Source organism: Fibrobacter sp. UBA4297 (genome assembly GCF_002394865.1).
Taxonomy (GTDB): Bacteria; Fibrobacterota; Fibrobacteria; order Fibrobacterales; family Fibrobacteraceae; genus Fibrobacter.
This window is the reverse complement of sequence record NZ_DGUZ01000001.1, coordinates 165,181-222,851: the sequence shown is the minus strand read 5'-3', so window position 1 is coordinate 222,851 and position 57,671 is coordinate 165,181. Positions and strand designations below refer to the sequence as shown.

Here is a 57,671-nt window from a genome sequence, read left to right as displayed (position 1 = left end):
TTCAACAGTCATCGAAAGGCCTTCTTTTTTGCCCATATCGATGGTGATATCGCCCTTGTCGGTCACTTCCGGGTCCGTCACATTGCCAATAAGACGAATAGCAAGCGGACGCTTATCAAAGCCTTTCTTGAAGCCTGTCAAGATATTCTGGAGCCCGACACATTCCGTAACGGTCCCCTTGTTGCTCGTTACCACATTGAGCTTGACCGTATTCTTAGTCGATTCCGAGATGTAGAGGACAACAGCACCGTCCTTGAGCGTGCCATCTGCGTTATAAGCGCCCGGAACATGCCCGTTGCTAAAAGCAAAACCCGCGCGGTCATGAGCCTTGACCGTCAGCGACTTAGAAGTCGTCGAAGCGGTTTCCTTGCCGCCTTTTACAGACGCCACCTTGAGCGTGTAGCTGCCCGCCTTGAGGCCGACCACATCGACACGGTACTTGGAACCATATTTGCGGATAAGCGGAGCATCCACCTTAACATCGTTCACACCTGCGCCCGAATAATAGACGTTGTAGCTATCGGAACCATCAGATGCCCATTCGGCATAGGCCGATTCTAAAGCACCTGAAGCTGTCTGAAGAGAAACTTGTGCGTTGGCCGCAACAAAAAGACCAGCACATGCAAAAACAGAAACGACGTGTTTCATAAAAACATCCCACCACAAAAAGGGCTAAAACTAGCCCCACACCAAGGATTAATATAAAACGTTTGTCAATTTTTCGCAACATATATTTTTATTGCATTGAAAAAATTACATAAACGACACCATTGGGAACATTTCGCAAAGGTGAATTTTATTTTGCGTGAAAATTTCCCATAAAATTTTATATTGTGGACGCTATAGTGTGGATGGGAAACCTTAGAGGATGACAATGTTAAAAAAGACCTTTTTAGCAGGCCTTGCTGTTTTTGGCCTAGCATTCACAGACGCACAGGCTGCCTTGAGCGACGATGATTACGTTGAAGCAGCCTGGATAACCACTCGCTTTTTGGGTGCCCAACGTTCTGGTCAAGGCCCGAACTGGATTTTGGACGGCACGAATAACCCGACCAGTTTTTTGAGAGACAGCTATAACGGCAAGGACGTGAGCGGCGGTTGGTTCGACTGCGGCGACCACGTGATGTACGGTCAGTCCCAAGGTTACGCCTCTTACGTTTTAGCACTTAGCTTTGCCGAATTTACGACAGGCTTTTACGACCTGTACACCGGCGACTACACCGACTACAAGGTCAGCAAGGATTACAGCCGCAAGGGCGGCAAGCCAAACGATATTCGCGACCTTTTGGAAGAACTCCGCTACGAAGCCGATTTCTGGGTCAAGGCCGCAATCGACGAAAACAATTTTGTGACCGTTAAAGGCAACGGCAACCAGGACCACATGAAATGGGTGACCGCTGGCGCCATGAGCAAGCTCGGAACCGGCGATGGAGGTGAACCGCGCCAAATTACGGGTAACGCAAATGACGGTTACACACCGGGCATGGCAGCAGCAATGCTTGCCGTGATGGCCCGTATCGACCCCGTTGAAAGCGCCCGTGAAAAGTATTTGAAAGCCGCGAAGACCGCTTTTGCCTACGCCAAAAAGCACAAGGGAGTGACAAATTCCCAGGGGTTCTATGAAAGCAGCTGGTGGAATGGCATTTGGGAAGACGGTCCGTTCCTTGCGGCAACCGAACTCTACCGCACGACTAAGGATGAATCTTACAAAAAAGAAGCACAAAAGTTCTGGGACATGATTGACTTCGACAAGAACAGCTTTACACGCTTTAGCTATTCTGACGCAAGTCCGCTCTCTTACATTCTCGGTGAATTTGTCTTTGGTTTCAACCCGCTTGGCGACTACGCCGGCGTGCAGAACTACCTCGACAAGATGTACACAGATCAGGTCGATAGCAAGGGCATTTACAACAAGGAAACAGGCGGTCCGGGCAAGTTCTCTACGCGTACACCGTCTGGTGGAGCATTCCTCTACGCCCTATTCTCCAAATTCGCCAAGGATGATTCTTACGACGAAGCCATCGAAAAGAACGTCGCCTACCTTCTCGGCGATAACAGCAACAAGAAGTCTTACGTTGTCGGCTTTGACCGCAATGGCGCCAAGGCCCCGCACAGGCCGCACCACCGCGGTTACTACGGCAACGAAGATGCAGGTCGCGATGTGAACAGTGCCGGCAACCCGCCCGAAAAGAACAAACTCCTTGGAGGCATGATCGCAGGCGACTTCACAAGCGGAAGCCACAACGGATCTACAGCCGACTGGCAAGTAAACGAAGTCTGTCTAGACTTGAACGCCCCGCTCGTTGGCGCGCTCGGCTACATCTTGAGCAAGAAAGCCCCGGTGGAAAAGGTAGCAAGCGATATTGAAGTTCCGGAAGAAAAGCCGGATTCAAGCGACAAGGAAAGCATCAATGGTTTAAGAAACGTGAATGCAAATACGTTCAGTGTTCTCCGCGCTCAGTCTTCGATTACAATCAGCAGTGCAAAGCACATTCCGTTCCAAGTACAAGTGATTGGCCTGAACGGCAAGCTCGAAGAAACATACACAAGCGAAGGTGCGAGCCTGAATGTAAGCCTCAAGAACAAGGGCATACAAATTATCAAGGTTACATCCAAGAACGCGATGAAGACATTCAAGGTGAATAATTACTAAAGCGGCTTCGCCGCAGTTACTAGTTATTAGTCAATAGTTACTAGTAGAAAATGTCATGCCCGCCTTGAGCGGGCATCTCATTTTTTGAACTAATTCGGCTTTTACTTTATAATGCGATCAATCGCTTCTTTAAACAGTGCGGGTTCTTGCAACAAGCTCATGACCACCCAACCATCTTCATCAAAATCAAAGAAGAAGCCCGGCTGCACAAGCACATGTTTTTCGCGAAGCAAGCGAAGCGTGAGTTCTTCATCGTCTTCGCCAAGACGCACAACGGCATACCAGCCACCGAGAACCTCAGGGCAATACTTGGACGGGAACGCTTCGCGAAGCGTTTGCCAATTCTGCTGTAAGCGGTCAAGGACTTTAGATTCGTAAGCGGCGGCTTTGGGCAAAAGCGAAATGCCGAGGGCCTGCGCGGGTGCCGATACACTCAAATAGGCATCCTCGACGAATTCGAGAGCCGCGCGAATTTCTTCGAAATTTTCGCGCGGGGCGTAAAACGCCATCCAGCCGAGCTTTAGCTGCGGCGAGCCAACGGCTTTGCTGAGACCATTCAGCCAAAAGATTGGGCACTTCGGACCGTTTTCGGGAAGGTTGATAAAGTCGCCTCCACCTGCATCCCAGATCCCCTCCCCTATCGCGCTAGGCACTCCAGGGTCGAGGATGACATTCTCCCTCTCGCCAAAAACATATTGCCAAGTGCGGGAGACTTTATCCGAGAAAGCGTAATCGCCGAAGACTTCGTCGACGACGAGAACCATGTTGTTCTCTTCGCAAAAGCGGACCGCTGCATTCCATTCCTCGCGGGAGATGCAATGACCTGTCGGATTGTGCGGCGAAACGAGCAACAAAATCTTTGCACGCTCCGGCGCAGCAAGCAAGCTGTCGGAATCCAGAACAAAACGGAACGCGTTCACTTCGGCTGGCGCAGAGCGCCGCTCAGTGACCTTTTTAAGGTCGGTGAGCTTGTCGAACCGCTCACGTTTCAACTTCAAAAAGTACGGTGCGCATTCCAAATGCTCAAGTTGCGCAAGCGTATCGAGCAAAGGGTAGCCCGGCATCGGCGTCAAAATCACATCGCCCGGATCGCAGAACGTCTTGAAAAGCACAGAATAAGCTTCGCTCGTACTTGCGGTAAGGATAATCTGCCCTGCCGTAAAGTTACCACCGCGTTCACGGTAATATTCCACCACCGCCTCACGAGCCGACTTCCAACCCGACGCATCAGGACTCCAGTTGACAAAAGCTTTACGACCTTCATCGACCGCATCATCCAAATCCACCGGCAAGCCAGCCTTCACTGGCGAAGAAACGGTCATGTCGATAAACGAAAGCGCATCTGGATTCGCGCACTCCGACAAAACATCGGCTTTCGCACGTTCCAGTTCAGCAAAGAACGGCGATGGAGACAAATCTTTGGGAAGTCGAGATGATAGCATAGAGATTCTGAGGTATGAGGCCGCGCCTATGGCGCTTTGAGGTATAAGGCAATTTTGGTTAGTAGAAATTTAGAAAACAAAAAGTCGACGCACAGAATAATGCATCGACCTTTTAAATCAAGAATAGCAGCGTACCGACTTAAGTTTTATTCTTACGGCGTTTCAAGAAACTTGCAAGCCCGACCGCAATCAAGATTCCTGCCGGGAGAACAACGGCAATCGTAAGGAGAATAAGCTTTTGAACATCGCTAAGCCCCTTAAGCGACTGCTTGAAGCTTTTGAGCTTTGCGCGAATGCCAAGCTTTGCAACCTTGCCGTTTTCGCCATCCACGGCGCCGTCAGCATCGTTTGCATTAGCCAAGTCTTCGGAACCGGCAAAAGATTTGAATCCGGGAATCAGAGCGAACAACTTTGACGCCGAATCCTTGACGGGTCCGACAAAACGGTCTACATTCGAGTGCACCTTGCCATAAACTTTTTTGAATGGGCGTTTCAGTTGTTCTAACATATTTTCTCCGTTTTTCAAGAAGGCGTTTCCCGCTTACTTCGACTGCGCTCAGCACAGGCTCCGGTGGGAATGACATTTCCTTGTTTACTTCTTATACAGCAAGTTCACGCCGCCGAAGAGAGCGCGCATGTTCGCCTTGAGCGTATCGCTCGAGACACCGCGACCTTCAACTTCTTCGCCGTTAGCCTTCAAGACAATGCGGCTTAACCCACGACCAGCCCACAGCGTATCCTTTTCAGGAACGACGAGCTGGCGATACTTCACGAGTTCGACCGGCATGCCGATTTCACGCATGAGCATGAGGGCTGCTTCGATCGGACCTTCGGCCGTCACGGACTTCACAAGCGCTTCACCATCCTTCTTGAAGTGGAAAATGAAGCGGTTTTCGTCCGGGATAACTTCGATGTTGTTGAACACCAGGCGACCGTTCACGTTGACGAACTGTTCGCGGAACACGTCGAGCACGCGTTCGGCACTGAGTTCGCCTTCCTTTTCGCTCAGTTGCTTGAGCACCGGTTGCAACACAGACGCCTCTTGCAAAGTCATCTTGTAGCCGAACTTTGTAATGATTTCGTACACGGCGGTGCGACCACTCTGGCTTGTGAAGCTGAGGGCATCGTTCTGGTGACGACCAATGATGGAGTAATCAATCGGACGATACGCCCCCTTCTTCATGTCCTTTGTCTTGGAAGCGCCATCCTGATGGATGCCGCTGCGATGGACGATAGCTTCAGTACCGATCAACGGAGCGCGGATGTATATAGGCACGCCGCTCCAGTGGCTCACGAGAATTGCAGTTTCGTAAATGCGTTCGAGATGCAGTCCCGTTTCGACACCGGAATTGTGCAGGCCAATCGCCACTTCGTAGAAGTTCGTGTTACCGCAACGTTCACCGAGGCCGTTCAAGGCGACTTCCAGCTGGGTTGCACCGACAAAGAAACTTTCGACGGTTGCTGCAGTCGCCATGCCGAGGTCATTATGGCAGTGCACAGAAATCGTGATGTTCTTGGGCAGAGCTTCGTAGACTTGCTTGACCTGATCAACATAGAGCTTCGGGCGGTAGCGTTCCACCGTATTCGGCAGGTTAATCGTCGTCGCACCGGCTTCGACAACAGCCTTCAGAACGTCAATCACAAAATCCATGTTTTCGAGGCAGTCGCCAAAATGCTCGGCACTGAATTCCACATCGCCCTTGTCTCCAACAAGCGACTTTGCCAGCTTGACACACTTCACAGCCTTTTCCTTGACCTGTTCGGGAGTCATGTGCAGGACGTTTTCCATGGAGAGGGGGCTTGTGGCGAGGAACGTGTGGATGCGCGGGTGCGGAGCGTACTGGACCGCTTCCCAGCAGCGCTGGATATCACTTTCGATGCAGCGAGCAAGGCCGGAAACCACGACGTTCTTTGCCGTTTCATCGCCTTCTGCCGCCATCTGCGCGGTGAGTTTTGCAAGTTCCATGACCGATTCAAAATCCATTTCGCTAGAGGCCGGGAAACCGACTTCGGCACCTTGCACACCGAGCTTCAAGAGCAACAGATAAACATCTTTTTTCTGGGCATTGTTCCAGGGCTTCGGGAGCGCCTGGTTACCATCACGCAGTGTTACGTCATAGAAGAATGGTTTTCTCGTTTCAGTCATTTTTTATCTCCTTGCCGGCTTCAAGACCGCAAAGTTCCTTTAATTTTTCAATTCCAAAAATAGAATTTCGCCATAAAAAAGAACCCGCTTCGTTCTCGAAGCGGGCGATTTTAGGTTGAAATTCGTTTGAAAATCTTTGAAAAATCCCTAAAACCTCGCTTCGGTAGCGATGCTAAGTAGAAGTAGAAGGTTCAAGGTTTTTCTCATGTGCATGAATATACAAAGATTCGAGGAAAATGGCAAGGGGGCGAGATGGAGGAGTCGGTTCGGAATTTTTGAACAATCAATACTTTCTTGAAAGAATTTCTTCTTCGCAAGGGAGAGACTTGAATCCAGTCATGGACGGTTTCAGATGTTTCTTCAATTTTCTCCGTTAAAAATGTACTTCACAAGCTGCGGGATAACCCACGTTTCAGGATAGCTCTTGTATTCTTCAATAACACAAACGAGAAGCTCGGCTTGCTTGGGTTCACTGCTATCGAGTTTTAGCGTTGCAAGAAAGGCGGATGCAATCCGCCCTATATTTATAAGGACCCTATTCTATTTTCGTACAGCGAACTGGTCGTCCACCTAATTTTTCTGCACGTCGATTTTTAGCAGTACCTGTATTGTCATTGACACTGCTCATAACATACGCCGCATTCGCATACTCAGCAACATCATACTCATGTTCTTGCGGATACACCCAATAAACAGATTCATTTAGGCCATCAAATTCTCCATCTATAGTTCTTCTTCCTGTTCCAATCAAGGAAAATCCACTCGCATTGTTACCATGGAAACATTGTGAGCGAAGGCCTTTTATCCCATCACCATATTTGTCATTATAATCTCTTATTATTTCGTAATCACCCCAAGTAAACAAGCGCCATCCTTCAGGACAAATTCCTCGATAATCTCGTCTGATTTTTTTTTAGCAACTTTCTGTATTGCAACGGCTAGGCAACAGCATCACATTTCAGCCCACTAGTACAAGCCACCATATTTGTCACAATTCATGGTATCGTTATTGTAGCAATAGCGTTCAATCTTCGTATCGTCATTCTGGTCATTTTCGCCAGGAACCATTTCACCGATATTCAAGTTTTCAGCCATGACGGTGACCTTTCTCCCCGTCTTATGCGATTTCGCCGTGTAGTAATAGTAGCTGCGACCATTACGAGTATCGGTAAACTGCTTGTAAACGCTCTTATCAATATTCAAGTTCCACGCCAAGCAAATATAGTGGTCATAAGGAACATACTCGCTACTGCTAGACACGTTTTTACTTGAACTCGATGCAGGAGCGACAGAAGAAGAAGAGACAATCTTTTGACTAGAACTAGACTCAACTTTTTTGCTAGAAGATGAAGGGAGATTCCCGCTCGAGGCGGGAATGACAGAGGAAGAGGAGGAAGTCTTAACAGACGAAGAGGAAACCGCGGCCTTTACAGAAGAAGATGACGAGACAACCTTGCTACTACTCGACACTTCGGCAAGCTCAGTGTCCTTACCGTCATTCGCAAATGTTCCGCTGTCGCCGCCACAAGCGACTAGAGCCATGAACTCCTTTATTTTTACATACTCAATACAAAATAGAATAATCGAAGGGTATATTGCAGCTTTCCTAAAAAGTTTATATATTACGTTCTTGTAGATTGCATCAATCCTGCCGACTCCGAGAAAATGACGCCGTTTGCGTCCGTACCATAGTCTCTGTCATAGCTTCAATCAAGCTTGAAACTGCGACTTTAGACTCAGTACTATTCAGGGCAGGGAGTTCCACTATCTGCTTGACGTCGACCTCCCTTTGTTTTACGAGACTGGTAAACAATTTGAGGCAGCGTACACCCTATGGGGAAACTGGCCCCCTGACGATCAACGTAGAGCACCGTCTGGAAACAGACGTAAAAACCAAGTTAGGCGAGTGTTGCGGCAATTATGTTTACATGATTTGCCTTGACCGAGCCGCCAAGGTTTCTGCAAAGAAACTAGTCGCTCAACTGGTTTGCAAGCGGTTACCGTGTATTGCACGGTTGACAATCGCAGGTGTTCTACGCATTTTCAACGTTTTCATTGGCATTCGTTTGCGAACCTATACATTCATTTTTCACGCCATTATTGGCAAAGGCTGTTTATGAATAAAGTACAGTATGCAAACATGCTCAAGGATATTTGTGAAACCCATAAGGAGGGAGGCGATGTCTCTGCCTGCATTGCAAAGTACAATGAACGTTACAAATACGTTTATATCTACAATGATTCCATTTTCAAGTTGCTTTTCGGAACACCTGAAAATGAACCGATTGCGGTTGATTTCCTCAATGCCGTGCTTCATCTTTATGGGAGCGATTGCATTGAACACCTCACGTTTGTGAATCCGGCGGTTCCTGCCGCATTCAATAAGAACATCACTTCTGACATTGTGATAGCGGATCAGAATCTTGACCGTATTGTGCTTGAAGTGCAACATATCGAAGACGAGACTTTTAATCAGCGCTTGGTATTTTACGCTGCAAAGCATACGGTTGCAAATCTTGTCCGGGGGCAGGGCTACCACTTGCGTAGTTTGAACCTTATCAGTCTCCAGATGTTCGATGCTTTCCCGGAATCGAAAAATTATTTGCACACGGTTCGCCTCAAAAATCAGGAAAACGAGGTGTTCTATAAAAAGCAGACTGTTACGCTTGTGGAAATTCCCAAGTTCCTGAAGGGCGATTACGGAGCGGATAATAGCCGCTTCGCGGAGTGGCTTCGCGTGATTGACGGGCTAAACGAGGAAAGTCCAACAACAGTTCCAGATGCTTCTCTATTCGCTCTATTGCAGGAAAAGGCCAAATTGAGTATCTTTACAAAGGACTTTCTTGTAAGTGAGGCTATGAAGATGTGTGACCATGACTACGAACTCTATGTCGAAAAGAAACATGCTCGTGCGGAAGGCCTTGCAGAAGGACGCGCTGAAGGGCGTGCTGAAGGACGCGCAGAAGGAGCCGAAGACAAAGGACGTAAAATGGCTGATTTTTTGCGTTCTAAAGGAATTTCCGAAGACTTGATTGCAGAAGCTTTGGCCCAGAAATAACCCCTAAACTTTTTATACAAAGCCATCCAAGCTTCAACCGTGCTAAATATGTTCGCGTTTTCAGCATAGTTGAAGCGAATGGGGCTTTTAGAACTATTCCTCAAATGAACAGCCCTTTTGAGGCGTTCTTAGTATTTTTGACATTTTTACAAGAGTTGTTGTTTTTATATCTTTTCGCAAACTATGATTCTACTCGTCGCCGAAAAACCTTCTGTTGCCAATCAGCATTACAAGCCTATGCTGGAGCGTATTGAGGGTGAAAAGTTTACGCAAGGCGACGGGTGCCTGATCGTTTGATAAAACCATTTTGCTCTAAGGCGCGCGCCATTTTCTCCATGTCGGCTTTTTCAGAGATTTCAACCATCACATCAACGATGTTCTTGGCCCATATCCCCTGAATAGCGGTACTTCCGATATGACTAATCCGGACAACGGGCTGATCGAATAAATTTCATCTAACCAATATATACAAAAGGCAATCTTGGTCATCAGAGTCAAAAGCACTTTTTCGCAGCGTTTTTGCAAATTTCAAAAAATGAGGCATTCTGCTTGTTCACCCAAACAAAATAAAGTATATTGAGGTGGGTTTTATAGAAGAGTTTTTCAAGCGTAGATAATATGGTGTTGCGTAATAGATTCGTCAAGGCGGCCGCTATCGGGCTTGCCGTAGCCTGCACTTCTTTGTTTGCAAAGGCCACCGACACACCGAATCAGTATCAGCAGGATGAGTGGTCTCCCGAATATGGTAGTAGCACCTGGATGTACGAGAACTCGGCAGGATTATTTGAAACGGGTCCGCTCGACGACTACCGCGCCGCTAAGCGTCTTTTCTTGAACCGTCAGTTTTTGGACGCTGCATACGCCTTCGGTGAAATCCAGACCAAGTACCCGGCATTCCACTTGGTGGACCAGGCTGCTTTCTACGAGGCAAAGTCCTTTGAAAACCTCCGTATGCACAAGGCGGCTAGGGAAATTTACCGAGATGCCATCAAGCGCTATCCGCAGAGTAACCTACTCGCCAAGTATCACTTTCAGTTGATGAACATGGACTATAAGGAAGGCAAGTACACGGAAGCTTTGAACAAGTACCAGATTTTCGCCCAGAAGTTCGGCAAAAGTGACGCGAAGGCCGACGCTGACTACGTTGCCAGCCAAATCAAGTTCGAACAGGGCCTCTATCAGGAAGCGATCGACCTGCTCGCCACAATCCATCCGGGTAACGCCAACTACCTCTACGCCCGTTACACCATGGGTATCGCTTACAGCCGTCTCTACAAGTTCGACGAAGCCGAAAACTGCTTCCGCGCTATTATGGAACAGCCGGTTTCCAACAAGTCCGAACGCGACATCCAAAATGCAGCCAAGGTCAAGCTCGGACACATCTACTTCTCTGGTGAAAAGCCGGACATCGTAGCCGCCGCTCGGATGTATGGCCTGGTGCAGAAGGATTCTCCGGTGTTCGACGAAGCTATGCTCGGTATCGCATGGGCATTTCTTAAGGTTTACAAGATAGATGAAGCAATCAAATATGCCAAGTGGATTATCAACAACCTTCCGGAATCCTTCATCGTGTCCGAAGCTTACCTCATAATCGGTTACTGCTACTTCATGAAGAAAGATTACAAGAACGCTTTCGACGCCTTGATTCAGACTGAAAAGCTCACGGAACAGCCGTTTGTGTCCGTAGCTTCTCGTGATAGCGCTCGTCTGGCTTATGATGCAATGCAGAGCCAGCTCGACTCCGTCCAAGTTTTTGCCTTGGATCTTGCAAACCAGTTACCGACGCCGCGTGTGGAAAGCAAGCGTAAAGCATTTCGCTCGACTTTCGACAAGGTTTACAAGGTTATTGAAGATTACACAACGTTTATGCAGAGGGTAATCGAGAGTGATCGCTTTGAATTTAACCGCAAGCGTATTTTGTATGATGTAGGCTTTATATTGAGTCCTCCTCGAGTACATCCTGGGCCTTATCGACCTTATGATAATCCGCCCCTCGAAGATTTAAGCGATTTAGAATAAAGCGGAAAGAAAGCCAAAAAGAAAACCCGACTTAGTCGGGCTAGATTTTTCACTTAGAAAAAAGCACAATCAATGTTTTCTTGAGAGAATTTCTTCTTTGGAGCGACCAGAAATAACGGCGATTTTTTCAACGGGGATATCGTTAGCAATCATTGCATCAATCCAATCGTTTTCTTTTTGTGTTATTTTTTCCGCAAGTTCTTCTTCTTCGACTTCGGCAATGGACTTGTAACCATAAACTTCGCTGCATTTCTTGAAATCCATTTTGAACTGCTCCTTCAATCACCAATTTCTTAATAATATTTCACCGGTGTACACTGTTAAAGATACATCTTTGATGAAATTCTTGTCAAGTAGGCTCTTTAATGCTCGTCATAAAAGTTCAATCACACGAAAACCCACATAAAATATGTGTATATTTAAAAGTAAGCCTTATCGAGATGCTTCTCGAGCTGAGATAAAATATGAGCATAACCTATCAATACGCCCAATCTGAAGACGGCTCTGTAAAGCACGTCCAGGAAGTCACGGTGGAATATCGCAAAAACCACCAGTTTACTTGCTTAGGTTGCGGCTCTAAATTGGAAGCTGTTGTAAATGTCACGAAAAGACTTCCGCATTTTAGACATTCAGAATCCAAATGCTCTCTTGAAACGTATCTGCATCAACTTGGTAAAAGACTTTTCAAGGAACTGTTTGAAAAGAATAAAATGATGGGGTTCCCCTTAATGGTTGACTACGAAGTAGAACATCAATGTGGAACGGATAAGTGTAAATACTGTAAGAGTGAAAAGTGTTATGGACAATTTGAAAATAGAAAACTTGATTTAATTGAAAAATTTACAAGTATTGAAGTTGAAAAATACGATTCAACAACTGGATTGACACCAGATATTTTGCTTTCAAACGCTAATGGTGATAAATTGTATGTGGAAATTGCTGTGACACATATTTCCACAGAGGATAAAATAGCTTCTGGCGTACCCATTGTAGAAATCAATCTTGAATCGGAAGAAGACTTGAAAGGCTTCCGAACAGAAAATGGCCTGATCGTTACGGATTTAAACAGACTCAATGTTGTATGTTTCAATATGGTAAATAGCGCCATAAAAGACGAACCATATTGCACGTTGGAAATGTTAAAAGCAAAGAATAGTTTCAAAGACTATTATGCCAAAACACTAAGAAAGAATGAAAGGTTTGTCATCAATTTCCCTAGCGGAAAACATTGCGAGAAAGACTGTCCCTATTTCAAAACTGTTCGATGCCTAAACGCAATGACTTGTTCAAGTTTTGATTTGGCCTGTAGGTTTAGGAGCATCGTAGATGCAGAATGTACTGACGATAGTTTGGTTTACGCAGATGAAAAAGGAAACAAAATTCGATTCGCCTTTTCGGTGGGATTGTCAAGAGGATATATATTTGACGATAAAATACGAACGATTCAATTTGGATTGAATTTAAATAATGGTATTTTTCCTTGGGAAGAGCCCTATATGATAATAAAGGAATCAAACGATATAAGATTCCATAATTTCAAATTGAAAAATTTTTTGTCTTGCGGAGATTATCAATTTAAAGGGTTTATGCTGACAAAGGATGGTCGCTGTACTCCGGTAAGATATGAGGAAATTCCTAGCATATACGAAAAATTGAAAGCTATGGAAAAAACACTTTGTGATTATGTTGTCATAGGAAATTCCTTGCAAGAATCCTATCAATTTTTCCCAGGTGACGATGTTTTCAAGGCTGTTCTATGTCTTTTTTTGAAGAACAAAAGAAATGTTAGAAATTGTTTCCTTTGCCAACATTGTAGAAAAAACTGGAAAAAAGGCGTAGCCGACGACAACCCGATATATTGCAAGAAACATTACAACACCTGCCGTTCAGGAAACGCCGTAGAATGCGGATATTACGAAATAAGCGAAAGAAGCATCGACTATTACCAAAGAAATTGGGATTTAGTTGAATTACTTGATGAATGCTATCGAGACAATCGCTTGAAACTGTAAAGCTCTTTTACCCGATATTTCTTCAATACCTTATCATTTTTCTCTACAATGGGCTGGGCGTTTTCGCGTTTGGCCCTGTTTTTTTTCTTATAGAGGTTGTTTTCAAGCGGAGATAAAAATTCCATAGCAGCGCTCCGTTTTAGCCATCACAAGCACTATCATATTGACTAAAAATTCATCAAAACATATATTAGTAAAAAGGTTTCACCACTCAGAGGTGTCTATGATAACAAAAAAAAGACATCAATTCGTACAGATTGACTGATTTAGACGAACCTACCGATGAAATGCTTGCCCAAATAATGAGTGAAGCCGCCGAGGACGCTCGCAAAGCAAACGCCAAAGCGACAAAGCAATTTTTCGAAGAACTAAAAAAAGCGGCACTCGCAATCCACTAAGGCGATTTTACAATAAGAGTTTAATACTCCTACAAGCCTTTCAAGAATTAAATTATATTTTTCGGCAATTATGATTTTACTCGTCGCCGAAAAACCTTCTGTTGCCAATCAGCATTACAAGCCGATGCTGGAGCGTATTGAGGGTGAAAAGTTTACGCAAGGCGACGGGTGCCTGATTGGCAAGAACCATTGCATCACGTGGTGCGTGGGTCACTTGATTACGCTTGCGCCGTTGGACGCCTATCCCGGTTTCGAGGGCGGTTGGCGACTTTCGAATTTGCCGCTTTTGCCCGAAAAATTCAAGTTGATGGAAATCGAGAGTACGCGAAAGCAGCTCGCGGTTGTACGCGACATGATGGCAAGGGCGGATGTTCTTGTGAACGGCGCGGATGCGGGCCGTGAAGGTAATTTGATTTTCGACTTGATTCTCGACTACACGCCGGACTTCCGCAAAAAGCAAATTAAGCGTTTGTGGGTGAACAGCTATGTAGCGAAGGATTTGGACAAGGCTTGGAAGAATCTGGAAGATGCGACGGAGCGTTTGAACTTGAGCTATGCGGCAAGGCTCCGCCAGCGTGCCGACTGGATGGTCGGACTGAATGCGACTCGTGCTTACACGCTCACCGCCGGGCGCGGAAAGATGATTTCTGTGGGGCGCGTGCAGACGCCGACGCTGAACTTGGTCGTAGAACGCGATGCAATTGTCGAGCAGTTCAAGGAACTGTTTTATTACAGCGTTGTGGGAACGTGGAAAGGGTTCCAGGCGCAGCTCGTCAAAAGCGAAACGAAAGAGGAAAAAGGCGATTCCGGCACGCCTGTAGATGAGAAGGTCGCGGCGGACAAGCAAAGCAATTTAAAAGTTGCGATTTTCGAGAAAGATGAGCCGGCACAGGCTGTTATAGACAAATGCTCGCCGCCGGAAGAAGCTACGATTGCAAAGATTGACATCCAGCAGAAAAAGCAGTTCCCACAAAAACCGTTTGACTTGACGGAGCTGCAAAAAGAAGGCAACAAGCGTTTTAAATACAGCGCTCAGCAAGTTCTCGACTGTGCACAAAACTTGTACGAAAAGAAGTTGCTCACCTACCCGCGTACGGACTCGCAATACCTGCCGGACACGATGCAGCAAGAGGCGTATGCGCTTGCACAAAGGCTTGCCACGCCGCAAGAAAAATCCGTCATGCGAGGCGGCAATGAAAACTTTGTCTTCATCAACTCTAGCAAAGTCACAGACCACTTTGCCATTATCCCCACGGGGGAAGAGCCGCAAAACCTCCCTGAAATGGAAGAGAACATCTACAAGCTCGCGAAGGAACGCTTTGTGCAAGCATGGCTCAAGCCGTATGTCTGGAGCGAAATGGAAGTTCTGCTGGATGCCGCCAACGCCGAAATCTTTAGGCTAAAACTCAAGAGGAATGAAGATTTAGGTTTCCGCGCACTCATCAAGGAAGAGAAGAAGAAACCGTCGAAAAAGAAAAAAGGCGATGCCGGAACAGAGTCCGGCATGACAAACGATGCGAAGGGCTCAGATGCTGATGGCAAGGGTGATGGGGATGATATTACGAACATCGTCGAAACATTCCCGGAATGGAATCTCGGGGACCATGCGCCTTTCGACAGCTTGGAACTGCAAAAGAAAAAGAAGAGCAAGCCTAAGTACTTCACCGAAGCGACGCTCCTTGCCGCGATGAAAACGGCGGGCAAGCAAATCGAAAACGAAGAACTTGCCGAAGCGATGAAAGAACGCGGTCTCGGAACTCCAGCCACGCAAGCAGGCATCATCGAGACGCTCAAAAAGCGCGGATTCATCGAAGCGCAAAAGAATTACCTTGTCAGCACCCAGCGCGGACGCGAAGTCATCGCGCTCATGGACGAAAAAGTCAAATCACCCGAAATGACCGGCGAATGGGAATTCAAGCTTTCGCAAGTCGAAAAAGGCAAACTCACGCCAATCGAATTTCGCGACGGCATCGTGAATTACGTCAAGGAACTCTTCGAACATTTGCACCAAAAATACGCAAGCCAATTCGAACGCGAAACCGTCACCGATGCGATTCCCTGCCCGAAATGTTCCAGCCCGCTCGAAATTGCGCCGTGGGGCTATGTCTGCAAAAATGAAGAATGCGGTTTTAAGGCGGGACACACGATTGCAGGCCGCACCTTGAGCCACGCCGAAATGCGGACACTCCTCAAAACAGGCAAGTCCGATTTGCTCAGCGGTTTCAAGAGCAAAAAAGGAACGACATTCAGCGCCACGCTCACATTAGGCGATGACGGCAACATCGGCTTTGAATTTTCCGATGACGCACGAGTCAAAACGCCGACCAATTACAAGTGCCCCAAGTGCGGCAAAACATTGCTCGATTCCGGCAACCGCCTTGTCTGCGAAGGAAGCGACGTCACCACATCGAACAATGAGAACGGCGACCCGACGCTCACGCCAGACACAGCCCCGACTTGCGACTTCGTTTTCTACAAGACGATTGCCGGACACGTCATGAGCGATACGGAAATCGCAGAACTTTTCAGCAACGGCACAACGCAAATCATCAGCGGATTCTTGACCAAAAAAGGCACGACTTTCAACGCCAAAGTCGTCTGGGACAAGGATTTCAAGGCGACATTCGCGTTCGAGAATGACGGACATTTCCACGGCACCGAAACCAAGTTCAGCTGTCCTCTCTGCAAAAAGAAGCTCGAAGAAAACAAGAACGCTATTTTCTGCCCCGCTTGTAACTTTACCCTGTTCAAGTCCGTTGCGGGCAAGAAGCTCCGCGTGGCAGACATCAAGGCACTCCTCACCGGTGGCAAAACTGAACTATTAACCGGATTCAAAAGCAAGAAAGGGACGGAATTCGACGCCTACCTAAAGCTCGGTGAAGACGGTCGCACAAGCTTTGAATTCGTCCATAGAGACCTCCCCTGCCCTTGCTGCGGCGACCAACTGCGTTTCCGTAGCGGCACGACCACGCAAACGCCAAACGGCGAAGTGCAAACGCTTGCGGCATACGTGTGCATGAATCCTAGCTGCAATTACGGGATTCCCAAAACATTCTTCAAGCGTGAATTTTCTGACGAAGAAGTCGAAACGCTCCTCAAGAACAAATCTACGCCAATCCTTGAACCGTTCAAGAAGAACGACACGACATTCAGGGCTGCGCTAGAACTACGCGAAGGCGGCAAAATTGCGTTCAACAAGCTCACCGTAGAAGTGATTAAGAAAGGGTAACCATCAAACCCCGCGGACGCATCCATCACTACCAGCAAGGCGAGTGAAGCGAATACAAACTTGTTTGTTTTCATTTCCGAGCCGTAAAGGGAGGCGCTTGCGCCTCAACGAGGTTCGAGATTTTCGATCTTAAAATTCTTCTTAGAACTTAATCTCGAACGAGTCACCTTTTTGGTCGTTTTTTTAGAGGATTTGGAGTTTTTACGGGAGTTATTGTTCATTTGACGCCTACGGCGTCCGCGGCGTCGTTCGGTCATAGAAAAATAGCGCTAGCGCAAGTTTTCTGCGACTCTCACTTAGCACGCTTTTTTGACATAAGGATTGCCTTTGCACTTCGTGCAATGCTTTGCGGCTCAGATATAGAAATAAACAAGTTTATTTCTGCATCATTCGCCTTGATTGCCTTTGGCGTACCAACGTACGCCGATTTTTAATAAAACTTTTTTTGGAAAAGGAACTCCCACCCATGGGAGTTCTTTTTATTCGTTAAGAGATTTTTACTCTATCTTTGTACAACGAACTGAGAAACCTTTTACTTTTAAATCCCAATCTTCATCTTTTGATGGAGCATCGTTAATCAAACTAGAAACAATAGCACTAAAAGCTTTAACATCGCTACCGTTCTTATATTCTTCAGGCCTAAACCATGCCGCATATTCAGTTAATTTTTTAAATTTTCCTTCAGCAGTTCTTAACCCACCACCAATTAAGGAAAAACCACTTGTATTGTACCCACTAAAGCACTGCGAGCGTAAACCTGGAGTAATACCTTCATCATATTTGTCATAATAATCTTTCACGATTTCGTAATCATCCCAAGTAAACAAGCGCCAGCCCTCAGGACAAATTCCTCGATGATCGCGTCTAATTTTTTTATAGCAACTTTCGGTATTGCAGCTACTCGGTAACTGCATCATTTCAGCCCACTGGTACAACCCACCATACTTATCGCAATTAGTGGTATCATTGTTGTAGCAATAGCGTTCAATCTTTGTATCGTCATTCTGGTCATTTTCACCAAGAACCATCTCGCCGATGTTCAGATTTTCCGCCATGACTGTTACAGATTCACCTGTTTTATACGAAGTTGCCGTATAGTAATAATAACTACGGCCATTACGTGGGTCGGTAAACTGTTTGTAAACGCTCTTGTGAATATTCCAGTTTCCTGCAAGGCATGTATCATGAGCATACGGTTTATACTCAACACCACTGGATACATCATTGTTCAGACTCGAAGAAGAAGCCGTCTTTTGACTGGAGCTAGACTCAACCTTTTTACTCGAAGATGAAGGGAGATTCCCGCTCGAGGCGGGAATGACAGAGGACGAGGAGGATACAGCCTTTACAGATGATGAAGAGGAGACGGCTTTAACAGACGAAGACGAGACGGCTTTGCGAGTAGTCGAGGACGAGGAGGAAGCAATCTTTTGACTAGAACTAGACTCGACCCTTTTACTCGAAGATGAAGGGAGATTCCCGCTCGAGGCGGGAATGACAGAGGAAGAAGAGGAGACGGTTTTAACAGACGAAGAGGAAACTGTCTTACTACTGCTAGATTCCGGATCAGGTCCGGAATGACGGCTACTACTCGTCATGGCGGTCTCCGAGCCGCCATCTCCATCATTTGCAGATGTCCCGCTATCGCCGCCACAAGCGATGAGGGCTATGGTAAGCAAAAGGACCATAATGGATCCTATCGCGCTTTGCGCTCCAGGATGACACATAGCTCTTACGAATTTTCTCATTCTGTACTCCTTTTTCAGCAGCAGGCGCAAAACAAGCACATGCCGCAGACCTCTTCCATATACCCAATAATATTAGAAATTTATTATTAACCACCTCAAAAGGTCCTGAGGCCATAGGCCCCAGAACCCGTTTGAGGTGTAAAAATTAACCCTTATTGCCTTCCGGGATACCGATTTCGATTTTTCCGTACTTGGCTTCGTATGCCTTGAGGGTTGCACCAAGCATAATGGCAAGGCGCTTTGCCGTGAACGGAGTCATCACCACGCGTTCGGCGAGATCAACATCGACTTTTTCCTGATTCATTTTCCAGGCGCGATTTACGCCCAAGAGCACCATAACTTCTTCGCGACCGGCAACAACATTGGTCGCATTGCTGGCGGCTTCAGAATGACGCGCAAGGATGGCGACCCCGGAACAAGTCCGGGGTGACAAGTGGCGGGCATGACAAACCAAGGTAACAAGGACAAATCTCAAGCCTACCATACCGGTAGGTTAACACAGAAATGGAGTTGCCCCGTTTGGAACAGCTCCCACATTTTACTATCTTTGCACTCGTTTAAAGCGGGTTAAAGATGAGCGAAAATTACAAATACGGATTTGTCACTGATATTGAGAACGAAGCCTTCGAAAAAGGCCTTAACGAGGATATCATCCGCAGGGCGTCAGCGCTCCGTGGCGAACCGCAGTTCATGCTCGATTTCCGCTTGAGAGCCTACGAAAAGCTCAAGACGATGAAACAGCCCAACTGGGGAGAGCTCCATTTTAACCCTGTCGATTTGCAGGACATCGTCTATTACTCCGCACCGAAGACCAAGAAAAGCCACGAAAAAATTGAAGACGTGGATCCGGAACTCTTGGCGACTTTTGAAAAGCTCGGCATCCCGCTCGACGAACAGAAGCGACTCGCAAACGTGGCCGTCGATGCTGTGTTCGACTCCGTCAGCATTTACACAAGCCACAAGAAGAAGCTCATGGAAATGGGCATTATCTTCTGCTCCATCAGCGACGCCATCAAGGAATACCCGGAACTCATCGAGGAATATCTGGGTAGCGTGGTCCCCGCTGGCGACAACTACTTTGCGGCCCTCAACAGCGCGGTCTTTGGCGACGGTAGCTTCGTCTATATTCCGCCTGGAGTCAAGTGCCCAATGGACCTTTCCACCTACTTCCGCATCAACAACAAGGAAGCAGGCCAGTTCGAACGCACACTGATTATCGCCGATGACGACGCAAGCGTGAGCTACCTTGAAGGCTGCACCGCCCCTGAATTTTCGAGCAAGCAGCTCCATAGCGCCATCGTGGAACTCGTGGCCAAGGAAAACGCTAAAATCAAGTATTCTACCGTGCAAAACTGGTATGCCGGCGACCGCGAAACAGGCGCAGGTGGCGTGTACAACTTCGTCACGAAGCGTGGCAAGTGCGCAGGCAAGAACAGCCGCATCAGCTGGACGCAGGTCGAAACGGGTTCCGCCATCACGTGGAAGTACCCGAGCTGCATCTTGCAGGGCGACAATTCCGTCGGTGAATTCTATAGCGTGGCTCTCACGAACGGCCACATGCAGGCAGACACCGGCACAAAGATGATCCACATCGGCAAGAACACCAAGAGCACGATCATTTCGAAGGGCATCAGCGCAGACTATTCCAGCAACGCCTACCGTGGCGAAGTGAGCATCCGCAAGTCCGCTACAGGCGCCCGCAACTACACCCAGTGCGATAGCATGCTCGTCGGTACCAAGAGCGCCGCCCACACGTTCCCCTACATCACCGTCGCAAACGCAAGCGCCCAGACCGAGCACGAAGCTACGACCAGCCGTATCAGCGAAGACCAGCTGTTCTACTTCGAAAGTCGTGGCATCAAGCGCGAAGACGCTATACAAGCGATGGTGGGCGGATTCTGCAAGGACGTTTTCAAGGAACTCCCGGGCGAATTTGCTACCGAAGCACGCCAGCTCCTCACCCTCAAGCTCGAGCACAGCGTCGGTTAACACCCCAAATACACAACTGTGGACTTTTAATTCAAAAAGGAAAGGGCCGGAAATTTTAGTTTCCGACCCTTATTGGTGTATATGGAGTACTTTATATATAGCATTTTTTACAATATAAAGTGTCACCTAAATTCAATTTTTTATAAAAAAATAATTTATCGTACAAACATTGTACTTATTGACTAACAACTTAAGAATGAATAAACAAATTATAAACCGTCTATAAAAAAATCCCCTGCATAGTTACAGGGGAATACCTCAGGGTTTTGTCATGATACAGTATGATACAGACAACTTAGCGAGCAACGATTTGACGTTGGATTTGTTCAGAAAGTTCAGTGCTACCCATCTCGGCAATGCACTTTAGAGCAAATTCTTCAGCCGTACCCGGACCACGGCTTGTAACGATATGACCATCGACAACAACGCGATCCGTAGAGAATTCGCGACAAACAAGGTCTGTTTCACAGCCTGGGTAACACGTAGCCTTTCTGTCGACAAGAATTCTCGCCTTGCTGAGTACCGTCGGAGCGGCACAAATAGCCAAAATCCATTTATTATCATCATTGAGACTGCAAATTGCATTTTCAACAGCAGCACTTGCCTTGAGGTTCTGCACACCTACACCGCCACCCGGCAAGAAAACAGCATCGAAATCGGTCGGTTCAAGTTTATTCAAAGCAACATCGGACTGGATTTTGAGCCCATGAAGGCCATTGACTAAATCAGCCCCCGAAACAGACGCAATAGTCACCTTGAATCCGGCACGGCGCCACAAATCAACAGGAACAACGAATTCCGTTTCCTCAAAACCATCAGCCAAGAGTACGAGAATTTGCATAATACCTCCAAATAGTTACTTGATTATTATAGCTTTTTTCAATCTACACAGGGCTTACAAATCCGTTAAATTCTATATTTAGGGTATGAATTTTAAAGACAGAATCATCCGTGCGACGGGCAAAAAAACGCCCTTCCGCCTTATCGTGGTCGATTTGACTGAGACCATGAACGAAATCGGCCGTCACCACAACGCCAAGGGTTTTGCCCTCAAGTTGCTTGCCGAAAACTCCATTGCAAGCATTTTCCTGAGCGCAGGCCTTAAATTCGCAGGTACAGTTTCCTATACCACTACTTTTGGTGGCGAAATTACGAAAATTCAAACAGACTCGACCCCGATGGGTCTTGTCCGCGCCATGATTCCGCAGGCTGAACTCCAGGCAATCGGAGCAAACGAACCCGCCCTCGTGCCTCAGCATGTGCAAGTCGTAAAGTTGAACGAACAGGGCAAGCGCGTTCACGAAAGCATTATCGAAGCTCCGTCCGTTTCCGTGGGTCAGAACCTCGCTACATACCTTTTGCAGTCCGAACAGATTCGCTCTGCCGTTGGAATCGAAGCCCAGTACAACACTCAGGACCCGAGCGTACTCGATTACGCCGCAGGCTTCTACATAGAAGCTTTCCCGGACCTCGAGGACAAGGACATCAACTTAATCGAAGTCATCGTGCAAAACCTCCCGAAGTTCTGCGACATGTACAAGGCAGACAAGGGCTTTGACCTTGATGAACTTCTGGACCAGCTCCGCGGCCCGTACGACATCGAAGTGGTGCGCGAAATCGACCCGAAGCCCTTCTGCCCGTGCAGCAAGGACCGCATGCTCGCAACGCTTGCAACGCTCCCGCTCAAGGACCTGCAAGAACTCAGCAGCGAAAACAAGGACTTAAACGTTGTCTGCGACTTCTGCCGTACAAACTACACAATTACACCTGCTGACATGCAAGAAATTATAGACGAGAGAAATAAGAAAATATAGTGCTAGGTCAATAGTCATTAGTCAATGGTCTTTAGTTTTTTAAAGTTTGGTGCCGTAAGCACAATTATCTACTAACAACTAATGACTAATAGCTAAAGACCCTTAAGCCACAACCACCTAAAACCTACAACCTAACACCTAAAATCATGTTTACTAAGCAATGTGTTGTCACTCTTGACTTGGAAGGCGTTCTTGCGCCAGAAATCTGGATTGCCGTCGCCGAAAAGACGGGCATCAAGGACCTCCGCCTCACCACTCGCGACATCCCCGACTACGACGTGCTCATGAAGGGCCGCATCAAGATTCTCGAACGCGAAAACATCAAGCTCTCTGACATCCAAAACGTTATCGCAAACCTCGGACTCCTCGATGGTGCCCGTGACTTTATGGACACGCTCCGCGACGAAGCCCAGGTGATTATTCTCTCGGACACGTTCCAGGAATTCGCCTACCCCATCATGAAGAATCTCGGATTCCCGACAATTTTCTGCCACAATCTCGTGGTCGAAAACGACATGATCAAGGGTTATCACTTGCGCATGAGCGACCAGAAGACGAAGGTCGTAAAGCATTTGCAGGAACTCAACTTTAAGGTGTTCGCCTCGGGCGATTCCTTCAACGACACGGGCATGCTCAAGCAGGCAGACAAGGGTTGCTTCTTCTGCGCTCCGGATTCCATCGTGGCACAGTTCCCGCAGCTCGAAGCCACAAAGACTTACGCAGAACTTTTGGACAAATTCCACAAATTCCAAGATTCGCTGTAAAAAAAGCACAACGTATACAAAAACCGTCGACACAATGTCGGCGGTTATTTTTTATAATCAGTCAACGGTCATTAGTCAATGATCAATAGTCATTAGAAAAAACAACCTATAACTAATAACCAATGACTAACAACTAACGACTAAAAAACTACTTCAAATTAGGCGTTTCCCAGTCAATCCATTCAGACTTCTTGAAATTGATGGTCTGCGTGTTCTTGGAATAGTCAATCTTACCCGTCTTGGCATCCTTATTGAGCAGGAACTTGTTGATAAAGTCCTTGACTTCGTCAAACTGCCCGTTCGGAAGCTGGCAGTGACCATGACCGCCTTCCTGGCTGTAAGTGTAGTTTTCAGTCACACCAAGAGCCTTGTAGGTTTCAAGAGAAGCCTGGCCGCAGTAGTTCGATGGCACTTCGCCAAGCCATTCCTGGCCAGCGTTATCGATGATGAGAAGCGGACGCGGAGCGACCATGCTCACGAGCATGTGCTGGTCGAACGGGAGCGTGTTTTCCCTGCCGTCATAGCTCTTGAAGCTAGAAATCATCCACTTGCCTTCAGAACCTGCGCTGGCCAGGCCCTGCACAAACTGCTTGCCCTTCTGCTTGTTCACCTGAGCGCCCACACGCCAAAGCGATGCACCACCGGAACCAGATTCCTGCGGAATGGTCAGTGCGATACGTTCGTCGAATGCGCCCACGGCAAGCGTTCCCTTGCCCCAGCGAGAGCAGCCCGTCATAGCGAGGTGATGCACATCGATACCGGCTTCAGGCGTCTTTTCAAGAGCATCGATAATGCGGCTCACGCCCCAGGCCCACGCAATGATGGTGCCATAGTTGTTCGTGTTACCACCATAGATGTTGAAGAACATGCCTCCACCGCTTTCAGGAGCAACGTTATCCGGGTTGAAAGTAATCATAGCGATGTCAAGGCCGTCCGTTGCCTTGCCGAGGCTTCCGCAACCGCCCATCATGCCACCGCCAAACCCAATGAGAGCCGGTTTCGGCTTGTCCTTGGTGCCTGCATTAGAAATGTTTACAGAGAAACTGCCAGACTTGCCCTTGTCCGTCACCTTGATAGTGAGTTTTCCGCCGGAATAGGAGCCTTCGACCTTTTCCGGATTGCGCGGCTTTTGACCGAACATGAGCTTTTCAAGCATCGCACCAATTTCTTCACGGCGGCACTTCCAATCGGCCTTCGAAGAAATGCGCTTGCCATCAAGACCCATGAACGGGTCAGGCAACTTCGCGTTGTTCACGCTCGTCGGAATATTGCCAATCTTGCATTCACTGCGATGGTCTTCAACAAATTCATTTACCGGAGTCGGAGGCGTTGATTCGCTAGAGCTAGAGACTTCCGGCTTTGTTGCAGACGAACTAGAATGATGATGTCCACGGCTAGAACTAGAGACAGCATCGCTGCTGCTTCCAGGCAAAGCATCGCTACTCGACGAAAGCTGAGGTCCAAGGACACTACTACTAGAAGCACCGCTAGAAATAGCGACATCAGAACTACTCGTCGGAGATTGAGCATCTGCAGAAGAATCAGGTCCCTGACTGCCAGAACCGTCATCAGAACTTGATTCTACGCTATTTTCGGCGTACGAACTGGAGCTAGATTCTCCACCAGAAATAATTCCAGCGGATTGACCGACCTGTTCCAAGCATTCTTTTGTTGTACATTGCGCGGCAGAAGTCACAGCTTCATCGCCACACGCCCATAACCCAAAGGCAGCAACTGCCATTGGCATTACTTTCATCCACTTATTCATATTTACCAACCCCAACAACAGCCGTGAATTCGGCGGAATTGTTGTCCTTTAAATTAATCTATTCTAAAAATTTTGGGCGATGTGTAATAACTTTTTTGTTGTAACAGTTACAACGCACTCATTCAGATGCATCTACCCGCAAACTGGAAATTTTCCATTTTTCCTTTTTTCTAGTCAAGTCGATGCTTTTTTCGTCTTATTTTTGGCATATTTTCGAAAAAAAGCCGCATAAGTATCAAATTATTAGATAAATTGAGAATGATGGATCAGGCTAAATTTACAACGAACCAAGAGCACATTGTAAGTGTGCTCCTTAAGAAGAATCCCAAACTTGACGAAGGGATTCTCAGAAAAGCTATAGCCTTTATTGCCGATGCCCACGATGGTCAATACCGCAAGAGCGGCATGCCCTACACAGAACACCCTTACGAAGTGGCCAAGATTCTTGCAGACCTCAAGCAAGACCAAGCAACGGTACTCGCAGGCTTATTGCACGACGTGGTGGAAGACACCCCGCATACCCTCAGTGAAATTTCAGAACTTTTTGGCGAAGACACGGCGTTCATGGTCGATGCGGTGACTAAGATTACCGCCGTCCAGGAATCAAGCAAGACAGCGCAAAAGGCAAGCACCTACCGTAAGCTCATTACGGCCATGGCCAAAGACCCGCGCGTCATCATGATCAAAATCGCGGACCGCATCCACAACATGCGCACCATGCGGTACATGAAACCCGAAAAACGCAAGTCCATCGCCCAGGAAACGCTCGACATATACGTGCCCCTCACCCACAGGTTCGGCCTTTACAAGCTCAAGACCGAGCTCGAGGACCTGAGTTTCAAGTACGTAAACCCAGACGAATACCAGAAAATCGTCGACGCGCTTATCGAAAACAAGGAAAAGCGCGAAAACTACGTGCAATCCGTGATTGGCCCGCTCCAGATCAAGATGGCCCTCGAAGACTTCGACTGCACCATCCAGGGGCGCACCAAGAATATATACAGCATCTATAACAAGATGATTGCACGCGGTTGCGGTTTCGAAGACATCTTCGACATTTTCGCCATCCGCATTATCGTCGAAACGATTCCGGAATGCTACCTCGCTCTGGGTTACGTGCACAACCTCTGGACACCGCTTCAAAGCCGCTTCAAGGACTACATCGCGACCCCGAAGCCGAACCTTTACCAAAGCATCCATACAACCGTCATCGGTCCCGAAAACAAGATGGTCGAAGTCCAGATCCGCACAAAGGACATGGACCTTACCGCCGAAAAGGGATTCGCCGCCCACTGGGCCTACAAGATGGAAACGCAGCACGAAGGCGAAGAACTCGCCTGGCTCGACCACATGGTCAAACTGCAATCCGAAATCTCAGACTCCAAGGAATACCTCGACTTCTTGAAGGTGGACTTGAAGCCCGAAGGCATGACGGTGTTCACCCCGAAGGGCGCATCCATTGAGCTCCCCGAAGGCGCCATCGTTTTGGACTTTGCATTTGCAGTACACACGGAACTTGGGCTCCACTGCATTGGAGCCCGCATTAACGACAAGGTCGTGAGCCTCGATGAACCAGTACCGCACGGCGCGACCATCCAGATTCTAAAGAGCCCAAATCAGGAACCGAGCCCGGAATGGCTTGAAATGGTCAAGACCATCAAGGCAAAGCAGGAGCTCCGCAAGTGGATGAAGACAAGCATCATCATCCAGTCCCGTAGCCTCGGTAAAGAAATCTGGACGCGCGAACTGCGCCTCCTTAAAATCGAAAAGGACAAACGCCCGAAGGAAGAGGATATACTCAAACACTTCGGCATCACAAGCCTCAACGAGTTTTTTGAAAAGATTGGTCAGGGCGAACTGCCGCTCCAGGACATCCACCGTTTCTTGAACGGCGGAAACGATATATCCAAGGAAACCGCAGCCATCCGCTTCTACCCGAAATTCGGAAAAGACATGGACAATACGCTCACCGACGAAATGCCATTGATGATTGGCCAGGAAACTAGCCTCCTCATCCATTTTGCTAGTTGCTGCGGCCCTGTCCCAGGCGATAAGATTGTCGGCGTGATGCGCCCGCAAATCGGTATTGAAGTCCACAAGAGCGACTGCCCTTGCCTCAAAGACTTGCCGACCGACCAACGCCTCCCTGTCGACTGGAGCGCCGACGTTTCGAAGCCATTTACCACGCACCTCACAATTGAAACAGACAACCGCAGGAACTTGCCGTTAAGCATCCTGATGGTTCTGAAAGACGAGAACCTGTCCCTTGACCGCATGAGCATCGCGAGCGCCCAATACACAGGTCGCATCCGTATGGAATTCAAGGCGTTCCGCAAGGACCAGGTCGATGCCATTGTGACCAAGATAAGGCAAGTCGAGGGCGTCAGAGGGGTTGAAAAAGCATGATATCTTCCCTACACCATTGCGACTACACACAAAAAAACCGTGCGTTCAACTGCCGCATGAGGAACCGTTATTACGAAGAAGTGTATTACGCGTTCCGAGCGCTGTTCCCGAACGAAATCGTCGAAACAAAGGAATCCACGCCCGAAGAAAACAACGCGTGGTACCAGCACTTGAGCAAAGACATCAAGCGTTACGAAAGGCTCTTGATGACATGTCTCGAGTATGCGCAAGCGGCGATTTTTTACGGCAAGGCGGAAAACTCTTCGCTGTACTCCAAGGACAAACGCTGGGGTATTTTGCAAGAAGAAATTTTCCTCGTGCATTTTTTGCAGGAACTGCTTTCGACAACGCGCTACATTATCGCAAGAATCGATACAGACAAAGTGTTGCAGCAATGGAGCGGGGAAATGCAAGGCATGAAATCGAGCCCGGTCGTTTACGGCTTCGTGAGCGATATTCAGGACAAACTCAACACAATGAACGCAGGAACAATTGACGAATTCAAAGATATGTTAAAACACGTTCTGGACCGCTTCCAGATTGCAAACACGCTATTCGGAACCGTCCAGGACTTGCAGAACTTTTATTAGTAAGGGATTAGGTAACAGGTGTTAGGTATTAGGAATATAATCGTGGCTTCGCCACCTAATATATACACACAACGTGTGTATAACTTCACCTGTCTCCTACAACCTTTAACCTACAACCTATAACCTAAAAATGTCAGAATATATAATACTATCAATCTTCCTTTTTCTAGGCGCGTTTATCGCGGCGGCGGCAACCGTCACAGGCCTATTGCTAGGCTACCGCACCAAGAATACAAAGAACAAGATGGCACCGTACGAATGCGGTATGGAAACCATCGGCAACGCAAGAATTCAGTTCAAGGTGGGCTACTACCTGTTCGCCTTGCTCTTCCTCGTGTTTGATATCGAAGCGCTGTTCCTCTTCCCCGTCATGATGAACTTCAAAGAAATCATGGCAGGCCACACGGCGCTCCCGCCATCAGTCGTCATTATTGACCTTATCATCTTCATTGCGATTCTCGTTTCGGGCCTTGCTTACGCCTGGAAAAAAGGAATTCTCAAATGGGAATAATCAATTTAGCTCCAAAGATCTTGGACCCTATCCCCGGTGGAAAGTACGTTGTAAACGCCATCGACTATATTGTGAACTGGGCCCGTGCAAACTCCATTTGGCCTCTGACATACGGTACTAGCTGCTGCGCCATCGAAATGATGTCGAGCTCTATGGCCCGTTATGACATTGCCCGTTTTGGCTCTGAAGTGTTCCGCTCGTCCCCGAGACAGGCAGACTTGTTTATTTTGGCAGGAACAATTACCCGCCGCATGGCACCCGCCATCCAGATGCTTTGGGAACAAATTCCAGGACCCAAGTACGTAATTGCAATGGGAGCCTGCACGATTAGCGGCGGCCCGTTCATCTACGACAACTATTCTGTTGTCCGTGGTGCACAGAACTTGATCCCGGTCGACGTGTTCGTTCCCGGTTGCCCGCCACGCCCCGAAGCCTTGTTCCACGGGCTTTTGACGCTCCGCGAAAAGATCCTCAAGGAAACTTGCCGCAACCCGTGGCACGAAGGCGAACCGAAAGACGTTTCGACAATGGACCGCTACCGCGAAGCCGCAAAGACCTGGGCCGCTCTCGAAGAAATGAAAGACGAGCAAATGGCAGAAGCCCGCGCGAAGTTCAAGGAAGAAAATCCGGACTACAAGAGTACCTTCAAGCCGATTCGTGTCAAGAAGCCGGATTTTCCAGAAGTGGAACGTGTGCCGTTCAAGCGCTTGGGCCTTACGCAGCAAGAGCTTTTTGCAAAGCTCCGCGCCAAGTTCCCGAACGTGACTGTGCATACGCGCGGTGAAGACACTCCAGAAGATGTCGTCGCCAAGATGCCTGCGGACTGCCCGCTCGAAGTCATGCTCGAAAAAGAGGACTACTTGAACGTTGTTGAATTTGTCAAGAACGATCCTGAATTCAAGATGGATTACCTGATTGACGTGACCGCCATTGACTACGACGACCACTTCGACATGGTGACAATGCTCAGAAGTCTTGAAATCGGCCACAAGATTTTCCTTTGCGTGCAGCTCAAGAAAGACTTCTCGATTGACGAAGAAAAACGCCCGACATCGCTTTTGGCAAGCGTCCCAACAATCTCGCACCTCTACCCCGGTGCAGAAATCAAGGAACGCGAAGTTTACGACATGTTCGGCATCAAGTTTGAAAACCACCCCGACCTTCGCCGCATCTTCTTGGACAAGGACTTCGTGGGTTACCCGCTCCGTAAAGACTTTACTCACCCGGAAATGATTAGGAGGCCTATATGAGTCATCAGTTACCTCCGGGATTTCGCCTCGAACGCAAATCGAATACTGAAGAATTTTTCATCAACATGGGTCCGCAGCACCCAAGTACTCACGGTGCATTGCGTCTCACGCTCCGCATGGACGGCGAAACGATTGTAGAACTGGTCCCGCACTTTGGCTATATCCACCGCGGTATGGAAAAGCAAGCGGAATCGATGAGCTACTTGCAGTACATCGCCATGTCGGACCGTCAGGACTATCTGACCGCCATCCAGAATAACTTGGGCGTCGTGATTGCTCTTGAAAAGGGCATGAACGTGGGCGTTCCGCTCCGTGGCGAATACATCCGCGTGATGCTCCAGGAACTGGGCCGCATTGCCTCGCACTTGGTGTTCTACGGTTGCTTTGGCGGTGACCTTGGCGGCCAAACGTGCCTCTTGTTCGGTTTCAAGGAACGTGAAATGATTCACGACATCCTTGAAGAAGTCACAGGTTCCCGCCTTACGACAAACTTCTTTAGACCGGGCGGAAGCCGCTACGATGTGCCGGATACGTTTATCCCGCGCGTAAAAGCATTCCTCGACCACATGGAAGATACGATGAAGGACTACGAAAGATTCCTTTCGAAAAACATCATCGTGTTGGAACGCAGCATTGGCATTGGCGTTCTTTCCAAAGAAGATGCAATCGCTTACGGTTGCTCGGGTCCTGTGCTCCGCGCTAGCGGCGTGAACTTTGACGTGCGCCGTGCAAACCCGTATAGCATTTACGACCAGCTCGACTTTGACGTGCCCGTATTCCAAAACGGCGACTGCTACGACCGCTACAAAATCCGCATTGCTGAAATCCATCAATCCATGAAGATTTTGCGCCAGTGCGTCGAAAAGTTTCCCGAAGGGCCGTGGCGCAGCAAGGAAAAGCCGGTGCGACTCCCCGTGGGCCGCTACTACAGCGAAATTGAAACCGCAAAGGGTCTTTACGCGACTTATGTTGTCGCCGCAACGACCGGTGAAAAGCCGTACCGCATCCACACGCGCGGTCCAAGTTTCCCGCATATTGCCGCCCTCAACAAGATGGTTCAAGGCCACAAGATTTCGGACCTCGTGACCATCATGGCAACCCTTGACCCCGTGATTCCGGAAATTGACAGGTAATATATGTTTGTACCTTCAGTAACACATCCTATTGGCGACTTTGTCCGTGATTGGGTCCCGCGCCTGGCAGAATATCTGCCGGCAAACATCCAGTCCGAAGACCTCAACAGCGTCGTCGCCTTCCTCATCAACGCCGTGATTTGCATTATCGCTGTTTGCGTGGTGAACATCGGCTCTGCCCCGATTCTCATTTACATGGAACGCAAGGTTTGCGCCCACGTGCAATGTCGCCTTGGCCCAATGCGTCTTGGCTGGCACGGCACCCTCCAGACCATCGCGGACGTGATCAAAATGCTCTTCAAGGAAGTGTATGCTCCGAGTGGCGCTGATAAGCTCATGTTCTACCTCGCCCCGCTAATCGTCTTGATTGCACCGTTTATCGTCTGCGCCTTGATTCCGTTCGACAAGAATCTCGTCGTGGCCGACGTCTCGATGGGCATCCCGCTCATCATCGCGGTGAACGGCTTTGGCGTGCTCGGCATTTTGCTTGGCGGCTGGAGCAGTAACAACAAGTATTCCTTGCTCGGTGCGCTCCGCAGTGGCGCCCAGATGATCAGCTACGAAATCTCGTTTGCAATGATTCTCCTGTTCGTCGTGATGATTTCGGGTTCTACGAACCTCATGAGCATTACGATGAGCCAGGAAGGAACCATTTTTGACTGGTGGATTTTCAAGATTCCAGTCCTCGGTTTCATCGCGTTCATCCTCTTCTTTATTTCTAGTACCGCCGAAATGAACCGCGCTCCGTTCGACATTGCCGAAGCAGAACAAGAACTTACGGGCGGTTACCACACGGAATACAATGGCACTCCGTTTGCCATGTTCTACCTCGCCGAATACATCGCCCTCATCACGAACTCCGCACTTGCGACCACATGCTTCCTCGGTGGATTCTTCCCGCCGTGCATCGGCATCGCTGCTGTGGACAACGTCTTGAACATGGTACCTGGCGTCGTATGGTTCTTCGCCAAGATTTACTTTATGGTCTGGTGCTACATGATGGTCCGCTGGACATTTGTGCGCCCGCGTGTTGACCAGCTCATGGACTTTGAATGGAAATTCTTATTACCTGTCAACCTTGTTTTGCTGGTAGCAGGAGCAGCATTCATTGCAATCGGCCTCTAATGACTATTGACCAATGACTATTGACTATGCAAGAAAAAATTTCAACTCTTCAATACATTAAACGCTACCTGAAGCGTTGCATTACGGGTCCGTGGAGCCTTATTTGCGGATTGTCCGTAACGCTCAAGTATTTTTTCAATCCTAAGCGCATCGTTACGGAACAGTACCCCGAAAATCGCAAGACGCTTAAAATGCACGACCGTTACCGCGGCCGCCTCGAGATGATCGAAGATGCAGACGGCAACAACCACTGCACCGCTTGCGGCATGTGCGAACGCGCCTGCCCGAACGCCTCCATCAACGTGCTTGCCACAAAGAACATTGCAGGCAAGAAGGTTCTCGGACGTTACGTGTACCACTTCGCCAGTTGCACCCAGTGTGGCCTCTGCGTAGAAGCCTGCCCGTTTGGAGCCATCCGCATGAGTCCCGCATTCGAAGTTGCGACAACTGACCCGAACGATCTTGAAATGATTTTAAATAAGAAGGAGGGGCAAGGTTAATGTTCCCGGATTTGCCTTTATCGTTTCCGATGGGAGGCATGGACATTGCGTTCTATGTCGTCGCATTCGTGATTTTAATGACGGCAGTTTGTTGCGTTGCAGTCAAAAACATCTTGCAAAGCGCCGTGTTCCTCATCTTTAGCTTTGTCACGACCGCGATCCTCTACATGCTTATGCATGCCGAATTCATCGCACTTGCCCAGGTGATGGTTTACGTGGGCGGCGTCGTGATTTTCGTGGTGTTTACGATTCTTCTCACAAGCCATTTGGGCGAAGACGCCTTCTCGACAAAGATGCCACGAATTTTCACCGCATTTGCGCTTTCCATCGCGTTTGTGTTCGTGATGGTCAAATGCGTGCTGCCGACTCCGGACTTGGCAAGTGGCGTCGTGAACTCCCCCGCCGACTATTCTTCACTCCAGAACTTCGCCTTGCGCTTACTCGGTAACGATCCGAACGGATTCATCATCCCGTTTGAAATCGTAAGCGTGCTCCTCTTGATGACGCTCATTTGCGCTATCACGGTCGCCCGCCGCACCAAGGAAGATGCCGAAGAGGAGGCTAGCAAATGAACCTTCTGAATTGCTTGATTCTCGCATTTTTGCTGTTCGGGATTGGCGTTTGGGGCCTGATGCGCCGCCGCCATCTCATCGGTATGCTCATTTCCATTGAGCTCATGCTGAATGCCGCAAACATCAACTTTATCAGTTTCGCCTACTTCACCGCACACGATGCGACTGCAGGCGCTCTGTTCAGTATCTTTGTCATTGCCGTGACGGCTTGCGAAATGGCCATCGCCCTTGCGATTATCGTGACCATGTACCGCCGCCATAAGAGTCTTGACGTTGACCAGTTGAGGGACCTCCATGATTGATGATATCACTCTCGGCTATTTGATTCTATTGTTCCCGCTCATCACGTTCGTCGTGAACGGGCTTTTCCTCGGAAACAAGTGCGCTAAAGCCGCAGCGATTTTCGCTGTCATTTGCAACGGCCTTGCCTTTGCCGCCGCAGGCACACTCGCATTCCACTACTTCAGCTCGGACTTTGCACCGCAAAAGGCAATTCTGTTCGACCATACGTTTATCCCGTTCATCGGGGACCTAGTCGCAAGAATCGGTATGCTCGTAGATCCGCTCTCCGTGATGATGCTCGTAGTCGTCACGTTCATCAGCTTTATGGTGAACATCTACAGCATCGGCTACATGCGCGAAGACCGCGCCGCCGGGCGTTTCTTTGCACTGCTTTCGCTGTTCAGTTTTAGTATGCTCGGGCTCGTCATCGCGACAAACCTTTTCCAGATGTTCATCTTCTGGGAACTCGTTGGCGTTTCGAGTTACCTGCTCATCGGTTTCTGGTACCACAAGCCAAGTGCCGTAAGTGCCTCCAAGCAGGCATTCATCCTCACCCGCTTTGCCGATAGCTTCTTCTTGCTCGGCATTGTGCTCGTGAGCTACGTCGTCGGCAGTTTCGACTTTTCGACGCTCAATTCGCTCAGCCTCATTGATTTCCAGAAGCAGTTCATCAACCTCGGCCTTGTGACAATCCCGAAGTCCAAAGCGCTCGTTCTCGGCTCCATCTTGATTTTCACCGGTGGCTGGGGCAAGTCCGCCATGTTCCCGATGCATATCTGGCTCCCGAACGCGATGGAAGGTCCGACTCCGGTCAGCTCCATCATTCACAGTGCAACGATGGTCGTCGCAGGCGTTTACCTTGTCGCTCGACTCTTCCCGTTCTTTGCCATTTGCGATAACGCCCTCACGCTCATCATGTGGGTCGGCGCATTCACGATGGTATTTGCCGCCGTCATCGCCTGCACGCAAAAAGACATCAAGCGCATCCTCGCCTACTCCACGCTTTCGCAGCTGGGTTACATGATGTTTGCGCTTGGCGCTTGCAAGATTGGCCAGGTTGTCGCCGTTACCGGCTGGACCGCTTCGACGTTCCACATCTTTACGCACGCGTTCTTCAAGTGCAGCTTGTTCCTCATCGCCGGTAGCTTAATCCATCAGGTCGGCACGAACGATCTCGATGCAATGGGCGGTCTCGGCAAGAAGATGAAACTCACTTACGCATGCACGCTCATTTCGATTCTCGCGATTTCGGGCATTCCGCCGTTCTCCGGATTCTTCTCCAAGGACGAAATCATTCTCGCCGCATTCCAAGGGCACCATTACGTTGTCTTTGGGCTTGCGCTCCTTACGAGCGGTCTCACGACATTCTACATGTTCCGTCTGTTCTTCCTTGCGTTCCATGGCGCTCCACGTCACGAAGGCGTCAAGGCAGGCCATGTGCATGAAGATTTCGCGATGACACTCCCGATTGTAATTCTTGCGATTCCGGCACTTTTGAGCGGCATCCTCGGCAAGGGAATTTTCGAAAAGTTCTTTGTACCGGGACAGTTGAATGTTCCGCAGCTCGTCAAGCTCGACCATGCTGAATGGCTCCCGTTTGTGGCCGTTGGCATTGCAGTCGTTGCACTCGTTATCGCTTGGGTGCTTTACGCAAGCCCGTGGGCAAAAGTCCAACGCGCTCTCGACGAAACGAACCGCAGCGGCATTTATAAAGTCATTTACCACAAGTTCTACTTCGATGAAATGTACTACGCCGTCGTCCGCCAGTTTATCTTTGGCGGTATCGCCCGCGTTGCCCGCGCATTCAACGATTACGTGATTGAAGGACTCCTCGCCTTTACGGTCTGGTTTGTCCACAAGCTCGGTGACTTGGTCCGTTTTGCCCAGGCCGGCTACTTGCCGTTCTACTTGGGCACTTTGATTGTCGGCGTTCTCCTTTGGCGATTCTTCGGCCAGCTTCCCCTGTAAGGCGCACCCATGAATACAATACTTTTTAACTCCATTTGGGTTCTCCCCCTCTTAACGGTTCTCGCCTGCGTACTGATTCCCGCCACGTACGAAAAGACGCTCCGAACCATCCATGTCACGTCGGCAACGATTGTCCTTGCAATTGTCTGCTACTTGACTTACGCCATCTACGCTCTCTCGGGAACTCCGACAGATCCGGCAGCCGCACCGCTTGCACTCCGATTCTTTACGGACATCCCGTGGCTCTCGATGTTCAACGCCCACTACATTGTTGGCGCTGACGGTCTCAACATGCTGTTGCTTGCGCTCACGGCGTTCATCGTCTGGGCGGGCGTGCTTGTAAGTCTCAAGATCAAAGGGAATCAGAAGATTTTCTTTGCGCTTATCCAACTTTTGGCAACAAGCGTTTACGGCGTGTACATGAGCTTTGACCTGGTGCTCTTCTTCGTGTTCTACGAAATGGAAGCACTCTGCATGTACCTCATGATTGCCTGCTACGGCAGCGGCAAGCGCGACTACGGTGGTAAAAAGCTCACGTTGACACTTGCGTTTGGCTCTTCGATGATTCTTGCAACGCTCTTCGGACTTTACTTCGAAAGTGGCGCTACAAGCTGGAACCTCATTGAAATTGCAAAGACGACTCTCCCGATGGATTTCCAGATGTGGGCATTCCCGCTCATGTTCATGGGATTTGCCGTTTCGAGTTCGCTATTCCCGTTCCACTTCTGGAGCCCGGATGGTCACTCCGCTGCACCGACCGCTGTTTCAATGCTCGCCGCCGGTGTGATGATGAAAATGGGTGCCTACGGATGCCTCCGCGTTGCCATGTTCCTCATGCCTGAAGCCGCCAAGATTTGGCTCCCGTACGTTGTAGCACTCCTCATCTTTAACGTGGTTCTCGGCCCGTTCATCGCCATCCGCCACAAGGACCTCAAGTACATCACCGCTTACAGCTCCATCAGCCACTTGGGCCTCATCTTCTTGGGCCTTGCCGCCATGACGCCCATTGGACTTCGCGGCGCTAGCCTCCAGATGATATCTCACGGATTCTTGACAGGCCTCTTCTTCGCAACGATTGGCATGATTTACGAACGCACCCACACCCGTGACATCACGGAAATGGGCGGTATCATGCGCAAGATGCCGTTCCTCGGCGTTGGCTTTGTGCTTGCCGGTTTTGCAGGGCTTGGCCTCCCGGGATTCTCGGGATTCATTGCCGAAAGCACCATCTTCATTGGTGCGTTCCAGCAAGATTCCACGCTCACACGCATCGTGACAATTCTCGCCATTCTCTCCATCACGACGACAGCCGTCTACATTCTGCAAACAGCGAACCGTATGCTTCACGGCCCGCTCCCGCAGAAGTACGAAAGCCTCACTGACGGATGCTTCCGCGAAAAGTTGGTCATCGTCGTTCTCGTTGCCTGCTTGTTGTTCATCGGTGTTTGCCCCGGCTGGATTTCGGAACTTCTGGACCAGAGCATAGCTCCGATTTTTGAAAAGATTTCATCGGCAGGTTTATAGTAGGTTTAATTATGACAAATTTTGCAATTCCAAACTTCATTCTACCTGACGTTTTGCTGCTGATTTTCCCGTTCATCGTAATCGGGATACGCTTGTTCGTAACAACGCGTTCGCAGTTGCCCTGGCGCCTGGCAAACATCGGCTTTATCGCCATATTCCTCCTGCTAAACTTCATCCCACTTGCAGGCGGCAGCGGAAAGCTCTTTATCTGCAACTGGAAAGTGGATGACTTCGGCGTGCTCATGCGCGAAGTGCTCATGGTGAGCGCTCTGCTTGGCATGTGGCTTTCCAAGGACTACTTCGAACACGGCGGAGACAAGAAGCCGCCCATGCACCAGATTGCCGAATTCATTGGCGCCATCGCTTTTGCGACGTTCGGCGGATTCACAGTCGTGAGTGCTTGCGACTTGCTCACATTCTTCCTCGGCCTCGAAATTGCGACCATCCCGATGTACGCACTCGCCGCCTGGAACAAACGCGACCAGTACGGTTCCGAAGCTGCCACCAAGTACATCTTGATGGGCTCTGTCGCAACAGCATTTGAACTGTTCGGCTTCAGCTACCTCTACGGTTTTTCCGGAAGCCTCCACTTCGATGAAATCCAGGCAGCAGTCGCAAGCGGCTCTAGCCCGCTCTTGTGGATTGCCGTGCTGTTCCTCTTCTGCGGAATCGGATTCAAGCTCACACTGTTCCCGTTCTACACCTGGGCCCCGGACGTTTACGAAGGCGCTCCGACACCGGTAACCGCTGTACTTTCCGTGACCTCGAAGGCAACCGCCATTGCGTTCCTCGTCGTGCTCGTCTATGGTCCGCTCTCCCCGATTCAAGATAAAATTGCACCGCTCATCGCGCTCCTCGCAGGCGTCACGCTCTTCGTCGGAAACCTCGGAGCATTAAAGCAGAGCCGCCTCCGCCGCTTCATGGCTTACAGCTCTATCGCTCAGGCAGGCTACATCATGGTCGCCTTGCTTGGCCCAGCAACAACCGCAAAGACGGCAATCATCTATTACCTCTTTGTCTATGCCGTTTCGAACTACCTCGCATTCTTCGTATTCGGCATCATCGGGCATCACCGCGAAGAAACATTCCAGTCGCTCCGCGGACTTTCAAAGCAAAACCCGAGCCTCGCCATCGCCCTTGCGATTTCGATGTTCAGCTTGGCAGGCATCCCGCCTCTCGCCGGCTTCTTCGGCAAGTTCCACCTGTTCTTCAGCGGAGCTTCGACAGGCCATTACACGCTCGTAGCATTCGCCGTCTTGAACAACGTCATTGCGCTCTTCTACTACTTGCAGCTCATCAAGGCAGCCTGGGTCGATGAACCGGACGGACATTTGAACCCACTCCGTCTCACCAAGCGCCAGCGCGAAGTCATCATTTTGCTGAGCATCGCGGTAATCCTCCTCGGCTTTGTTCCGTTCCTGAGCAACAACATCTTTGCCGGATTTATGAATTAAGAATTGACAAGTACCCTGAGCATGTCGAAGGGTACAAAACTATGCAAATGCCCCCGACTTGGTCGGTTATACTCATTCTTATTGCATTGAGCGATACTATGGCTCAGTCCTGCAAAATCAGCAGCACTCCCAAAGGAATGCAAATTCAGAATGAGTAGCCTACCGAAAACACAGACATGTCCTCATTCCCTAATTTGGGCAACACCATAGATATTTCGGGCATTGTCGCTGAAGCGCATATTGACCTCAGTACGGATCCAATATGCATGAAAGCAATTCCCGGTTGCAACGTTACCGTAAAATACACTCAAAGAGAATCCGCAAAAACAAGTCGCGGCGCTCGAGCAGTACTACACAATTTTAAAATTCATTCCGAAAAAGAAACCCTTATGTCAAAGGTCGCAGACTCAACATGGATTCTCCACCCAAGCGATCTTGAGTTAAATATCGGTGATACGCTTTACGTTAAAAACTACTCTGCATTATATTACAACGTATGGGACGAAAATACACATTGCGATTACATTCCCAAGCTTTCTGCAGTAGGCGAATACACCGTTATTCAGGGAAATCAGACGCAAACAATTCACCGATTGCGCACCACAAAAGATCCAAAGTCAAAGACGTTCAATCGAGACGCTAGCGGGCGATTTTCGACAAGCAACAATTGTCATATCATTAAATATTAAAGGATACGCCCGCCTTCGCGGGCATATCCCTTTAAAGTTCAAAGCTCTAATTTCAGCTTGTTTTTACTACAGCAAACCCTTCTTTGCGGAGCGCATGAGGTTCTTGACCTGCTTTTTATCCATTGAGGCGACGTTCGTATCTTCGAAGCGCTTGGAACGCGGAGCGCAATCTTCGCAGAGGTGCTTCACCACCGTCCCAAAACTCGCGGCTCCATCGGACACAGACATTTCCTTAGAGCGGTAAGAGCGCAGCAAGGCTTCCTTGTGGCACTTGTCGCAAATTCCCATCTTGGGGGCGGCAGGCTCGCGGGCAGTATTGCGTTTCTGCTTGTCCTTTTCGGAATCAATGGAGAACGCACGGCTCATGGCCGCATTTTTACTAGCAAAACGATTGTCAAAAAGACCCATAATTACATCTCCTTTAAATCTTCTACAAGTTTATCCTGCAAATATAGCGCTAAAAGCATGCAGCAAAGCGATGTCGGTTCACCGTCTTCCATAAAAAGGCTACGCCCGAACTTGCCGCGTTCCATCTGCTTTTCCTTGAACGCTTCGGCAAATTCAGCAAAATCGAGAAGTGTTACGCGGGGTGCGTTTGCAGCGCAAAACTCACGAATCATCATATTGAGATATTCCACCTCGCTTACCGCAATCGGGAACATTTCCGGGGGAATCGTGAGCAAAAAAAGTCGCGACTGAGTCTTGTTCACAAGTTCGTTCACGACCGTTTCGTAAAGCGAGGCAATCGAGGCGCCATCGGTACCACCGCGGTTCAGTTCACGCAGTCCAAGCCCCATGATAATGCGGCCGGCATTTTTACCAATGACATCGGAAGAAAGACGCGCTTTGATTTGCGATAACGAGACCGCAACAGGCACATTTACGGAAAACTGTATAGGTCGGCTGGGTTCCCGGCACAGCACGGCTTCCACAAAACGGTTCGCCGCTTCGCCCTTGGGGCCGAACATTTCATCGCCTATAACTAATACTCTGTTTTCCACATAAACAATCTATACTTTAGAATCCGATTTGACCACCGAGATTTCCCAATAATCGCCTTTTTTTTCGCGTGAAAGCACTTTATGGCCGTCGGCAATGAGCGATCCGGGCACATTTTCGATCGGGGAACCCTCATCGAGCCAAATTTTGAGCGTTCGACCCGCCGGATAACCGGACATGACGATTCGCGAACGGACGGAATTGAGGGGGCATTTTACACCACGGAGATCCAAAAGGGAGGGAATTTCGCCCTGGAGGGCGGCTGGCAACGGCAAAACTTTCACTTTTTCACAGAAATCGGCGATTTCGTCGGTGTATTTTTCGGGATTTTCAGCCCATTCCCCCACCGGGAACTCCGAAAGTCCGCAACATACTATTTTAGACAGAGCTTCTTCGGGGGTGAGGAGCGCCGATGTACCGCGACGGATCCATTCCACGCATGCATACATTAATAATTTACGTAAAGATTCTGTAAAACCTGCGGTTTCGCGGTTCGCTTCGATCCAGCGAGCGATTGGAGATGTTAAATTATTCTTGCGTTCATCTGCCATTTTTTGCATATTTCGCCATTGTAAAAAAGTCTAACCAAACCTATGTAAAAATACACTTTCCAAAGCAAAAAATGGGCCAAAATTCCTGAAAAATGTAGCAAAGGTCACATTGCGTTTCTATATTTGGCCGCAAGCATTCAATAAATGCAAAGGTTACAGTAGAATGAGTACTATACTACTATACGCAATGTTCGTCGTCTACGTTATCGCAGGCGTGGGATTGGTGATTTACGGGTTTAGCTGCTACTATAGCATCTACCTGTTCCTCAAGAACAGCCGCAAGACGCGACTTTCGGACCGCAAAGCGATCTTGAAGTACTACCGCGAACATTCCATCGCAGACCTCCCGCAGGTCACAACCCAACTCCCGATTTTTAACGAAGCCAACTGCGTTGAACGACTCCTCGAAGCAGTCTGCGCTATCGACTACCCCAAGGACAAGCACGAAATCCAGGTCTTGGACGACTCCACGGACGAATGCTACGAAGTCACCAAGAAGAAAGTTGCTGAACTCGCCGCCCGCGGTTATGACATCAAGCTCATCCACCGCACGAACCGCAAGGACTTCAAGGCTGGCGCTCTCAAGGAAGGCATGGCCGTCGCAAAGGGCGAATTCCTCGCCATCTTCGATGCCGACTTCGTTCCCGAAAAAGACTTCCTCCTGAAGACCGTCCCGTACTTGGTCATGGATCCGCAGGTCGGCCTTGTTCAGGGCCGCTGGGGTCACTTGAACCGCACTGAATCCGGTCTTACGCTCGCCCAGTCTATCGGTATCGACGGCCACTTCGTGGTGGAACAGTCCGCACGTAGCTGGGGCAAGCTCTTTATGAACTTCAACGGTACCGCCGGTGTCTGGCGCAAGGCCGCTATTTACGGCGGTGGCGGCTGGGAAGGCGATACGCTGACCGAAGACATGGACCTTTCTTACCGTTCTCAGCTTGCCGGTTGGAAGATGAAGTTTGTGTTCGACGTGATTGTTCCGGCGGAACTCCCGAACGACATCAATGCATTCAAGGCTCAGCAGTTCCGTTGGGCAAAGGGCTCCATCCAGACCGCTATCAAGATTTTGCCGAAGGTTTTGCGCTCCAAGGTTCCGCTCCGCGTGAAGATTGGCGCCATCCTTCACACGACGCACTACTCGATCCACCCCTGCATGTTGTTCACAGCACTCTGCGCTTGGCCGTTGCTTGCTTTCTTTGAACCGGTCGGACACCTCCCCACTTGGGCATACACGGTTGGTTTCGCATTCATCTTCCTCGCCGCAATCGCACCTTCTGTCCTTTACTTTGTCGCCCAGCGTTGCTCCGGCTACACCGGTTGGAAGATTCGCCTGCTTTCGCTCCCCATCTTGATGGCTCTCGGCGTTGGCATCGCAGTCAGCAACTCCCGCGCAGTGTTTGCCGCAGTTCTCGGCACAAAGGGCAGCTTCGTCCGTACCCCGAAGAACGGAGGCGCCAAGAAGAAGGCCAAGAGCCATTACGCACAAAAGTTCCCGTGGATGGCACTTATCGAACTCCTCGTCGGCGTCTACTGCATTTTCGGTTTGCTCGAATACATCAACGCCAGCAAGTACATCATTGGACCGTTCCTCGCCCTTTATGCAATCGGATTTCTCTCGGTGAGCGTGCTTAGCTTTATGCATTACATCAGCAACATCTTCGAAGTTCGCAAAGCCATTAAGTGCTCTGAATGCGTCGAAGAACAGGCTACGAACTAAACTATAGTTTACGCAAGATGCGGCGAGATTCGCCGAACGCTATTCAAGAAGCTCCGCAAGCGCGGGGCTTTTTTTTGCTTTGAGAAAACCGCAGATGCAAGGCAAGAGTCGCGCAGCTCATAGTCATGCCGAGTTCGAAGAACGAGGCGTCCAGTTATTTATAGAAGCGCAGCCGGACTGGTTCTAAGGATGCGCGAAATCCGCCCGAGATGGTATCGCATGGCGGGAGGCCACGCACAAAGCGGGTGCGGCAGCGGAGTTCTTTGACTTTTTCCGAGACGAACTGTTCGTAATGGAGGCTTGTTTCGAGAACGCCATGATGGAACATCGAATAAACGTTCAACGAGACGGTCGTGAGGATCGCGGCAACCGTTATGGCGACAAGCATTTCCAAGAGCGTAAAGCCGTGTCGAGAAGATTTAGGCAGAGCTAGATTCATTTGCAAATAAGAAAGCCTCCGAACCTCACCGACAGCGCACGAGGCGCTTGAGAGAATAATGTTCATGCGTCACAACCGCCCACGCTAAATGCGGGTTACCTGGAACACGGGTTAAGTGAACAGAAAGAGCCGACGACGAATCTGGAGAACGCTCGCCAGTCAGAGAGTCCGCACAATTCGGGCGGTTCGCCACCAACGATTCCATTGTTTCTAGCACATCATAGAACTCATCCAAGCGCATTCGCTCGTCAGCCACTTCGCGATTGAAGAAGTTCCAACCGCCAAGGAGCGCCGTTGTTCCAACGAGAAAAATTGCGAGCGCCACACAAACCTCGGGCAACGTAAACCCATGACGAGATTGAGTCACAAGCGCCTCCGGGAAAATACGACATTGCGAGTGTCCATGCAAAAGGGTAAGAGCGCTTGCGTCGAATCAAGAATTTTTGACGAAGAATCGCGCTCGACAGTTCCGGATGGTGCGATTGCCAAACCTTCAAATGCAGACTTTTCAAGTAAGGACAAGCGGTTCTCGCGAAAGCCAACAGCAAGCGCTATGCTCGGAAAATTCACCTGAGCACGGCCCGAAATTTCAATATTCTGTTTCGAGAGGAGCGTCCCCGCAATCAAAACATTCCCTGAAACAGCCACGCCTGCAAGCCCAAAGAATTCAGCAAAGTCTGCGGTCACATTTCCTTGAACGCTCACAGAGCCGGTCGCATAAATCCGCAGCGTATCGAAGTGGACGTTACCGCGAATTTTGACATCACCCTCGACTTTTGCCATAAAAGAACGAACTGAAAAATCACCGAGGTCGAGCGTCAAATCGCCAGCGCTCACGTTTATCGCCATCGTGCGTTCCGCAGAAAGCCCATCCGAAGAATCTAACTTAAAAAAACGACGATTTCCCGACAAATTTTTCAGTCCAGCTGACTGCAAAATGCGTTCATGCAAATTCTGCTCCAGCACCACGGCGCAACGCGCCCATTCCGAAGTTGAGAATCGCCCGTATTCACTCCCCAGCAAAAACTGATATTTATCGCGAACACGCCATTCCGTCCAAGGTCCGAGAATCCGAGATTCAACCGTTGGAAGTTCCTTAAAATAGCCCTCCGGAAATCCTTCGAGCTTAGCAAGTACAGCCGACTCAGCGAAGTACATTTCTTGAGTTTCATTTGCAACAAGCAAAACCGTCCGACGGAGAGTCCCAGGCATGCGAAGCATCGCAGTCATGAGAATAGAAAGCACAAGTAACAAGCCCAACACAAGCGGAAGAACGTTACCGCATTTTGAGCGCATAACGGACCTCCTTGCGACCACAACGCATCACGACATCATCCATCCCAATACGTTTCACGCGGTACTGCAAAAGCGAATCACCGACCGAAAGCGTTCTCATTTCACCCGCAGATGTTTTCACAAGCGCCACTCGCCCACCTACAATTCCAAGCAAATTAAACGTTGATGAATCACAGGCTCCGCGTGAAATTCGCCGATTTCCAAAAGCGTCATCATCAGCGAGTCCCGCCCGCCCAAGTGTCCATTTTGAAGGGAGCAAATCGCGGTGGCCTTCCGCCCATGCAAGCATTTCCAAATCACGCGCAGCAGGCAGACTCAATTCAACTGGCGGCACATCCACAAACGAATTACGCGACTCACCATCAATAATTTTTGCATAAAGTACATCCGTCAAATCATCACAAATTGCAAAAATAGCCACACACAAAATAAGAACCGCCACAGCACGCATAGTCCACCGTTGCCGTTCACAAGGTTTCATTGAATTGCATTCATCTAAATCTTTGCCACGCCAAAATGGGTCTTGAGTTGCTTTCTGAAAAAGTTTATCCATATTCATTAAATTTTCATCAGCGCTAGCATTCTTACAACAAACAATAAATTCTCCAAAAACTCCTGCAGTGCCCGATTTTGCAAATAGTTCATCGACTTTCAAAAATTCTTTAAAGCGCGCAACACGTTCCCGACAAGCGTCATCAAACGATTCTCCATAGCCAAATTCTTCTGACCAATGGCACAAACGCCCTTCCATAAAAACAAGAATGTACAGGCGATGTTCCCAAAGGGCGACAAGCAACAAATTCCCATTTTTTGCGCAGTTATTACCGAACTCAGCACATTCGCTGCCACACCCTGCGCACGTTTCATCACATTTCATGCAATTTGAGCTATCCCATTCGCCTCGCAATATTTTGTCAGCAATTGCATACAACGCAATTTGTATGGGCAAACAACGGTCAAACATTTTTCGGTATTTTTCCAACGGTTCATCCGCTACCGCCACGAGATAGCGATGCTTACGCCCGTCCAATGCATTGAACGAAACTAGCGGCCAAAAGAAAACGCGACTTTCCGCAACAAATACATCCCTAAAATCCTCGTCAAAACGTTTGCGCAATTCCGTCTCAGTAAGAGTCCCGTCAAATGATGTCGTCACTTCCCACGTCATCATCCGCGCTGTAACAGGCGAGATTCGCTTTTTCCAATACAAAAATTTACCCTCCATTTTTTTTCGTTTACTAGACTTCACTGGATGGGGCTAAAGCCCCAACTCTTTGGCTCGGTTATAAAAATGAGTAAACTCATTTTTGCAACACTCGCCTTCTGAGTTGTCTTCCCCTTTCAGGGTCAGGATGACGAAGAAAAAAACATTTATCGTTTAACTTCAACTGTTGGCGTAATGAAAATCGCAAGTTCACTTTCATCCTCTTCTTCGGAGGTGTAGCTAAACAAGCGTCCAAGCAACGGGATACTCCCCAAAAACGGTACCGCTTGCCGCACCTCCGTCTTGTTCTTGCGAATGAGTCCGCCCAAACAAAGCGTTTCACCGTCACGCAACACCACCGTCGTTTTCATATTCCGTGAACTGATGTCCCGCGGCCCATCGCCCGTGCTCCTGCCCGCCGTCTTGATTTCCGGCGACACAGACAACGTTATTAAGCCATCCTGCGTCATTGTCGGCGTAAGCTCTAGCGAAATGCCATCGTTAAACGAGCGATAATCCGTAATCGGATACCCATCCGCAGAAACTTGACTGACAAGATAATAGACCGTATTCGTCACGTTAAGTTCCGCCTTGTTGCCGTTCAACGTTGTCACGCGCGGTCGTGCAAGTACCTTCGCCTCGTTGTTCTCTTCCATGGACGAGAGTTCCAGCTCAAAGCGATCCGGCAAGATTCCGATTTTTCCGAACGCCCCCGATTTCGAAATATCCTTGCCCAAGAAATCAAAGAAGCCACGCACCTGGATATCGCGCTCGCCCACATTCCGCGTTGCCCCGCTCCGCACGCCAATTGCAAAGCCGCGCCCCTTGCGAAACTCCACAATCACACACGCAAGCGTCACCTGCATTTGAGGTACGTCAATCATCTTCAAGAACTCCTCAGCACGCGCCATCGCCTGCGGCGAACCGCCAAGCACAATTGCATTCTGCTCGCGATATTCCGAAGCATTCAGTTCCGCCCCCTTCATAAATTTCGAAAGTTGAGCCATCGCTTTCTCGGGTGATGCATGCTTTAGCGGGAATACTCGCACGCCGGCAATCGCCTTTGCCCCCGCCTCCGAAACCAGAAGCGACGTTGAATCCAGCCGAAACGCAAATGCACTCCCGCGAAAAAGCGACGCTAAAAGTTCCGGTAGAGAAACATCCTTGAACGACATTTGCACCGTTTCATTCAAGTCGCCATAGACCGCCAAATTGAGCCCAGCCTCTTCTGTAACCGCCTTGAGCACCGTCTTGAGCGGAGCAGACTGCAAATCCACCGAATAAAGGTCGCCTGCACGTTCCACAGAAATTTCCACTTCCGGCGAGTCATTGCGCAACACCCCAGACACAGCCCTTCCCCCACGCGAGACACGCAAGCACCCGCGCTCGCCACGCACCTTAAAACCGTTCGACTCCATCAGCACACGAAACGCCTTTTCCGGAACCATTCGCCTCAGGTTTCCCGTCACCACGCCATCCACGTCATAATCCGCAAGCACATTCACGCCCGTATTCAGTCCAAATTCCTTCACAAACTCGCGCACATTCATGTTTTTAACATCAACGACCACCCCAGAATCCGTAAGCGCAATCGAACCATTCTGCACGCGCGAGCGCCGAATATGGTACACACGGCCCTCCAGCACCAAATCCAGCCCATGTGCCGCACAAAGCGAAGTCAGCCCTTCAAAAAGCCCCACGCCCTCCAAGTGAAATGTCACGTGCACATCGCCCGCATCATCCGTCAAAATTGACGTCCCATACGCAAGCGAAAGAGTCCGCGCCACCTCCGAGAGCGCGACATCAGCAAAATCAAGCGTAACCGCCCCCGATGAAGTCCGAGCAGACCTCGAGAACGTTTTCGGCGTACTAACAGAACGCGCAACCGAAGACGAAGCGCCCGCCAGCGACGAAGACAACAACAATGTCAAAAGGGAAATTCCCAGAATCCTTAGAAGCATACGATTCTCCTAAAATGCGCATGCCCGCTTTTTCAATGCGAACGCTCTTTGGCGCTACAATTGCGGCCCCTGCCCGGGATAATATTAAGGATCTAAGAAACGATATAATAAGTTGCGGAGTCAATGTACAAAATTGCGAACGCAAAAGCAAGGCGGAGGCCTTTAGTCATTGGTCATTAGTTATTGGTTTATAATCTAAGAACCATTGACCCAAAACCAACAACCCAATAAATTTTCGGAACTTTTGTCCCCGCTGAGGCGAATTACCTCGTTTTTTTATGGGCTTTATGGCAAAAGAATCGGTATTTCCGTGCAAAAGTGGCGAATTTCATGCAATTTCGGCATTTTTCAAAAACTGGCACGGTTCTTGCTAAAGAGAGGGTGTAAAACAAGAATCCACCTCAATCATAGGAAGAATCATGAAATCAAAATTCATTGCAATCCTCACAATCTCTACGCTCGCCTTCTTTGCCACTGCATCCGCCAAGAGCGATGTTTCTGACATGAAGAGCGTCAAGGCCGAAATCTCCGCTGAAATTTCGGAAGAAGTCCAAGCTGAAGTTGTCGACAAGGCAGACTTCAAGAAGATGCGCGAAGAAAGCAAGGAAGCCCGCAAGGGTCTCCTCGACAAAATCAAGCTCGAAAAGGACGAAGCCAAGGTAGAAGCCCCGAAGCCGCCGAAGCCGGAAATTCTCCCGCCGACCCCGAAGACGGAAGAAGAACTCCAGGCAGAACGCGAAGCTCACAAGGCTGAAATGGAAGCCAAGAAGGCCGAACATGAAGCAAAGAAGGCTGAAGCCGAAGCAAAGCGTGCAGAACGTGAAGAAGCTTTGAAAGCTGAACGCGAAGCTAAGAAAGCCGAAATGGAAGCCAAGCGCGCCGAAGAAGAAGCTAAGCGTGCTGAACGTGAAGAAGCCCGCAAGGCCGAACGCGAAGCAAAGAAGGCCGAAATGGAAGCCAAGCGTGCCGAACTCGAAGCACAACGCGCAGAACGCGAAGAAGCTCTGAAAGCTGAACGCGAAGCTAAGAAGGCCGAAATGGAAGCCAAGCGTGCTGAACTCGAAGCTCAGCGCGCAGAACGCGAAGAAGCTTTGAAGGCCGAACGCGAAGCTCGCAAGGCTGAAATGGAAGCTAAGAAGGCTGAGCTCGAAGCACAGCGCGCTGAACGCGAAGAAGCTCTGAAAGCCGAACGTGAAGCCCGCAAGGCAGAACTCGAGGCAAAGAAGGCTGAACGCGAAGCACAGAAAGCAGAAAAAGAAGCCGTAAAAGAAGAAAAGACCGTAGCACAGGTTGAATAAGGACTTTCCTCCTAAAAAACTGGGCGACGGGAGCAACCGTCGCCCTCTTTTTTCCGAGTCTTTTCAAGGTTAACGCTATGAAAAACGCAAACAAACTTATTGCACTTTTGACCAGCTCGGTATTCGTAACGGTTCCGTTTGCCCAACCGGAATCTGATATCGCTACACCCGCAGAAAGGTCCGAAATGACGCAAGACGTTCCAAACCTTGGACAGAAGCAGAAAGAAGACTGGCAGCGCTTACGTGAAGAGCGCAAGCAGGCGCGGCAACAAATCCTTTCGGACATCAAAGCAAACGCCCAAGCCGAAATCAAGGATATCCAGCAAGACATCAACCTGCAAAAAACGAGCAACGTCTTAAACGAGAGCAAAGTCAACGCACGAGAGAACCTGTTCAACAACGGAAAAGGGCCTCTCGAAAAGAATCGCGAAGAACGGGAAAAGCACAAGCCCGAAAATCCGCCGTTCGATGTTCCACGTCCAAACGAGCACATTCCGCTCCCCAAAGGCCCCAAGATTTAAAATTTTTCTTGCCTCCTCCCCCAAAATAAAAATCCATTGAGCACAGCCCAATGGATTTTTCAGCTTCGTTGCAATTTATTTAAAATCTAAAATTACAGCGGTGCAGGCGTATACTTATAGACGCCATTGCTACACGTAAATGCGCAACTGTCGACAACTTTGGACGAACCGTTTTCACTGCAAGCGGTCCCCTCAACACCTAGACTCGGGCAACGCACAGATGCCGTGACACAAGATTCTTTTTCACCGCATTCGTAATATTTATAACGTTCCACCCAGCGACCTTTCACGCAGATATAATTTTCAGACCGGTAAGAGCCATCCTGCATTTCAATGCGGAGGTCCCTGCTCAATTCGCTTTCTTCACAAGACTCGCTCAACCAGCTATTATTGCTATTGCAGAATTCCTTTTCTCCGCGAGCGCAGCGTTCGTAGTCCATAAGCGGGAGTGCACAATTACCGCCATTTTGCGCATCGCACGTCGGCTGCAAAATTTCACGTCCGCAGCCGTCAGCATCGGAATCACAATCAAGAAGCTCTAAAGTCCATAAACCACTTTGGCAGACATACATTTCACCCGTTTTGCAGTCCTGGGTACGTTTTTGCAGGTTTTCATCGCAAGCTATACTGCAGCGCGTCTTTCCTTCTGCGCACCGGAAATCGGTGATATGTTCGCAGATTTCGTCGCCCATGCCCATTTTTAGCCATTTGCCCTGAACGCATTTGTAATGACCATTGAACGCACCTTCTTCAAAACATGCGGCGCAATATTCAAGCTCGCCACGAGCGCAATGCTGATTTTCTTCCGTTTTCTTGATTTCCCACATTTCGCCGTTGCATACGTAAATTGCGCCACTTTCGCAGTCGGCAATTTCCCGGACGCCGTCCGGCTGGCAAAGGCGATAGTCACAACCAACCATTCCCGGCTTGCATTCAGTCGGCTTGATGTCCATGCAGGCAACCGGCTGCCAATTGTTGTTTTTACATTCGTAATTTTCCCCCGTCACACAGTCGACTGCGGTGCGGCCATTCTGATTCACGCAGTTACCTTGTGCGGTCATGCCGTCATAATCCGAGATGTGACGGCATGTTTCCTCAAGTTTTTCTTCACAACAAACAGGCTCCTGTGCCCAAATGCCGTTACAGTGGGTAGTCCAACGGCCATTCGGACAAATTTCTGCAACGGTCTTCCATTCGCCTTCACGACAATAAAGAGTCGCGCCCGTAAGGCAATCCCTGCTTTCATGCTCCACGCCGATTCTACACGGATGGCAAGCACACGTTTCACCAGAGGGGCAAGGTTCGCACACATTATCGCTCACATGCTTGCAAGTCTCAAAAATGCTTGAGCTGGACAGATTCGCAACTGAAGACGAACTTTCGCTTTTGGCAGACGAACTTTCAACAAATTCGCTACTTGACAGCGGTTGAATTTTCGCCTCGGAACTGGAGGACTGCAGCGGATTTAGCTGTTCAACAGCCGAGGAATTGACATTATTGTACTCGGGAGCGCTGATGTTATCAGTATCGCAAGCCACGATTCCAAACGCGGCGGCTACAACCAAGGTAGCGCCGATGTATTTAATCGGTTTCATGATTATATCTCCTTTTTTATTAAATTCTATTTAGCTTGAACTGGTGACTTTATATTCACCCATTCCTCATTAGATTTTAAAGCCGAACATTTTTGTGACAAATTCATTTCAACAGGAACGTGAACCACATCAGCATGGCTACTAATTTCGCCACAGTAGTAGAACAGGAATCGAGCCTTTTCGGTAGGCGGAATCGCTTTACAGTTTCCGGCCGGAACATCGAGTACCTTGATGGTATCCTTGGCAATACCAGAAACAACATAGCCTCTTGAAAATCCGTCCGCATAAACATTTAACATATAAAGCCCACAGTTTTCATCAAGAGTCTCGTTTTTGATCGCATCAATGATTTCCGGGAAGTGCTTATAAGCCATCGGGAAAAATTCTTCCAGTCCATAGAGGTTTTGTTTTACAATTTTGAGCGGCCACGGGCTATCGAATTCCGTCACTCCCGGCGGCACTGGATTTTCCGGCTCTAGATTTACATTATCATTAAAATCAAATTTCACAGACAACATTTCAACAACAACTAAATCCGAAGCGATATTGAGCAACTTCAAATAATCCTCTAGCGTTTTAGGAGATGCCGAGCCTTCATTTACCGAATCTAAAGAGCTGCTAGACTCTAGCTGCGAGCTATTCGAGGATTCAGCATTCGAGCTGCTAGAGATTGCGTGAGAACTACTCGAAATGGTGCGCGTGCTACTGGATCCAGCACTTGAACAACTGGAAACGACTCGTGAACTGCTAGATTTCACAGAACTGCTAGACTCTATACCAAGATGAGCGTTACCCCAAGAACTTGAGGACATTTTCCCCGAACTAGACAATTCCTCTTCGGAGCTCGACGAAACTCTATAAGCAAATTCATTCGTATCTTCGGACGTACCCGCAACTTTATCCGAAGAGCAACTCGTAAAGAAGCTCAACGAAAAGATTAGCGTGAGCGTTATAAGTTCATACAAACTACACTTCTTCATTTTCGTTCTCCTTCACGTTTTTCGTCAGGGGGAATAATTGCAAATTCAAGCGATAAACTTGTTCAATATTCTTTTCTTCAGCAGCGATGGCAATAATCTGGCGACGGCATTCATGCAGTACACATTCGATTTTATGGAACGACTCGCGCGAAAGCCCCATGGTCACTCCACTAAAGTTACGAATTTCCTTGGGGAGTTCAAGTGCCGATGTCGCAAGTCTGGACATTTGGCGGTGCATATTTCTCATGGCAAGTCGCGTTGCATCCGTTGTGCCCTTGATCGAAGTTTCGGACTGGACAAAATTTTCATCTTCTTTTTTCAGGAGTCCCGATTTCGTGAGAAAGTCGAGAGAATCACGAACTTCCGCAGCAGAGATTTGCGGATAACACATCTTCGCCATTTCGCCAGGAGTGGCGCCCGGCATAATCGGAGCTAGTTCCCTGACGACCGAGTTGTGCCAAGTATCATAGTACTTGAACAGCTCGCCTTCAATCGTGCGGACTTTGTACGTCTTTGCGATAGAAAGCATTTCTTCGTAGGCGTTTTTTTTGCGTTCTTCCGTCTCGGCTTGGCCGAACTTGACCATTGCCCTGAAATAATCCATCTCAAAACCAGCAAGCCCCATAGCAGCCCCCGTGCGCTCCACACCGATACGGCTCAACTTGCTTTTACCGTCGCAAACAACCTTCATGTACGAGGGAGAACTGAATCCTGCGTTCTTGGAGAATTCTCTCCAAGAGAACGCGGAACAGCGCTTGCGTTCCTCGTAGTAATCGCGCATGTACATGCGGAAATCGGTATATTCGACAATCGGTTTCATATTAAAAAATATAAAACCGTTTTTTCAAAAATCAAGTCTATTTATGCTACAAAATTAAAGTTTTTTGCAAAATTTAGGTGTTTTTCTAAAAATTTCGCACAAAAATTTTGCATATACTACATCGTGTAGCATATAGAACAATCAACCCAGCGATTGGCGGGCGGCTTCTTTAGCATGGATGATGGTCGTATCGTACACGGGGAGCACGCTATCTTCTGCGGAGATAAGCATGCCGATTTCGGTGCAACCAAGAATAACGCACTCAGCTCCACGTTCTTTTAAGCTCTCAATGATGCGCTGGTATTCCGCACGAGACGAACCGAGAACCTTACCCAAGCAAAGTTCATTAAAAATAACGTTGTTCACAATTTCAATATCTGGAGCGTCCGGCACAATCACTTCGAGGCCAGCGCTCTTAAGGCGATCCTTGATAAAGTCCTGTGTCATCGTGAATTTAGTGCCGATCAGCGCGACTTTCGTAAAGCCATCGCGAATAACGCTTGTGGCAACCGCATCGGCAATGTGCAGAATCGGGATATGATTTCGCCGCGTCTGCGAGAATAGCAGCAATGCCCTCCCAATTGCCATTGGACATGTTCGCCTCAAGTTCAGCAAAATCGACACTGTACATCAAGATTTTTGCACTGTGAAAACCGCCCAACGCGCTGACAATTTCTTTATTCAAAACATCATAGTACGTGATTGTACTTTCCCAGCTCATTCCGCCAATCAAACCAACCGTCTTCATAAATTTCTCCGTTATTAACCGCAAGCTAACATTCATTAGCCAAATACAACGAAATAATAACTAATATTTTTTAGATGTCAAAAAAAACAAGACTTTACGGGGGTCAATGATGCAACAATTTTACGGAAGAATAGCGGCTTCGCGGTCCAAAGACTTGAAAACATCTTTTTGGGGGATCACCTTGCCCATAGCAATATCACGGCCATTTTGGGCGAGCAGCTTGATAAGTTTCAATCGTTCACGCGCAACCTGAATTGCGTCCATAAGAATTCTCCTTCAAAACTCCCAACAGCCGATACCAAAAATAAAATAAATCAACTGTTACGTCAAACCGACATCGCCACAACGCGCTCCAACTTCAGCAAAGATGACCCGCGCGAGAATTTGAAAATTAGGAGGAAAACCAATTTACACTCCTCTTTTTGGCCTATTCAACATGCACTTACGTGCAGTATTTAAAATTTTTATATATTTGATTGACGATCATAGCAAACGCAAAAAGCACAATTATGGTTGCTCAGAAAAATCGTTTGCTATATATGGAATTGAATTTTAAAGAGATTGATTAATGGCAGCTACGAAATATACAGAAGACAGCATCAAATCCCTAGAGTGGCATGAACACATCCGTCTGCGCCCCGGTATGTACATCGGTAAACTTGGCGACGGACAGAGCCCGGACGACGGCATTTACGTGCTCGTCAAGGAAATTATCGACAACTCCATCGACGAATTCGTGATGGGTGCCGGCAAGAAGATTGAAATCAATATTGACGACCATGCGGCACGCGTGCGCGACTACGGGCGCGGCATTCCTCTCGGCAAGGTCATTGACTGCGTGTCGAAGATCAACACAGGTGGTAAGTACGATTCCGAAGCGTTCCAGAAATCCGTCGGCTTGAACGGCGTGGGTACAAAGGCCGTGAATGCACTTTCTACCAAATTCATTGTCAAAAGCTACCGCGATGGCCGCATGAAGCAGGCTGAATTCTGCCGTGGCGTGCTTGTGCAGGACTACAAGGAATGTGCAACGACCGAAAAGAACGGTACCGAAATTTACTTTGAACCGGACGCCGACATTTTCAAGAACTACCGTTTCCTCCCGGCCTACATGGAAGAAAAGGTCTGGAACTACGCCTACTTGAACAACGGCCTCCAGCTCATCATGAACGACAAGGTCTACACGAGCCCGAACGGCCTTTTGGACCTTTTGAACAAGCACGTGGACGATTCCATCCGCTACCCGGTGATCCACTTTAAGGGCAAGGATATTGAATGCGCCTTCACGCACGGGAACCAGTACGGCGAACATTACTACAGCTTTGTAAACGGTCAGCACACCACGCAGGGCGGTACACACCAACAGGCATTCCGCGAAGGCCTTGTCAAAGGCGCCCGCGACCATTTCAAGAAGGACTTGGACCCGCAGGACGTGCGCAATTGTATCATCGGTGCCATTTCGGTGCGCATCCAGGAACCGGTCTTTGAATCCCAGACAAAGACAAAGCTCGGCTCGACAACAGTCGCTCCGGGTGGCGCCCAGCTGCGCTCCTGGGTTGTGGATTACGTTGCAAGCGAGTTCGACAACTTCTTGCACAAGAATCCCGAAACCGAAAAAGCGCTCCTCAACCGCATCACGCAGAACGAACGTGAACGCAAGGAAATCGCAGGCATCAAGAAGCTTGCAAACGAACGCGCCAAGAAGGCAAACTTGCACAACCGCAAGCTTCGCGACTGCAAGATCCACCTTACCGACGTCAAAAACGCGCTCAACCGCGAATCGATGATTTTCATTACAGAAGGTGACTCCGCATCCGGCTCTATCACCAAGGCTCGTAACGTGCAGACGCAGGCTGTGTTTAGCCTCCGCGGTAAGCCACTCAACAGCTTTGGCATGACGAAAAAGGTTGTGTACGAAAACGAAGAATTCAACTTGTTGCAGCACGCGCTCGACATCGAAAACGGTCTCGAGAACTTGCGTTACGACAAAGTGATTATCGCGACCGATGCTGATGTGGACGGTATGCACATTCGCCTTTTGCTCATGACGTTCTTCTTGCAGTTCTTCCCGGAACTTGTGGAACAGAAGCACTTGTACATCTTACAGACACCGCTTTTCCGCGTGCGCAACAAGCAGGTGACCAAATACTGCTACGACGAAGCGGAACGCGACAAGGCCGCAAAGGAAATCGGCAAGACCGGTCTCGAGATTACACGATTCAAAGGTCTTGGCGAAATCAGCCCGGAAGAATTCGGACAGTTCATCAACGAGGACATGCGCCTTGAAACGGTGAGCATTCCGCCCGACGCTTCGCTCGGCAAAATGCTGGAATACTACATGGGCAACAACACGCCAATGCGCCAGGAACACATCGTGCTGAACCTGAGAGCAGAAGCTGTCGAAGAACTGTAGTTGGTGCCGGCGGCGCAGTTGGTATACCTCAGGCCACTGCGCTCTTAGAACTTAGCTACCATTTTTTTAATGTCATTCTAAAGCTAGAGGCTATAGAATGACATTTTATTTCTCATTCTGCGCTTTTTCTTTCGCAATTTCATCACTTTTCTTCATAACCTCATCCAAAGTAAACTCCTCCTTGCTAAAAAAGAAGGTATTAGAACCCAAATCTTTGAGCGAAGCCCCAAAATGATATGCGGTTTCATCAATAAACAGAAATCTATCATGCATACCATAGCTGGGCAAAATCTTTATTGGGTAATTCGGATATTGAGCATTATACACCGACAAGTCAACTCCAAAAACTTTACTTTTATCATAGGTATAGATTGTTACAGAAACATCTTTTTGCCGTTTAAGCATCATTGTCAAAGTTTTCTCGTCCACATATCTATCAACTAGGACAATTCTCTTTTTGGCCTGCCTAATCAAACCACACACAAATACATAAGCATCGAAAACCTGGTTATTATAGAACAAGCCCTTTGAACGCAATTCGCCCCGATCCATAGCTTCAAAAAGTTCATCTATTTTTTGATCATGTTCAAGCATTTTTCGGTCTTGCGCAAGCATCCGTTCATCCTGATTAATAATCTTCGCTTCTACATTTGAAAGGCGATTGACAATGCAGCCATTTTGCATCATAAAATGACGCATAGCTACAAAAGCATTCATAATGCCTATGCTTACTCTAATGGCATTTTCACTATGCAATACGGCAGAAAGCATTGCAACCCCTTGTTCCGTGAATGCATAAGGCAATTTTTTCACATTAAAACCGCGTTTATTGCCACTAGCGTTCAAAGTCGCAATTTGCGACTTTGAACAACGAGAAGCCTCCTCCAAATCCAACTGAAAGCAGAATTCCTCAGGAAATCTTTCAATATTACGCTTCACCTGTTCATTGATGCGTTTAGTTTCTACCCCATAAAGCGTAGCCAAATCGCGATCAAGCAATACTTGCTTATCACGAATGACAAAAATCATCTTTTCAATTTCAGTCGCAGTCAAAGGATTCAACGAGACAACCTCATTACCCATATTGTTTTTCATTTTTGCTCCCACAAAAAAAGCCGGCTTTTATATTTTCATATAAAAAACCGGCAATTTGATAACTCTTTAATCTTTTTGAGGTGAATAACAATCACCAATGGTCTCAATATACAAAAAACAATTTCAAAAAAACAATATTTAAAATTAAAAACTCACGATTTAATAATCGCGAGCTTTTTATTTTTTAATGGAGATGCCCACTCGGAGGTGGGCATGACAAGAATAGAGGCGAACTCGACTCTACACCTTGTGGAGTGTCTGCGTCTTGGGGCCTTTCACGCCGGCAGGGAGGATCATCATGACCTTTTCCATGCGGGTGCCGTCCATGCGCAGAACGCGGAACGTGTAACCCTGAATTTTGACTTCGGCGCCTGGCGATGGGATGATTCCAAGCGTTGCCTGGATGAGGCCGGAAAGCGTTTCCACGTGGGAATTCTCAGGCGGCTTGAGTTCCACATCGAGTTCGTATTCCAAATCCGAGAGCGTCATCAGCGGGTCGAGAATGTAGCGTCCGTCCTTCAACTTCTGCACGTCCTCGTCTTCGTCCATGTCGTCTTCGTCGCGGATTTCGCCGACAATTTCTTCGAGAATGTCTTCGAGCGTCACAAGACCAGCCGTGCCGCCGTATTCATCCACGACAATCGCGAGCTGGTTACCCGTCTTGCGGAGTTCCGTCAACAGGTCATCAATCTTCTTGTGGTACGGCACGTAGACCGGCGGCATCACGAGCTTCATCAAGTCAAACGGTTCGTCGCGATGTTCCGTGTACCATTCCAAGAAGTCGCGGTTCGAAAGGATACCGACAATGTTGTCGACCGTTTCCTTGTAAACCGGCAAGCGAGAATGGCGTTCGTTGTTCAACACCTTCACCAAGTCCTCAAGCGACGTGTCCACATCAATCGCGCACATGTCCACACGCGGCGTCATGATTTCGCGCACCGGCGTTTCCACGAAGTCGAAGATATTGAGAATCATCTGGCGTTCTTCTTT

General features: G+C 48.8%; 52 protein-coding genes and 1 pseudogene (1 of these 53 running past the window's edge). 26 read left to right on the top strand and 27 right to left on the bottom strand.

Annotated elements, in window-relative coordinates:
- A protein-coding gene (locus B3A20_RS00960) for a pectate lyase (protein ID WP_290760869.1) crosses the window boundary here: on the bottom strand, positions 1–648 show its start. The gene continues 1,479 nt to the left of window position 1, outside the view; the window shows 648 of its 2,127 coding nt (coding positions 1–648); it begins with the start codon at positions 646–648; the stop codon falls past the left edge of the window.
- Between the two features lie 226 nt (positions 649–874).
- On the opposite strand from B3A20_RS00960, the gene B3A20_RS00955 reads away from it, so the two are divergent.
- Positions 875–2,653 carry a glycoside hydrolase family 9 protein gene (locus tag B3A20_RS00955; protein ID WP_290760867.1) on the top strand — a complete coding sequence of 593 codons (1,779 nt, stop codon included), beginning with the start codon at positions 875–877 and terminating at the stop codon, positions 2,651–2,653.
- 101 nt (positions 2,654–2,754) lie between these two features.
- Here B3A20_RS00955 and B3A20_RS00950 read toward each other — a convergent pair whose 3' ends face one another.
- The 5 genes from B3A20_RS00950 to B3A20_RS00930 all read right to left on the bottom strand — a co-directional run bounded on the left by B3A20_RS00950 (position 2,755) and on the right by B3A20_RS00930 (position 7,783).
- On the bottom strand, positions 2,755–4,095 hold the full coding sequence (locus tag B3A20_RS00950; protein WP_290760865.1) for a pyridoxal phosphate-dependent aminotransferase: 1,341 nt from the start codon (positions 4,093–4,095) through the stop codon (positions 2,755–2,757).
- Between the two features lie 139 nt (positions 4,096–4,234).
- Entirely contained in the window at positions 4,235–4,603 is a 369-nt protein-coding gene (locus B3A20_RS00945; RefSeq protein WP_290760863.1) for a hypothetical protein, read from the bottom strand.
- An 84-nt stretch (positions 4,604–4,687) separates the two neighbouring features.
- A complete protein-coding gene (gene leuA2 / locus B3A20_RS00940) occupies positions 4,688–6,241 on the bottom strand; it encodes a 2-isopropylmalate synthase LeuA2 (protein ID WP_290760861.1) in 1,554 nt (517 codons plus the stop codon).
- A gap of 535 nt (positions 6,242–6,776) precedes the next feature.
- On the bottom strand, positions 6,777–7,127 hold the full coding sequence (locus tag B3A20_RS00935) for an FISUMP domain-containing protein (protein WP_290760903.1): 351 nt from the start codon (positions 7,125–7,127) through the stop codon (positions 6,777–6,779).
- An 80-nt stretch (positions 7,128–7,207) separates the two neighbouring features.
- A complete protein-coding gene (locus tag B3A20_RS00930; RefSeq protein ID WP_290760859.1) occupies positions 7,208–7,783 on the bottom strand; it encodes a hypothetical protein in 576 nt (191 codons plus the stop codon).
- 574 nt (positions 7,784–8,357) lie between these two features.
- Here B3A20_RS00930 and B3A20_RS00925 point away from each other — a divergent pair.
- Positions 8,358–9,299: an Rpn family recombination-promoting nuclease/putative transposase gene (locus B3A20_RS00925; protein ID WP_290760857.1), complete on the top strand. Its 942-nt coding sequence runs from the start codon at positions 8,358–8,360 to the stop codon at positions 9,297–9,299.
- Positions 9,300–9,564: 265 nt separating this feature from the next.
- Here the strand turns inward: B3A20_RS00925 and B3A20_RS00920 are convergent, their stop codons facing one another.
- A complete protein-coding gene (locus B3A20_RS00920) occupies positions 9,565–9,675 on the bottom strand; it encodes a hypothetical protein (RefSeq protein WP_414655236.1) in 111 nt (36 codons plus the stop codon).
- A gap of 242 nt (positions 9,676–9,917) precedes the next feature.
- On the opposite strand from B3A20_RS00920, the gene B3A20_RS00915 reads away from it, so the two are divergent.
- A complete protein-coding gene (locus tag B3A20_RS00915; protein ID WP_290760855.1) occupies positions 9,918–11,318 on the top strand; it encodes a tetratricopeptide repeat protein in 1,401 nt (466 codons plus the stop codon).
- A gap of 69 nt (positions 11,319–11,387) precedes the next feature.
- Here the strand turns inward: B3A20_RS00915 and B3A20_RS00910 are convergent, their stop codons facing one another.
- Positions 11,388–11,582, bottom strand: coding sequence for a hypothetical protein (locus tag B3A20_RS00910; protein ID WP_290760853.1), 195 nt, complete (start codon positions 11,580–11,582; stop codon positions 11,388–11,390).
- Positions 11,583–11,782: 200 nt separating this feature from the next.
- Between B3A20_RS00910 and B3A20_RS00905 the strand changes: the two genes are divergently transcribed.
- The 3 genes from B3A20_RS00905 to B3A20_RS00895 all read left to right on the top strand — a co-directional run bounded on the left by B3A20_RS00905 (position 11,783) and on the right by B3A20_RS00895 (position 16,957).
- Complete coding sequence (locus B3A20_RS00905) at positions 11,783–13,330, top strand: hypothetical protein (protein WP_290760851.1); 1,548 nt, start codon at positions 11,783–11,785, stop codon at positions 13,328–13,330.
- Positions 13,331–13,587: 257 nt separating this feature from the next.
- Positions 13,588–13,728 (top strand): hypothetical protein, encoded by a 141-nt coding sequence (locus tag B3A20_RS00900; protein WP_290760849.1) that lies wholly within the window; start codon positions 13,588–13,590, stop codon positions 13,726–13,728.
- 70 nt (positions 13,729–13,798) lie between these two features.
- Positions 13,799–16,957 carry a type IA DNA topoisomerase gene (locus B3A20_RS00895; RefSeq protein WP_290760847.1) on the top strand — a complete coding sequence of 1,053 codons (3,159 nt, stop codon included), beginning with the start codon at positions 13,799–13,801 and terminating at the stop codon, positions 16,955–16,957.
- 497 nt (positions 16,958–17,454) lie between these two features.
- Here the strand turns inward: B3A20_RS00895 and B3A20_RS00890 are convergent, their stop codons facing one another.
- Positions 17,455–18,705 (bottom strand): FISUMP domain-containing protein, encoded by a 1,251-nt coding sequence (locus tag B3A20_RS00890; protein ID WP_290760845.1) that lies wholly within the window; start codon positions 18,703–18,705, stop codon positions 17,455–17,457.
- A gap of 145 nt (positions 18,706–18,850) precedes the next feature.
- Entirely contained in the window at positions 18,851–19,180 is a 330-nt protein-coding gene (locus tag B3A20_RS00885) for a DUF3467 domain-containing protein (RefSeq protein ID WP_290760843.1), read from the bottom strand.
- A gap of 98 nt (positions 19,181–19,278) precedes the next feature.
- Between B3A20_RS00885 and sufB the strand changes: the two genes are divergently transcribed.
- Entirely contained in the window at positions 19,279–20,694 is a 1,416-nt protein-coding gene (gene sufB / locus B3A20_RS00880; RefSeq protein WP_290760842.1) for a Fe-S cluster assembly protein SufB, read from the top strand.
- 295 nt (positions 20,695–20,989) lie between these two features.
- Here sufB and B3A20_RS00875 read toward each other — a convergent pair whose 3' ends face one another.
- A complete protein-coding gene (locus B3A20_RS00875; RefSeq protein WP_290760840.1) occupies positions 20,990–21,535 on the bottom strand; it encodes a DJ-1 family glyoxalase III in 546 nt (181 codons plus the stop codon).
- Positions 21,536–21,620: 85 nt separating this feature from the next.
- Here B3A20_RS00875 and B3A20_RS00870 point away from each other — a divergent pair, with 85 nt between their 5' ends.
- Positions 21,621–22,508, top strand: a complete 888-nt coding sequence (locus B3A20_RS00870) for an Hsp33 family molecular chaperone HslO (protein WP_290760838.1) — start codon at positions 21,621–21,623, stop codon at positions 22,506–22,508.
- Between the two features lie 146 nt (positions 22,509–22,654).
- Positions 22,655–23,272 (top strand): bifunctional phosphoserine phosphatase/homoserine phosphotransferase ThrH, encoded by a 618-nt coding sequence (gene thrH, locus B3A20_RS00865; protein WP_014546980.1) that lies wholly within the window; start codon positions 22,655–22,657, stop codon positions 23,270–23,272.
- Positions 23,273–23,420: 148 nt separating this feature from the next.
- Here thrH and B3A20_RS00860 read toward each other — a convergent pair whose 3' ends face one another.
- Positions 23,421–25,040 (bottom strand): hypothetical protein, encoded by a 1,620-nt coding sequence (locus B3A20_RS00860; RefSeq protein WP_290760834.1) that lies wholly within the window; start codon positions 25,038–25,040, stop codon positions 23,421–23,423.
- Positions 25,041–25,298: 258 nt separating this feature from the next.
- Between B3A20_RS00860 and B3A20_RS00855 the strand changes: the two genes are divergently transcribed.
- From B3A20_RS00855 to B3A20_RS00795, 13 genes are all read left to right on the top strand, one after another.
- Complete coding sequence (locus tag B3A20_RS00855) at positions 25,299–27,446, top strand: RelA/SpoT family protein (protein ID WP_290760832.1); 2,148 nt, start codon at positions 25,299–25,301, stop codon at positions 27,444–27,446.
- The gene (locus tag B3A20_RS00850; protein ID WP_290760830.1) at positions 27,443–28,036 is read left to right on the top strand and encodes a hypothetical protein; all 594 of its coding nucleotides are present in this window, start codon (positions 27,443–27,445) and stop codon (positions 28,034–28,036) included. Before B3A20_RS00855 ends, B3A20_RS00850 begins: the two co-directional genes overlap by 4 nt.
- 130 nt (positions 28,037–28,166) lie before the next feature.
- Positions 28,167–28,547, top strand: coding sequence for an NADH-quinone oxidoreductase subunit A (locus tag B3A20_RS00845; RefSeq protein WP_173467924.1), 381 nt, complete (start codon positions 28,167–28,169; stop codon positions 28,545–28,547).
- The gene (nuoB, locus tag B3A20_RS00840) at positions 28,538–29,797 is read left to right on the top strand and encodes an NADH-quinone oxidoreductase subunit NuoB (protein ID WP_290760827.1); all 1,260 of its coding nucleotides are present in this window, start codon (positions 28,538–28,540) and stop codon (positions 29,795–29,797) included. The genes B3A20_RS00845 and nuoB overlap by 10 nt, the downstream gene beginning before the upstream one ends.
- Positions 29,794–30,930, top strand: coding sequence for an NADH-quinone oxidoreductase subunit D (locus B3A20_RS00835; RefSeq protein ID WP_290760825.1), 1,137 nt, complete (start codon positions 29,794–29,796; stop codon positions 30,928–30,930). Before nuoB ends, B3A20_RS00835 begins: the two co-directional genes overlap by 4 nt.
- 3 nt (positions 30,931–30,933) lie before the next feature.
- On the top strand, positions 30,934–32,055 hold the full coding sequence (locus B3A20_RS00830) for a complex I subunit 1/NuoH family protein (protein WP_290760823.1): 1,122 nt from the start codon (positions 30,934–30,936) through the stop codon (positions 32,053–32,055).
- A gap of 26 nt (positions 32,056–32,081) precedes the next feature.
- The gene (locus tag B3A20_RS00825; protein WP_014546973.1) at positions 32,082–32,555 is read left to right on the top strand and encodes a NuoI/complex I 23 kDa subunit family protein; all 474 of its coding nucleotides are present in this window, start codon (positions 32,082–32,084) and stop codon (positions 32,553–32,555) included.
- Positions 32,555–33,127 carry an NADH-quinone oxidoreductase subunit J gene (locus tag B3A20_RS00820; protein WP_290760820.1) on the top strand — a complete coding sequence of 191 codons (573 nt, stop codon included), beginning with the start codon at positions 32,555–32,557 and terminating at the stop codon, positions 33,125–33,127. The genes B3A20_RS00825 and B3A20_RS00820 overlap by 1 nt, the downstream gene beginning before the upstream one ends.
- A complete protein-coding gene (gene nuoK / locus B3A20_RS00815; RefSeq protein ID WP_014546971.1) occupies positions 33,124–33,429 on the top strand; it encodes an NADH-quinone oxidoreductase subunit NuoK in 306 nt (101 codons plus the stop codon). Before B3A20_RS00820 ends, nuoK begins: the two co-directional genes overlap by 4 nt.
- Positions 33,422–35,377, top strand: coding sequence for an NADH-quinone oxidoreductase subunit L (nuoL, locus tag B3A20_RS00810; protein ID WP_290760815.1), 1,956 nt, complete (start codon positions 33,422–33,424; stop codon positions 35,375–35,377). The genes nuoK and nuoL overlap by 8 nt, the downstream gene beginning before the upstream one ends.
- Positions 35,378–35,386: 9 nt before the next feature.
- The gene (locus tag B3A20_RS00805) at positions 35,387–36,901 is read left to right on the top strand and encodes a complex I subunit 4 family protein (protein ID WP_173467920.1); all 1,515 of its coding nucleotides are present in this window, start codon (positions 35,387–35,389) and stop codon (positions 36,899–36,901) included.
- Between the two features lie 11 nt (positions 36,902–36,912).
- Complete coding sequence (locus B3A20_RS00800; RefSeq protein ID WP_290760811.1) at positions 36,913–38,355, top strand: NADH-quinone oxidoreductase subunit N; 1,443 nt, start codon at positions 36,913–36,915, stop codon at positions 38,353–38,355.
- Between the two features lie 389 nt (positions 38,356–38,744).
- Positions 38,745–39,044, top strand: coding sequence for a hypothetical protein (locus tag B3A20_RS00795; RefSeq protein WP_290760809.1), 300 nt, complete (start codon positions 38,745–38,747; stop codon positions 39,042–39,044).
- 66 nt (positions 39,045–39,110) lie between these two features.
- Here the strand turns inward: B3A20_RS00795 and B3A20_RS00790 are convergent, their stop codons facing one another.
- The 3 genes from B3A20_RS00790 to B3A20_RS00780 are packed head-to-tail and all read right to left on the bottom strand — an operon-like array spanning position 39,111 to position 40,603.
- Complete coding sequence (locus tag B3A20_RS00790; RefSeq protein ID WP_290760807.1) at positions 39,111–39,452, bottom strand: hypothetical protein; 342 nt, start codon at positions 39,450–39,452, stop codon at positions 39,111–39,113.
- Between the two features lie 2 nt (positions 39,453–39,454).
- Positions 39,455–40,012, bottom strand: a complete 558-nt coding sequence (locus B3A20_RS00785) for a hypothetical protein (RefSeq protein WP_290760805.1) — start codon at positions 40,010–40,012, stop codon at positions 39,455–39,457.
- A 42-nt stretch (positions 40,013–40,054) separates the two neighbouring features.
- Positions 40,055–40,603, bottom strand: a complete 549-nt coding sequence (locus B3A20_RS00780; RefSeq protein WP_290760802.1) for a sulfurtransferase TusA family protein — start codon at positions 40,601–40,603, stop codon at positions 40,055–40,057.
- 154 nt (positions 40,604–40,757) lie between these two features.
- Here B3A20_RS00780 and B3A20_RS00775 point away from each other — a divergent pair, with 154 nt between their 5' ends.
- On the top strand, positions 40,758–42,311 hold the full coding sequence (locus B3A20_RS00775; RefSeq protein WP_290760800.1) for a glycosyltransferase: 1,554 nt from the start codon (positions 40,758–40,760) through the stop codon (positions 42,309–42,311).
- A 154-nt stretch (positions 42,312–42,465) separates the two neighbouring features.
- Here B3A20_RS00775 and B3A20_RS00770 read toward each other — a convergent pair whose 3' ends face one another.
- From B3A20_RS00770 to B3A20_RS00750, 5 genes are all read right to left on the bottom strand, one after another.
- On the bottom strand, positions 42,466–42,750 hold the full coding sequence (locus B3A20_RS00770) for a prepilin-type N-terminal cleavage/methylation domain-containing protein (protein ID WP_290760798.1): 285 nt from the start codon (positions 42,748–42,750) through the stop codon (positions 42,466–42,468).
- Between the two features lie 25 nt (positions 42,751–42,775).
- The gene (locus tag B3A20_RS00765; protein ID WP_290760796.1) at positions 42,776–43,117 is read right to left on the bottom strand and encodes a type II secretion system protein; all 342 of its coding nucleotides are present in this window, start codon (positions 43,115–43,117) and stop codon (positions 42,776–42,778) included.
- Positions 43,114–44,046: a hypothetical protein gene (locus tag B3A20_RS00760; protein ID WP_290760794.1), complete on the bottom strand. Its 933-nt coding sequence runs from the start codon at positions 44,044–44,046 to the stop codon at positions 43,114–43,116. Before B3A20_RS00760 ends, B3A20_RS00765 begins: the two co-directional genes overlap by 4 nt.
- Positions 44,027–45,271: a hypothetical protein gene (locus B3A20_RS00755; protein ID WP_290760792.1), complete on the bottom strand. Its 1,245-nt coding sequence runs from the start codon at positions 45,269–45,271 to the stop codon at positions 44,027–44,029. The genes B3A20_RS00760 and B3A20_RS00755 overlap by 20 nt, the downstream gene beginning before the upstream one ends.
- Before the next feature lie 146 nt (positions 45,272–45,417).
- A complete protein-coding gene (locus B3A20_RS00750) occupies positions 45,418–47,211 on the bottom strand; it encodes a type II secretion system protein GspD (RefSeq protein ID WP_290760790.1) in 1,794 nt (597 codons plus the stop codon).
- 419 nt (positions 47,212–47,630) lie between these two features.
- Here B3A20_RS00750 and B3A20_RS00745 point away from each other — a divergent pair, with 419 nt between their 5' ends.
- Both B3A20_RS00745 and B3A20_RS00740 read left to right on the top strand, forming a co-directional pair.
- Positions 47,631–48,509: a hypothetical protein gene (locus B3A20_RS00745; RefSeq protein ID WP_290760788.1), complete on the top strand. Its 879-nt coding sequence runs from the start codon at positions 47,631–47,633 to the stop codon at positions 48,507–48,509.
- Between the two features lie 77 nt (positions 48,510–48,586).
- Positions 48,587–49,030 carry a hypothetical protein gene (locus tag B3A20_RS00740; RefSeq protein ID WP_290760786.1) on the top strand — a complete coding sequence of 148 codons (444 nt, stop codon included), beginning with the start codon at positions 48,587–48,589 and terminating at the stop codon, positions 49,028–49,030.
- A 92-nt stretch (positions 49,031–49,122) separates the two neighbouring features.
- On the opposite strand, the gene B3A20_RS00735 is transcribed toward B3A20_RS00740, so the two are convergent.
- The 5 genes and pseudogenes from B3A20_RS00735 to B3A20_RS00715 all read right to left on the bottom strand — a co-directional run bounded on the left by B3A20_RS00735 (position 49,123) and on the right by B3A20_RS00715 (position 53,437).
- Positions 49,123–50,625, bottom strand: coding sequence for a hypothetical protein (locus B3A20_RS00735; RefSeq protein WP_290760784.1), 1,503 nt, complete (start codon positions 50,623–50,625; stop codon positions 49,123–49,125).
- 26 nt (positions 50,626–50,651) lie between these two features.
- Positions 50,652–51,605 (bottom strand): hypothetical protein, encoded by a 954-nt coding sequence (locus tag B3A20_RS00730; protein WP_290760782.1) that lies wholly within the window; start codon positions 51,603–51,605, stop codon positions 50,652–50,654.
- The gene (locus B3A20_RS00725; protein WP_290760780.1) at positions 51,592–52,425 is read right to left on the bottom strand and encodes a TIGR02147 family protein; all 834 of its coding nucleotides are present in this window, start codon (positions 52,423–52,425) and stop codon (positions 51,592–51,594) included. Before B3A20_RS00725 ends, B3A20_RS00730 begins: the two co-directional genes overlap by 14 nt.
- A 141-nt stretch (positions 52,426–52,566) precedes the next feature.
- Positions 52,567–53,173, bottom strand: a pseudogene (locus B3A20_RS00720) (aspartate/glutamate racemase family protein).
- Between the two features lie 120 nt (positions 53,174–53,293).
- A complete protein-coding gene (locus B3A20_RS00715) occupies positions 53,294–53,437 on the bottom strand; it encodes a hypothetical protein (RefSeq protein ID WP_173561592.1) in 144 nt (47 codons plus the stop codon).
- A gap of 304 nt (positions 53,438–53,741) precedes the next feature.
- Between B3A20_RS00715 and B3A20_RS00710 the strand changes: the two genes are divergently transcribed.
- Positions 53,742–55,586 (top strand): DNA topoisomerase IV subunit B, encoded by a 1,845-nt coding sequence (locus B3A20_RS00710; protein WP_290760774.1) that lies wholly within the window; start codon positions 53,742–53,744, stop codon positions 55,584–55,586.
- A 105-nt stretch (positions 55,587–55,691) separates the two neighbouring features.
- On the opposite strand, the gene B3A20_RS00705 is transcribed toward B3A20_RS00710, so the two are convergent.
- Positions 55,692–56,681, bottom strand: coding sequence for an ORF6N domain-containing protein (locus tag B3A20_RS00705; RefSeq protein WP_290760772.1), 990 nt, complete (start codon positions 56,679–56,681; stop codon positions 55,692–55,694).
- Positions 56,682–56,921: 240 nt separating this feature from the next.
- A partial coding sequence (locus tag B3A20_RS00700; RefSeq protein WP_290760770.1) for a hemolysin family protein occupies positions 56,922–57,671 on the bottom strand: 750 nt, incomplete at its 5' end.

Coding starts and splice junctions, on each gene's coding strand:
- B3A20_RS00705 (WP_290760772.1), bottom strand. CDS start 56,681: ATGAAAAACAATATGGGTAATGAGGTTGTCTCGTTGAATCCTTTGACT.
- B3A20_RS00780 (WP_290760802.1), bottom strand. CDS start 40,603: ATGCAAAAAATGGCAGATGAACGCAAGAATAATTTAACATCTCCAATC.
- B3A20_RS00915 (WP_290760855.1), top strand. CDS start 9,918: ATGGTGTTGCGTAATAGATTCGTCAAGGCGGCCGCTATCGGGCTTGCC.
- sufB (WP_290760842.1), top strand. CDS start 19,279: ATGAGCGAAAATTACAAATACGGATTTGTCACTGATATTGAGAACGAA.
- B3A20_RS00860 (WP_290760834.1), bottom strand. CDS start 25,040: ATGAATAAGTGGATGAAAGTAATGCCAATGGCAGTTGCTGCCTTTGGG.
- B3A20_RS00825 (WP_014546973.1), top strand. CDS start 32,082: ATGCAAGAAAAAATTTCAACTCTTCAATACATTAAACGCTACCTGAAG.
- B3A20_RS00870 (WP_290760838.1), top strand. CDS start 21,621: ATGAATTTTAAAGACAGAATCATCCGTGCGACGGGCAAAAAAACGCCC.
- B3A20_RS00845 (WP_173467924.1), top strand. CDS start 28,167: ATGTCAGAATATATAATACTATCAATCTTCCTTTTTCTAGGCGCGTTT.
- nuoK (WP_014546971.1), top strand. CDS start 33,124: ATGAACCTTCTGAATTGCTTGATTCTCGCATTTTTGCTGTTCGGGATT.
- B3A20_RS00800 (WP_290760811.1), top strand. CDS start 36,913: ATGACAAATTTTGCAATTCCAAACTTCATTCTACCTGACGTTTTGCTG.
- B3A20_RS00945 (WP_290760863.1), bottom strand. CDS start 4,603: ATGTTAGAACAACTGAAACGCCCATTCAAAAAAGTTTATGGCAAGGTG.
- B3A20_RS00745 (WP_290760788.1), top strand. CDS start 47,631: ATGAAATCAAAATTCATTGCAATCCTCACAATCTCTACGCTCGCCTTC.
- nuoB (WP_290760827.1), top strand. CDS start 28,538: ATGGGAATAATCAATTTAGCTCCAAAGATCTTGGACCCTATCCCCGGT.
- B3A20_RS00835 (WP_290760825.1), top strand. CDS start 29,794: ATGAGTCATCAGTTACCTCCGGGATTTCGCCTCGAACGCAAATCGAAT.
- B3A20_RS00735 (WP_290760784.1), bottom strand. CDS start 50,625: ATGAAACCGATTAAATACATCGGCGCTACCTTGGTTGTAGCCGCCGCG.
- B3A20_RS00785 (WP_290760805.1), bottom strand. CDS start 40,012: ATGTTCGGCCCCAAGGGCGAAGCGGCGAACCGTTTTGTGGAAGCCGTG.
- B3A20_RS00790 (WP_290760807.1), bottom strand. CDS start 39,452: ATGGGTCTTTTTGACAATCGTTTTGCTAGTAAAAATGCGGCCATGAGC.
- B3A20_RS00820 (WP_290760820.1), top strand. CDS start 32,555: ATGTTCCCGGATTTGCCTTTATCGTTTCCGATGGGAGGCATGGACATT.
- B3A20_RS00830 (WP_290760823.1), top strand. CDS start 30,934: ATGTTTGTACCTTCAGTAACACATCCTATTGGCGACTTTGTCCGTGAT.
- leuA2 (WP_290760861.1), bottom strand. CDS start 6,241: ATGACTGAAACGAGAAAACCATTCTTCTATGACGTAACACTGCGTGAT.
- B3A20_RS00855 (WP_290760832.1), top strand. CDS start 25,299: ATGATGGATCAGGCTAAATTTACAACGAACCAAGAGCACATTGTAAGT.
- B3A20_RS00895 (WP_290760847.1), top strand. CDS start 13,799: ATGATTTTACTCGTCGCCGAAAAACCTTCTGTTGCCAATCAGCATTAC.
- B3A20_RS00760 (WP_290760794.1), bottom strand. CDS start 44,046: ATGCGCTCAAAATGCGGTAACGTTCTTCCGCTTGTGTTGGGCTTGTTA.
- B3A20_RS00955 (WP_290760867.1), top strand. CDS start 875: ATGTTAAAAAAGACCTTTTTAGCAGGCCTTGCTGTTTTTGGCCTAGCA.
- B3A20_RS00925 (WP_290760857.1), top strand. CDS start 8,358: ATGAATAAAGTACAGTATGCAAACATGCTCAAGGATATTTGTGAAACC.
- B3A20_RS00730 (WP_290760782.1), bottom strand. CDS start 51,605: ATGAAGAAGTGTAGTTTGTATGAACTTATAACGCTCACGCTAATCTTT.
- B3A20_RS00775 (WP_290760800.1), top strand. CDS start 40,758: ATGAGTACTATACTACTATACGCAATGTTCGTCGTCTACGTTATCGCA.
- B3A20_RS00715 (WP_173561592.1), bottom strand. CDS start 53,437: ATGGACGCAATTCAGGTTGCGCGTGAACGATTGAAACTTATCAAGCTG.
- thrH (WP_014546980.1), top strand. CDS start 22,655: ATGTTTACTAAGCAATGTGTTGTCACTCTTGACTTGGAAGGCGTTCTT.
- B3A20_RS00875 (WP_290760840.1), bottom strand. CDS start 21,535: ATGCAAATTCTCGTACTCTTGGCTGATGGTTTTGAGGAAACGGAATTC.
- B3A20_RS00710 (WP_290760774.1), top strand. CDS start 53,742: ATGGCAGCTACGAAATATACAGAAGACAGCATCAAATCCCTAGAGTGG.
- B3A20_RS00755 (WP_290760792.1), bottom strand. CDS start 45,271: ATGGAGGGTAAATTTTTGTATTGGAAAAAGCGAATCTCGCCTGTTACA.
- B3A20_RS00795 (WP_290760809.1), top strand. CDS start 38,745: ATGTCAAAGGTCGCAGACTCAACATGGATTCTCCACCCAAGCGATCTT.
- B3A20_RS00805 (WP_173467920.1), top strand. CDS start 35,387: ATGAATACAATACTTTTTAACTCCATTTGGGTTCTCCCCCTCTTAACG.
- B3A20_RS00950 (WP_290760865.1), bottom strand. CDS start 4,095: ATGCTATCATCTCGACTTCCCAAAGATTTGTCTCCATCGCCGTTCTTT.
- B3A20_RS00770 (WP_290760798.1), bottom strand. CDS start 42,750: ATGAATCTAGCTCTGCCTAAATCTTCTCGACACGGCTTTACGCTCTTG.
- B3A20_RS00890 (WP_290760845.1), bottom strand. CDS start 18,705: ATGAGAAAATTCGTAAGAGCTATGTGTCATCCTGGAGCGCAAAGCGCG.
- B3A20_RS00850 (WP_290760830.1), top strand. CDS start 27,443: ATGATATCTTCCCTACACCATTGCGACTACACACAAAAAAACCGTGCG.
- B3A20_RS00910 (WP_290760853.1), bottom strand. CDS start 11,582: ATGGATTTCAAGAAATGCAGCGAAGTTTATGGTTACAAGTCCATTGCC.
- B3A20_RS00750 (WP_290760790.1), bottom strand. CDS start 47,211: ATGCTTCTAAGGATTCTGGGAATTTCCCTTTTGACATTGTTGTTGTCT.
- B3A20_RS00930 (WP_290760859.1), bottom strand. CDS start 7,783: ATGGCTCTAGTCGCTTGTGGCGGCGACAGCGGAACATTTGCGAATGAC.
- B3A20_RS00905 (WP_290760851.1), top strand. CDS start 11,783: ATGAGCATAACCTATCAATACGCCCAATCTGAAGACGGCTCTGTAAAG.
- nuoL (WP_290760815.1), top strand. CDS start 33,422: ATGATTGATGATATCACTCTCGGCTATTTGATTCTATTGTTCCCGCTC.
- B3A20_RS00740 (WP_290760786.1), top strand. CDS start 48,587: ATGAAAAACGCAAACAAACTTATTGCACTTTTGACCAGCTCGGTATTC.
- B3A20_RS00725 (WP_290760780.1), bottom strand. CDS start 52,425: ATGAAACCGATTGTCGAATATACCGATTTCCGCATGTACATGCGCGAT.